The sequence below is a fragment of the Polaromonas sp. CG_9.11 genome (assembly GCF_015752225.1).
In the GTDB taxonomy this organism is placed as follows: domain Bacteria; phylum Pseudomonadota; class Gammaproteobacteria; order Burkholderiales; family Burkholderiaceae_C; genus Polaromonas.
Genome location: NZ_JADOVE010000004.1, coordinates 1 through 56,954, shown reverse-complemented (window position 1 = coordinate 56,954; position 56,954 = coordinate 1). Strand labels below are relative to the sequence as shown.

Genomic DNA, 56,954 nt, shown 5'->3' with positions numbered 1-56,954 from the left:
CAGCGACTCCGAAGTGCTGCTCAATGTGCTGGCGCATGAACTGGAAAAAACCACGCGCGGCCTGCCACTGACGCCGGCCGACGTCTTTGCCGCCGTGCGCGGCGTGCACAGGCGCGTCAAGGGCTCGTATGCCGTGGTGGCGCTGATTGCCGGCCATGGCTTGCTGGCGTTTCGCGACCCGTTCGGCATTCGCCCGCTGTGCATGGGCCATGGCCAGAACGAAGACGGCGCAACCGTCATGGTGGCCAGCGAATCGGTGGCGCTTGAAGGCACCGCGCACCAGTTCGAGCGCGACATTGCGCCTGGGGAAGCCGTGTATGTGAATTTGGACGGCAAGGTGCATGCCGAACAGTGCGCGGCCAACGCCCAGCTCATGCCCTGCATTTTCGAATTTGTGTACCTGGCGCGCCCGGACTCGGTGCTCGACGGCATTTCGGTCTACCAGGCGCGCCTGAACCTGGGCGAAACGCTGGCCAAGCGGGTCGTCTCCACCGTGCCGCCGAACGAGATCGACGTGATCATCCCGATTCCCGAATCCAGCCGACCCAGCGCCACCCAGTTGGCGCACCTGCTGGGCATTCCCTACCGCGAAGGCTTTGTCAAGAACCGCTATGTGGGACGCACCTTCATCATGCCGGGGCAGGGCGTGCGCAAGAAATCAGTGCGCCAGAAGCTCAACGTGATCGCCAGCGAGTTCAAGGGCCGCAATGTCTTGCTGGTCGATGATTCCATTGTTCGCGGCACCACCAGCCGTGAAATCGTGCAGATGGCACGCGATGCCGGTGCGCGCAAGGTCTATCTGGCCAGCGCTGCGCCGCCGGTGCGTTTTCCGAATGTCTATGGCATCGACATGCCAACGCCTGGCGAACTGGTCGCGCACAACCGCAGCGTGGAAGAAATCCGCAAGGAGATTGGTTGCGATGCCCTGATCTACCAGGATGTCGAGGGCATGAAGCGCGCCATCCGCTCGCTGAACCCGGATCTCGATGGCTTTGACGCGTCCTGCTTTGACGGCGTGTACGTCACGGGCGACGTGACGGCCGAAACCATTGCCGCGATGAATTCGTCGCGCGGCGACACCGCCGAGAAAATTGGCGAAGACAGCGATGTAGACGTCTCGCGCCTGGCGCTGCCCAATCCGCAGGAGGCTTGATCATGACCCGGCAAGCATTACCCGACAACCTGCACCCCGACACGCTGGCCGTGCGCGCTGGCATCGAACGCAGCCAGTTCGGGGAGAACTCGGAGGCGCTGTACCTGACCAGCGGCTTTGTACAGCCCGATGCCGAAACCTCGGCGCGCCGCTTTGCCGGCACCGAGGAAGGCTTTACCTACGCCCGCACGTCGAACCCAACCGTGGCTGCCTTCGAGCAGCGGCTGGCCGCGCTGGAGGGCACGGAAGCGGCCATCGCCGCGTCCAGCGGCATGGGCGCCATTTTGATGATGGGCATGGGGCTGCTCAGGGCGGGCGACCATGTGGTGTGTTCGCAGTCGGTGTTCGGCTCGACGCTGAACCTGTTTGGTAAGGAATTTGCCAAGTTCGGCGTTGAAACCACGTTTGTGTCCCAAACCGACATCGCGCAGTGGCGCGCGGCCATGCGTCCTGCGACCCGACTGCTGTTTGCCGAAACCCCGACCAATCCGCTGACCGAGGTGTGCGATATCCGGGCGCTTGCCGACGTGGCGCATGCGGGCGGTGCGCTGCTGGCCGTTGACAACTGCTTTTGCTCGCCCGCACTGCAGCGGCCAGCCGAGATGGGCGCCGACCTGATCATCCATTCGGGCACCAAGTACCTCGATGGCCAGGGCCGCGTCATGGCAGGCGCGATCTGCGGCCCGTCGAAGTTGATCGTCGATGTGTTTGGCCCGATCGTGCGCACCGCCGGCATGGTGCTGGCGCCCTTCAATGCCTGGGTCGTGCTCAAGGGCCTGGAAACGCTGCGCATCCGCATGCAGGCGCAAAGCGCCACGGCGCTGGCAATGGCGCAATGGCTGGAAACGCATCCAGCCGTGACCCGCGTCCATTACCCCGGCCTGCCGTCGCACCCGCAGCACGAGCTGGCGATGCGCCAGCAGTCTGGACTGGGCGGCGCAGTGGTGTCGTTTGACGTGCGCGGCGGCGATCCGGAAACGGCCCGTGCCAACGCCTTTCAGGTGATCAACAGCACCCAGGTGGTCAGCATTGCCACCAACCTCGGTGACACCAAGTCCATCATCACCCATCCGGGGTCGACCTCCCATGGTCGTCTGACCGAAGTCCAGCGTCAGGCGGCGGGAATCGGCCAGGGCCTGATCCGTTTTGCGGCCGGACTGGAACACATTGACGATTTGAAAACCGACCTCGCACGCGGTCTGGACAGCCTGGCATGACACCCAAAACCAGAACCCGTTTCGCCCCTTCGCCCACCGGCTTCATCCACCTGGGCAACATCCGCTCGGCGCTCTATCCGTGGGCCTTTGCCCGCGCCACCGGCGGCGACTTCATCCTGCGCATTGAAGACACCGACGTGGAGCGCTCCAGCCAGATCGCCGTCGATGTGATCATCGAAGGCATGCGCTGGCTCGGCCTGGACTACGACGAAGGCCCGTTCTACCAGATGCAGCGCATGGACCGCTACAAGGCGGTGCTGGCCGAGATGGTGGCCGCAGGCCATGTCTATCCGTGTTACATGGGTATGGCCGAACTGGACATGCTGCGCGAAGCACAGATGGCTGCGAAGGAAAAACCGCGCTACAACGGCACCTGGCGGCCCGAGCCCGGCAAGACGCTGCCCGCCATTCCCGAAGGCGTGCAGCCGGTGCTGCGCTTCAAGAATCCGCAGGGCGGCGCGGTGGTCTGGGACGACAAGGTCAAGGGCCGCATCGAAATCAGCAATGACGAACTCGACGACCTGGTGATCGCCCGGCCCGACGGCACGCCCACCTACAACTTCTGCGTCGTGGTCGACGACATGGACATGGCCATCACGCATGTGATTCGCGGCGACGACCATGTGAACAACACGCCGCGCCAGATCAATATTTTTCGCGCGCTGGGCAAGGACGTTCCGGTTTATGCGCATCTGCCCACGGTGCTGAACGAGCAGGGCGAGAAGATGAGCAAGCGCAGCGGCGCCAAGCCGGTGACGCAATATGCCGCCGAGGGTTATTTGCCCGATGCGATGGTGAACTACCTGGCGCGCCTGGGCTGGAGCCATGGCGACGACGAGATTTTCAGCCGCGAGCAATTTCTGCAGTGGTTCAACCTCGACCACCTCGGCAAGAGCGCTGCGCAGTTTGACGAAGCCAAGCTGCGCTGGGTCAATGCCCAGCACCTCAAGGCCATGGCCGATGACACACTGGCGGCACTGGTCCAGCCTTTCCTGGCGCAGCAGGGTGCAAATGATGTCGATCCTGCCTGGCTGGCGCGCGGCTGCGCGCTTTTCAAGGACCGCTGCAGTACGCTGGTCGAACTGGCGGGCTGGCTCAAACTGCTCGTCACAGGCGGGCAGGCGAGCGCAGAAGATATCGGAAAGCATGTGACCGAGGCGGTGCGGCCTGCGCTGACCAATCTGTCTGATGCGCTGGCCGCTTGCGAGTGGAACAAGGCGGCGATTGCTGCAGCCATCAAGCAGGTGCTGCTGGATACCGGCTTGAAAATGCCGCAACTGGCCATGCCGGTTCGCGTGCTGCTCTTGGGAACACCGCAAACGCCGTCGCTTGATGCCGTGGTCGAACTCATGGGGCGGGAAAAAGTAATCGATAAACTGAAATTAATTTGAAATCTTCAAAAAGACGGAATTTCCTCGTTATAATTTGAGGCTCGACAGGTTGCCAAGAGATTGGTGGCCAGAGGGGGTATAGCTCAGCTGGGAGAGCGCTTGCATGGCATGCAAGAGGTCATCGGTTCGATCCCGTTTACCTCCACCAACGTCGCTAAAGTTTTTCGAAGTTTTTTTTGCAGGCTCTTGAAAGCCCGCGCCGGAAGTCACCAGGTTAAGACCCCATCGTCTAGAGGCCTAGGACACTACCCTTTCACGGTAGGTACCGGGGTTCGAATCCCCGTAGGGTCGCCAAATTTCCTCACTGTAAGGTGAAGAGACAAAGCACAAGTTGTCAAGCACTTGGCTCGCAAGAGCAAACGCTTTTCTACCAGGAGTGGTAGTTCAGTTGGTTAGAATACCGGCCTGTCACGCCGGGGGTCGCGGGTTCGAGTCCCGTCCGCTCCGCCAGATTGAAGCCCTTGCAATTTTATAAGTTACAAGGGCTTTCCTCTTAGACTTGTTTTTGATCTAAAAGGTTGTTTGGATTTTTTCAGGCGCTTGAAAGCCTGCGCCGGAAGTCACCAGGTTAAGACCCCATCGTCTAGAGGCCTAGGACACTACCCTTTCACGGTAGGTACCGGGGTTCGAATCCCCGTAGGGTCGCCAAATTTCTTCGCTGCAAGGCGAGGGGACAAAGCACAAGTTGTCAAGCACTTGGCTCGCAAGAGCAAACGCTTTTCTACCAGGAGTGGTAGTTCAGTTGGTTAGAATACCGGCCTGTCACGCCGGGGGTCGCGGGTTCGAGTCCCGTCCGCTCCGCCAGTCATTTGAAAAAGCCGCTGCACACGCTTGTTTGCAGCGGCTTTTTTTGTTTGATTGGCGTTCTGTCGGAAGAGCACTGTCCGAGTCTCTTCTGTGGAGCAAGTTGCTGCCTTCATTCAGGCCGGGCGGCCATGCCGTAAAACACGGCAGCAACATGCTTGCACATCGATGCGTCATCCGGGCAACCAGTGTCGAACGTGATCACTTTAGGCGACGGGAAACGTCAGGTGTCGCCTGCACCTGAATCGTCGCCCAGCCCCATGTCGACGGCCAGGCATGCACCCATGCCGAGCCGCGTGAGCATATACAGCCATTGCACGCCCGCCTGCTGGCAGGGCCGCAAGCTTGCCTTGAGTCCACGGTTCCGGGCCTTCGGACTGTTGCAAGTTCTGCCGTGTCACCGCCAGCCACGCGCTGCAGGCAGTTGCGACCAGTCGGATTCAGCCCGTTGCCAGTTTCTTCTATGGACGCGTCCGCCTCCAGCCGCATGTCCTCGGTAAACGGCAGTCCATCGCTGCCTTCCAGCAAGGCTTTGCTCAGGCTTTCACTGTCCAGCAGCACATCCTTGCTTTGCTGCAACGGCACCCGCGCGCCAGGCGCCAGGGGGGTAAGCCATGATGCCAGCGGTTTCGAACTGGGGCATGTCGATCGCAAAGCGGTATGCCTAGGCGGCGGTCCAGCGAAGCGGATGGCAAAGCTCACCGGCCTGGACCCTGTTGCGCCGCCATTCGCAGTGCTTTGCGGCATGTCGCACCGGCAGCAGCAGGGACAACAGTTGCGCCCGGCTGCAGCTGCTCGAAAATTCCTCCGGTGATTGTGATTGTGATTGTGATTGTGATTGCGACAGCGGCTGGTGCTGCGCCTTGCCCCGGGCTGAAAGGCGTGCGGTGCAGGTGGCCGTAAAGGCGAAGGGCGCGTTGGCAATGCGGCGCGTGAAATCATCGGCCTTGTGGGTAATGACCGCAATTGCGCTGCCCTCGGGCGTGGTGCGCAGTGCGGTGACAAAGCACACCGCCACATTGCGCCATCACGCCGGGCTGTCGACAGGCGGCGGCCTCCCTGCGTGCTACCCATGTGCTATGGCCGCTGCCCAGCGCAAAGGAGGGGCTCCAACCGTGAGGAACTTTCCGGTATCAAGGGCGGCGCGTGATCACTGCGGAGTGACCCACAGGCGGCTTCCGGGCGTCAGTTGCGGCGCCGAGGTGGGCAGGGATGGTTTGATGTGTCCATGGGCAGTCAGTGCGTCAGTCGCATTTAAAAGGCACGGACGCCGATTCGGTAAATGCAGCTATCTTGCATCCTTATCAGGCGCGACCTGCACGGGCCGGGCTGTTTTTTCGCCCACTATTTCCTGACGCAGGTGCTGCACCTCATCCCGCAACTGCCGGATTTCACGCATCAGTTCGTACTCGATCTGGCGCTCCTCGCCTTCCTCGACATCTTTCTCGACAAAAATTGCCGCCAGCGACGCGGTAGCCAGCGACAGCACCGCCAGCCCCAGCAGCACCACGATGACGGCAAACATGCGCGACGCATGCGTGCTGGGCACCACATCGCCATAACCCACCGTCGCCGCCGTGGTGAACGCCAGCCACAGGCCTTCGGCCAGCGTATCTACACCCGGGTCCAGCATCCAGAAGCCAAAGCCGCCCAACAGCAGGATCAGACCGCACAGAACCAGCGAATAAAACACTCCCTGGCGGGCGATATGGACTTTCCTGGGGTGTTTCTTGAACGACATGGGCAAGCCTGGGTCTGGCGAATGGGAATATCGATTATTGTCCGCGCCGGCTGGGCTGCACAATGGCGCCATGCGTCACCGATTTTCTGAAACCACCGGCCCGCAGCGGCTGATGTATGGCTTTTTTGCAGGCCTGGCAAGCGCTGCGTTGCCGCTGCCGCTGGTCTGGCAGTTTCGCGGACTGCTGGGCTGGAGCACCGGCGTGGCGGTGTACCTGGCGCTGGCCTGGTGGCTGTGCGAGCGCTTTGATGCCCAACAAACCCGCGAGCGGGCGCAGGCGCAGGATGAACCCAGCGTGGTGCTGTTTTTTCTCATGCTGCTGGCCAGCATGGCCTGCGTGGCTGCCATCGTCGTGATGATGCAGCAGGGCCATGACTACACGGGCACCGAACGCTCGATGCATATTGCGCTGTCGGTGGTGGCGCTGATCGCCTCGTGGCTTTTCATCCAGACCATCTTTGCGTTTCGCTATGCCCACCGCTACTACCAGGAAGAGAAAAACAGTGAGCCAGGTGGGGCGGGCCTGCAGTTTCCGGGCGGGCAGGACCCGGACTATTTTGATTTTCTGTACTACGCGCATGTGGTCGGCATGACCTCGCAGGTGTCCGATGTGCAGGTCACCTCGCGCGAGATGCGCCGGCTCACGCTGGTCCACAGTGTGCTGTCGTTCGGCTTCAACATGCTGGTGCTGGCGCTCAGCATCAACGTGGTGGCCGGCGTGCTGCAATAGCTCAGCGCGGCAAGGCGCTATGGCGTCCTGGCCGAAGCAGTCCCGTGGACAGCGCGGTGCCGCAAACGATGACCACGGCGCAGCCCACCATCCACGGGGTGACCGACTCGCCCAGAAACAGCACGCCGTAGAGCACCGCAAACACCGGCACCACAAACGTCACCGACAGCGCGCGCGCCGGGCCGGCGTTTTCAATCAGCCGGAAAAACAGAATGTAGGCAATGCCGGTGCAAACCACACCGACGGCCAGCAGTGCCAGCCAGGCCGAAGCACCCGGCATGCGCGCCGGCCACAGCCACAAGGCCGGCAGGGCCAGCCCCAGCGTGGCACCGATCTGGCTGCCGGCGGCTGTCACCAGCGGCGGCAAGCCGGAAAGATAACGTTTGGTGTAGCTGGCCGAGATGCCGTAGCAAACACAGGCCAGCAGGCACGCCAGCACGGCCCAGCCCGGCGCCACACCCGAAGCGTTGGGCTTGAAGCTGGCCTGGTCCCACGCCAGCAGCGCCACGCCGGCGAAGCCGATGACCAGCCCTGCGATGCGCCAGGCGGTGGGTTTGTCCTTGAGCCAGAGCCAGGCAATCAGCGCGCCGAACATCGGCACGGTGGCGTTCAGGATCGAAGCCAGTCCGGTGCTGATGGACAGCAGCGCAAACGAAAAGCAGGCAAACGGAATGCCCGAATTGAGCAGGCCGATGAAAAAAACCCGTTTCCAGTTCTTCTGCAGCACGGGCAGCAAGCCGCGCAACCACACCAGCGGCAGCAAAAACAGCGCCGCAATCGTCACCCGCACGGCGGCAGTTGGCAGCGGTCCAAACTCGACCGCGCCCATGCGCATGAACAGAAACGACGAACCCCAGATGGCCGCCAGCAGCACGAAGTCATTCAGCCAGCTTTTGGGGCTGGCCACAGCAAGACCGGCGCCCGCGCCCATCGTGGAGGACCGCGCGTTCAAAGAAGACTCTCCGCCAGAGCGCCTTCAAGCCGCAGCAGCGCGGTCTTGCGATCCAGTCCGCCGGCGTAGCCGGTCAGCGCGCCGCAGCTAGCAGTCACCCGGTGGCAGGGCACGATGATGCTGATGGGGTTGCGCCCGATGGCGCCACCCACGGCCCGCACCGCCGCCGGCTTGCCGATGCGCTGGCTGATTTCTGCATAGCTGGTGACTTCGCCCTGGGGAATATCCCGCAGCGCCTGCCACACCGATTGCTGAAACGCCGAGCCGCAGCCAAGGTCCAATGGCAGCTCGAACTGGCTGCGTTGGCCGGCGAAATACTCGCTGAGTTGCTGGCAGGCTTGCTGCAGAACCGGATGGCTGGCGTCTTCGCGCCAGGCCGTCGGGCTTGTGAGTTCAGGCGGCAGATAGCGCTGGTTTTCAGCGAACCACAGCCCGGCCAGGCCTTTGTCGGTGGCGGCGATGACGATGGGCCCGAGCGGGCTGGCAACGGTGGCTTGAACGATGGAAGGGGCGAATTTCATGAGGGTCTCTTGGGCGTGTCTCTTGTTTGCTTTCGGGCATATGGGCAGGAAAAATTGCAGAAATTTATGGTTTTTACAGGTTTTGCGCATACTGAGTATGCGTTTGCAGCTATTATTTTAATAGCGTTCATGGTATTTCCAGTGACGCTGGTATGGCCGGCGCTGCGACCAGCAAACCGCTCCAGGCGCGAATGACCGCATAACTGCGCCACGGTTTCCACGCCAGCGATGCCTTCTCGGCTTCCCGGGCCGGCGACTTGAGCCCCTGCACACCCAGCATTTTATGCAGCGCCACATCGCCGGCCGGAAATGCATCGGGCCAGCACAGCGCGCGCATGGCGATGTACTGCGCCGTCCAGTCGCCTATGCCGGGCAGCGCCTTGAGTTGGGCAATCGTTGTGTTGACATCGGCGCCGCCGTGCAACTGCAGCCGCTTCTCGGCGACCCCCCGGGCAATGCCGTTGATGGCCGCCTGGCGCTGTCGCACGATGCCCAACTGGCCCAGTGCATCACTGCTGGCAGCAGCCAGCACGGCGGGTGCGGGAAACAGCCGGGTCAGCAGCGGCCATGGCGTTTCTATCGGTTCGCCGAATCGGTCCACCAGGCGCTGTGCCAGCGTTCGCGCTGCCGCCACGGTGACCTGCTGGCCCAGCACCGCCCGCACGGCCAGCTCGTAACCATCGAGCGCGCCGGGAACGCGCAGCCCGTCGCCTCCCGGAAAGCTGCTTTGCAGCACGCTGTTGATGGCAGCCGGGTCGGCGTCCAGGTCAAACAGCGCGCGCACCCGTCGAATCACCAGTGGCAGCACGCCCAGCAGCGACTCGCTCACCTGCAAGACCAGCTGGCTGCGCGGCTCGTCAAAACGGGCGAGCAGCCAGCCAGCATGTGTTTTTCCACCCGATTCAACGCTGAATGTCCTTCCTACGCTTGTCTGATGAGCGTCAGTAGCTATGAATTCAATAGCGTTTATACGGTGCGTTTCAATAAACTTCAGCATGGAGGCCACGTCATAAGGCGGGCGGTAACCCAGGCGCACGGTGATGCCTTCATGCTCAGGCCGGGCTTGCTGCCGGCGCATCTGGCTTGGGTTGAGCCGGTAGTGCTGCACAAACGCGGCATTGAAACGGCGCACACTGGCAAAGCCACTGGCCAATGCCACCTGCGTGACCGGCATATCGGTATCGGCCAGCAACTGCTTGGCTGTCAACAGTCGCCGGGTTTGCAAATACTGCAACGGCGACACGCCAAACTGGGCTTCGAAGATCCGCCGTACATGGCGGCTGCTGACGCCCAGGCGCGCGGCCAGCTTTTCGACGGAAGGGCTTTCATCCGTCCAGCCGTCCGGCGCATCGAGCAGCCGCGCTGCTTGGTGCGCCAGAATAAAAGACGAATCCTGGATCGACCAGGCCACCGAATGCGGCGCCAGTTCGGGACGGCAGCGCAGGCAGGGCCGGAAGCCGGCGCTTTCAGCTTGCGCGGCATGGCTGAAAAAGTGGCAGTTCTTGCGCAGCGGCGTCTTGACGCTGCAAACCGGCCGGCAGTAAATGCCGGTAGACGTCACGCCTGTGAAAAATCGGCCGTCAAAACGCGCGTCCTTGGCCTTCAGCGCGAGATAGCAGTCATCGTCGGTCAGCAGGGAATTTTTCGTCGTCATCTGTGAATGATACGGCGATCACATGATGACGGCTGGCCGTTTTCGGACCTGTCGGTGCGCGGCTTGACCGCTTGGCCTGGCGGTTATTCGCGCCGGTACAGGCTGCCAAACCGGGCCAGCTGTTCGGCATGCAAAGGCTGCACCTGGTGCCAGCCAAAGCGCCATTCCCAGTGGCCTTCGCCCTGGCCAGGCAGGTTCATGCGGTGTTCGCTGCCCAGGCCCAGCACGTCCTGCAATGGATGGATGGCGGTGTCGGCGACGCTGGCGCTGGCAGCGCGGATCAATTGCCAGTGGATGTCGTGGCCGTCACCGGTGCCCAGGTAGTCGAGCACCTGCTGGCGCATCGCGGGCGAGGCTTCGGCCCACCAGCCTTGCGTGGTGTTGTTGTCGTGTGTGCCGGTGTAGACGACGGTGTTGCTGTCGTAGTTGTGCGGCAGGTAGGCATTGGTGTTGTCGCCGTCTTCGTTGAATGCAAACTGCAAAATCCGCATGCCGGGCAGGCTGAATTCATGGCGCAAGGCGTCCACGTCGGGCGTGATTTGCCCCAGGTCTTCGGCAATGATGGGCAATTCGCCCAGCGCTGCTTCGATGGCCTGGAACAGCGCCGCGCCGGGGCCGGGCAGCCAGCGTCCCCGGATGGCATTGGGCTCGCTGGCCGGGATTTCCCAATAACCCGCAAAACCCCGGAAATGGTCGATGCGTACGATGTCCACCAGCTCGAAAATGCGCCGCACGCGTTCGATCCACCAGGCATAGCCTTCGGCCGCATGGGCGCTCCAGCGGTACAGCGGGTTGCCCCAGCGCTGGCCGGTGGCGCTGAAATAGTCGGGCGGCACGCCGGCAATGACTGTGGCGCGGCCGTCGGCATCCAGCTCGAACAATTCCTGGCGCGCCCAGACCTCGGCGCTCTGGTAGGCAATGAAGATGGGCGCGTCACCGACGATCTTCACGCCGCGTTCGTTGGCGTGGGTGCGCAGATTTTTCCATTGCCGGTAAAAACACCACTGGCTGAATTTCCAGAAGGCAATGCGTTCGGCATGTGCGCTGCTGGCTTCTTGCAGGGCCTGCTGTGCGCGCTGGGCAAGCGGCGCTGGCCAGTCGCTCCAGTCGCGCTCGCCGTGCTGTTCATCCAGCGTCATGAACAGCGCGTAGTCTTCCAGCCAGCCGGCGTGGTGCAGGCAAAAATCGGCGAAGTCCGCCTGGTCGGCTGCGCTGATGTGTTGCGCAAAACGGGCGGCGGCTTTTTGCAGCCGCGCCATGCGCCACGGCACGACGGCGCCAAAGTCAACGCGGGCATCGCTGAAGCCGGCGTCCGGCTGCAGGTCGGCGTCGTCCAGCCAGCCGTGCTGCTGCAATTCGGCCAGGTCGATCAGCAGCAGGTTGCCGGCAAAGGCCGAACTGCTCATGTAAGGCGAGTTGCCGGGGCCGATGCCGCCCAGCGGCAAAATTTGCCAGAGCCTTTGCCTGGCTGTGACCAGCCAGTCGACAAAGTGATAAGCGGCGGGTCCCAAGTCGCCGCAACCATGCGGGCCGGGCAGGGAAGTGGGGTGCAGCAACACGCCGCTGGCACGGGGAAAGGTCATGGAGGTTGCCCCTTAAAAATGCGGGAAGCCTATTCTCTGCTCACCGTGGTCAGCAAGCAGATTTCAGGCATGAAAAAGGTGTTTTGCGCATATTGCGTAAGTACTTTTAGCTATGTATTAAGTAGCAAATATAGGCGCCATTCTGTAGATTGCCTGTACGCCATGGTGAAAGTGCAAGGGGATTTTTTCTAGAACTGCACTTCGGTACCAGCGACAACCAGCAGCATCAGGCTGTGCGCCGCCAGCTTCAAGGGCGCCTCGCCCTGACCCTGCCAGCGGGTCACGCCGCGAGGATCGGCCGTGTCCAGCACCGCCTGCCAGACGCCGGCGGGCAGCATGAAGTCCCGGTCTTCGGCCTCCGGGTTGACCAGCAGCAGCAATGGCGCGCGGGCGCGGCCCGGCTGGCCGATCAGGCAGCCCAGCACGCGCTTGCTGTTGTCGCGCCAATCCTGGTCTTGCAAGACCTCGCCGCTGCTGTTCAACCAGTGCAGGTCGTGCAGGCCAAGCGTGTCGCTCAGCCCGCTGTACCAGTGGTTGCCAAACGGCAGCAGCTGGCGGCGTAGCGACAGCACCCAGGCGGTGAAGTCGATCAACGTGTCGTCGGCTTGTGTCCAGTCGATCCAGGTGATCTCGTTGTCCTGGCAATACGGGTTGTTGTTGCCTTGCTGGCTGTGGCCGAGTTCGTCGCCGGCGCAGAGCATCGGCGTGCCCTGGGCCAACAGGGTGGTCGCCAGCAGGGCGCGCTGCATGCGGCCGCGCTGTTCGTTGATCTGCGAGTCGTCGGTCGGACCCTCGGCGCCGCAGTTGTTGCTCAGGTTGTTGCCGTGGCCGTCGCGGTTGTCCTCGCCGTTGGCCTCGTTGTGGCGCTCGTTGTGGCTGACCAGATCAAGCAGGGTAAAGCCGTCGTGCGACACCAGGTAGTTCACCGAGGTGCTTGGTGCCCGCCCGCTGCCCTGGTAGAGATCGGCCGAAGCGCACAGCCGCCGGGCAAAGTCGCCAAGCGAGGTGGCCTGCTCGCCCGGCTGCAGCCAGAAGCTGCGCATGCCGTCGCGGAAATGGTCGTTCCACTCCAGCCAGCCTTTGGCAAAACCGCCAACCTGGTAGCCGCCGGGGCCGATGTCCCACGGCTCGGCAATCATCTTGACGCGCGACAGCACCGGGTCCTGCGCCACGGCGGTGAAAAACGCGCCGTTGCGCTCAAAGCCTTCGCTGCTGCGGCCCAGTACAGGCGCCAGATCGAACCGGAAGCCATCGACATGCATGCGCTGCACCCAGTAGCGCAGGCTGTCCATCACCAGCTGCAGCACCCGGGGCTGGCGGATGTCCAGCGTGTTGCCGCAGCCGCTGTGGTTTTCGAAGCCGACCGGCGGCTCCGGGCTGAGGCGATAGTAGCTGGCATTGTCCAGGCCGCGAAAGCTGATGGACGGACCGCCGCCGTCGGCCTCGGGCGTGTGGTTGTACACCACGTCCAGAATGACTTCCAGGCCCTCGGCATGCAGCGCCTTGACCATGCTGCGGAATTCATCGCGCGGGTTGACGCCGCCCTGCTGCGACGCCAGCCGGACGCTGGGCGCAAAGAAGGCCAGCGTGTTGTAGCCCCAGTAATTGCTCAAGCCCATGCCGGCCAGCCGTTCTTCGTCGAGCGCGTAATGAACCGGCAGCAAGCTGATGCTGGTGATGCCCAGGCGCTTGAGGTGCGCCAGCGAAGCCGGGTCGGCCAGGCCGGCATAACTGCCACGCAAGGCTTCGGGCACCGCCGGGTTGCGTTTTGAAAAGCCCTTGACGTGGGCCTCATAGAGCACCGTGTCGGGCAGCGGCACGCCCGGCGGCTGGTCGCCTGACCAGTCGAAGCTGTCCTCCTGAACCACCCGCGCCTTCAGCGCCCCGGCAGCGTTGTCGCGGCTGTCCATGGCTGGCGGCTGTCCGGGCGGTGTATCTTGCGGGCTGGGGTGAACATAGGGAAAGTTTTCATCACACCACTCGAAAGTGCCGACGACCTCGCGGGCATAGGGGTCGAGCAGCAGCTTGTTCGGATTGAAGTAGTGGCCGTGCCGGGGCTGCCAGTCGCCATGCGCCCGCAGGCCATAAATCAGGCCAGGGGTGGCTTTCGGCAGGTAGCCGTGCCGGATGTCGTCGGTGTGGCCGGGCAGCGGTTCGCAGCGCGTCTGCAGCGTGCCGGCATCGTCGAACAGGCACAGCTCGATGGCCGAGGCATGGGCCGAAAAGACAGCGAAATTCACGCCTTGTCCATCCCAGCTGGCGCCCAGCGGCCAGGGCTTGCCGGGCAGAAGTTTGTCGGTCGTGCTCATGCCGTCCACTCCAGAAAAATTGTTGCCAGCGGCGGCAGCGTCAGCACGACAGAGTACGGCTGGCCGTGCCAGGGCAGCGGTTCTGCCGTCGCAGCGCCCAGCGGTGTTCCCAGGTTGCTGCCGCCGTAATGCACCGAGTCGGTGTTGAGCCGCTCGCGGTATTCGCCGGGCTGCGGCACGCCGATGCGGTAGCCCGTCTGCACGGTGGGGGTGAAGTTGCAGACCACCAGCATGAAGCGCCGCGCTTCCAGGCCGCGTCGCACGAAGCCGAGCACCGAATGCGCCGCATCCTGATGGTCCATCCATTCAAAACCGGCAGGCACGAAGTCGAGCTGGTGCAGCGCCGGTGCGCTTCGGTACAACCGGTTCAGGTCGCGCACCAGTTGCTGCACGCCCACATGCCGTTCATCGTCCAGCAGGTGCCAGTCCAGGCTGCGGTCGTGGCTCCATTCGCGCATCTGCGCAAACTCGCAGCCCATGAACAGCAGCTTCTTGCCGGGGTGGCCGAACATGAAACCCAGGTAGGCACGCAGGTTGGCGAACTGCTGCCAGGGGTTGCCGGGCATCTTGCCCAGCAGCGAGCCCTTGCCGTGCACCACCTCGTCATGGGAAATGGGCAGCACGAAGTTCTCGCTGAAGGCGTAGCTCAGGCCGAAGGTCATTTCGCCCTGGTGGTGCTGGCGATGCACCGGGTCGCGCGCCATGTACTGCAGCGTGTCATGCATCCAGCCCATGTTCCATTTGTAGTGAAAGCCCAGGCCGCCTGAAAAGGTCGGGCGCGAGACACCGGGAAATGAGGTCGATTCCTCGGCCATGGTGACGGCTTGCGGCCGCTCGGTGCCAATCACCTCGTTCATGCGCTTCAAAAAGGCGATGGTTTCCAGGTTTTCCCGGCCGCCGTGAATGTTGGGAATCCATTCGCCGGGCTGGCGGCTGTAGTCGCGGTAGAGCATCGACGCCACCGCATCAACACGCAGGCCATCGACGCCGAAGCGCTCCAGCCAGTACAGCGCATTGCCCATCAGGAAATTGCGCACCTCGGTGCGGCCCAGGTTGTAGATCAGCGTGTTCCAGTCGTTGTGGAATCCTTCGCGCGGATCGGCGTATTCATACAGCGGCGTGCCGTCAAAGTTGCCCAGGCCATGGGCATCGGTCGGAAAGTGCGCCGGCACCCAGTCGAGCAGCACGCCAATGCCTGCCCCATGGCAGTGCGCCACGAAGCGAACGAAGCCGTCGGCATCGCCGAAACGCGAAGTCGGCGCGTACAGGCCCACTGGCTGATAACCCCAGGAGCCGTCAAACGGATGCTCGCTGATCGGCAGCAGCTCCAGGTGGGTAAAGCCCATGTCCACCGCATAGGGCACCAGTTGCGCCGCCAGCTCGTCCCAGGTCAGCCAGCGCTGCAGGCCGCTGGCCGGGTCGTCGATGCGCCGCCAGGAACCGAGGTGGACTTCGTAGATGCTCAGGGGCGCGTCCAGCGCGTTGGCCTGCTGGCGCACGCTGGATACAGACTGGCGCGCCGGCATGCTTGATACGATGCTGGCCGTGGCGGGGCGAAGTTCGGCCTGACGCGCATACGGATCGGCACGGGCCGGCAATACCTGGCCATTGGCCGCCAGGATTTCAAATTTGTACCGGGCGCCCATTTCCACGCCGGGCAGGAAGATTTCCCAGACGCCGCACTCGCGCCGCAGCCGCATCGGGTGGCGCCGGCCGTCCCAGAGGTTGAAGTCGCCCACCACGCTGACGCGCGAGGCATTCGGTGCCCACACGGCAAAACTGGTGCCGTCCACACCATCCATCATGCGCGGGTTGGCGCCCAGGATTTCATAGGGCCGAAGGTGCGTGCCTTCGCCGAGCAGCCAGATATCCATGTCACCCAGCACTTGCCCGAAGCGGTAGGGGTCTTCCAGCACGGCGGTCTGGTAGTTGTCCCACTGCACCTGCAGGCAATAAGCAACCGGTGCCGGCAGCGCCAGCAGGCCTTCGAAAAATCCGTCGGGATGCTGCTGCTCCAGCGTGCCGATCGGATGGCCCGAATCGGCATCGAGCACCTCCACCCGCCGGGCACCTGGCAAAAAAGCGCGGATCGACACGCCGCCCTGGTCCGCATGCGGCCCCAGCACCAAGAACGGGTCGGCGTGGCGGGCGCTGCAAATCAGTTCAATAGCTTGCGGGTTCAGCATGGATGAGTCCTCGGGTGCGGTCAAACCGTCATTCCCGCCTTTGCGGGAATGACGCAGGGATGGGCGTGTGAGACATGTGGCTCAACAGGAAAAACTCCGCTCAGTGCGTGGCCGGCTCGATGTTCCAGATCTGGCGGGCGTATTCCCGGATCGTCCGGTCGGACGAAAACGCACCCATGCCCGCCACATTGGCGATGGCCTGCTCTGACCATTTCGCTGGCTGGCGGTACAGCGCATCGACCCGCAACTGGGTGGCGACATACGACTCGTAATCGGCCAGCAGCAGGTAATGGTCGCCGCCCCACAGCAGCGAATCGACCAGTGCGCGGTAGCGCCCCGGCTCTTCCAGAGAGAACTGGCCGCCGGCAATCGCGTCGAGCACGCTTTTCAGCGCGGGAATGCTTTCGTAGTGGCGCATCGGCTGGTAGCCGGTCTGCCGCAGCGCATGCACCTCGGGCGTGCTCAAGCCGAAGATGAAGATGTTGTCATCGCCCACGTTGTGCCGGATTTCGATGTTGGCGCCGTCGTCGGTGCCGATGGTCAGCGCGCCGTTCAGGGCCAGCTTCATGTTGCCGGTGCCCGAAGCCTCGGTGCCGGCTGTCGATATCTGCTCTGACAAATCAGCGCCGGGCATGATGACCTCGGCCACCGACACGCCGTAGTTCGGCACGAACACCAGTTTCAGCTTGTCGCCAATGCGTGGGTCGTGGTTGATGACGCTGCCGACATCGTGGATCAGCCGGATGATGGACTTGGCCGTGTGGTAGCTGGACGCCGCCTTGCCGGCAAAGATCACCGTGCGCGGCACCCAGTCGGCCTGCGGATTGGCCAGGATGGCCTGGTAGCGCGTGACCACATGCAGCACGTTGAGCAACTGGCGCTTGTACTCGTGGATGCGCTTGACCTGTACGTCGAACAACGAGTCGGGGCTGACGGTGATGCCGGTCGTCTTCTCGATATACGCCGCCAGTCGGGTCTTGTTGGCGCGCTTGATGGCCATGAACCTGCCCTGGAAATCGGCGTCGCTGCGATATTCCTTCAGCCGCTTGAGCTGGTCCAGGTCCAGCCGCCAGTGCTTGCCCAGCGTGCTGTCAAGCAGCGCAGACAGGCCGGGGTTGGCCTGTGCCAGCCAGCGCCGGGGTGTGACGCCGTTGGTCATGTTGGTGAAGCGTTCCGGCCACAGGTCGGCGAAGTCGGCAAAGATGGTCTGCACCAGCAGGTTCGAATGCAGCGCCGACACGCCGTTGACCTTGTGGCTGCCGACCACCGACAGATGCGCCATGCGAACGCGCCGCTCGCCGTGCTCGTCGATCAGCGACAGGCGGGACAAAAAGGCGTTGTCGCCGGGACGGTGGCGCGCCGCCATTTCCAGGAATTCCTTGTTGATGCGGAAGATGATTTCCAGGTGGCGCGGCAGGACCTGCTGGATCAGGCTGACCGGCCAGGTTTCCAGCGCCTCGGGCATCAGGGTGTGGTTGGTGTACGAGAACGTCTTGCCGCACAGTGCCCATGCATCGGCCCAGGGCATCTGGTGCTCGTCGCACAGCAGGCGCATGAGCTCGGCCACGCCGATGGCCGGATGGGTGTCGTTCAGGTGAATCGCCACCTTGTCGGCCAGGTTGTCCAGCGTCGGGTGTTCGTCCAGATGGCGCTTGACCAGGTCCTGGATGGACGCGGCGACAAAGAAGTACTCCTGCTTGAGCCGCAACTCGCGTCCGGCCGGCGTGCTGTCGTTGGGGTAGAGCACCCAGGAGATGTTCTCGAATTCGTTCTTGGCCGTCGCCGCCCGGGCATAGTCGCCGGTGTTGAAGGCATTCAGGTCAATGTGCGCCGGCGCCACGGCTTTCCACAGCCGCAAGGTGCTGACCAGCGGCGTGCCATGGCCGGGCACCACCATGTCGTAGGCCTTGGCGGCGACTTCCCCTGCATGGCGCCAGAGGGGTGTGCCCTCAACATGCTCGACCCAGCCGCCAAAGCGCACCGGGTAGCTGATGCCGGCGCGGGGAAATTCCCATGGCGTGCCGTCCTGCAGCCAGGGGTCGGGGTATTCGACCTGCGCGCCGTCCTGGATTTCCTGCGCAAACATGCCGTATTCATAGCGGATGCCGTAGCCGAACGAGGGCAGGCCGAGCGTCGCCATCGAATCCAGGAAGCACGCCGCCAGCCGGCCCAGGCCACCATTGCCCAGGGCTGCGTCGGCCTCGCGGTCGGCCACGTCTTCCATGCTTTGCGCATGCTGCGTCAAGCCCTGCGCGGCGCCGCTCGTCAAGTTGAGTGCTGCCAGCGCATTGGACAGGGTGCGGCCCATCAAAAATTCCATCGACAGGTAAACCACCCGGCGCGCCTTGGCTGCGCGTTGCCGTGCCTGGGTTTCTACCCAGCGCTGTGACAGCTGCTCGCGCGCCACCTGGGCGACGGCCTGCATCAGGTCGGTGGGCGTGGCGTCTTCGGAAGCCACGCCGACGGTGCACAGCAAATGCGCTTCAATGTGCGCCGCCAGGGCATGCTTGGCGATGGGGGGGCTTGAGTTCACGGCGGTATCCTTTAAGGTGCGGCAGACAGGCACGGCTATCGGCAAGGAGCGGGCCATCTGCAAATTTTGGTTGATTCTCGCATGTGAAAAAGACCGCAGGCCCGTCCTTGGGAGGACCGCCAGCAACGCCATCGGTGGTTGCCGGCTGAGGTCGCCGCTGGCGGTTGATGCACTGTCTTGTCTTGTGCAAAGCCCTTGCCCGCGCGGTTTGCGGTATTAAGATGGTGGCGCCCTTCATCACTCCCATGGCAGGAAACAATGAAATCGAATGAACTCGCGCAAAGTCTTGATTTACCAAAACGGGCCATTGCCCTGGTGCTGGCCGGCGGGCGCGGCAGCCGTCTGATGAACCTGACCGACAGCCGTGCCAAGCCGGCGGTCTACTTCGGCGGCAAGTTCCGAATCGTCGACTTTGCGCTGTCGAACTGCCTCAATTCGGGCATCCGGCGCATCGGCGTCATCACGCAGTACAAGTCGCACAGCCTGTTGCGCCACCTGCAGCGTGGCTGGGCCTTCCTGAAAACCGAGATGAACGAATTTGTCGATCTGCTGCCGGCCCAGCAGCGCAGCGGCGACGAAAGCTGGTACCGGGGAACAGCGGACGCGGTGCACCAGAACTACGACATCCTCGAGAGCTACGGCGCCGACTACATCGTGGTGCTGGCCGGCGACCATATCTACAAGATGAACTACGCGCTGATGCTCGCCGACCATGTGGCCAAGGGCCGCGACTGCACCGTCGGCTGCATTGCCGTGCCGCGCATGGAAGCCACCGCTTTTGGCGTGATGGCGGTCGATGAGCACAGCATGGTGACCGAATTCCTGGAAAAGCCTGCCGACCCGCCGTCCATGCCGGGCCGACCCGACATGGCGCTGGCCAGCATGGGCATCTATATCTTCAACGCCGAGTACCTTTACAAGGAGCTAGCGCGCGACATCGCCGACCCCGATTCGACGCACGACTTCGGCAAGGACATTATTCCGCGCGCGGTGAGGAACGGTGAAGTGGCGGCGCATCCGTTCGCGCTAAGCTGCGTGCCGTCCAGCGATGTGGCCGAGCCCTACTGGCGTGATGTCGGCACCATCGATGCCTACTGGGAGGCAAACATCGACCTGACCGCGACCGACCCCGACCTCAACCTGTACGACCAGCACTGGCCAATCTGGACCTACCAGGCGCAGTTGCCGCCGGCCAAGTTCGTGCACAACCAGGAAGACCGGCGCGGCATGGCGATCGAATCGACCGTGTCGGGCGGCTGCATCGTGTCGGGCTATGTGTTCCGCTCGGTGCTGTTTTCCAGCGTGCGCGTTCATTCCCAGGCCAAGGTCAACTGGGCCGTGCTCTTGCCCGGCGTGCAGGTCGGACGCGGCGTCATTTTGAACCGGGTGGTGGTTGACCGGGGATGCAGCATTCCCGACGGCATGGTGATCGGCGAAGACGCCGAGCTCGACAGCCAGCGCTTTCACCGCAGCCTGAACGGCATCACGCTGGTCACCCGCAGCATGCTGGAAAAGATTGCCGCATGAAGGTCCTGCATGCCGCCGCCGAGGTGTTTCCGCTCGTCAAGACCGGTGGCCTGGCCGATGTGGTCGGCGCATTGCCCGGGGCACTGATGGCGCAGGGCGCCGATGTCCGGCTGGTGCTGCCCGGCCTGCCGGCCATTTTGTCGGGCCTGTCCAGCTCGAAGGCAATCTGTGAACTGGGCGCGCTCTTTGGCGCCGGCCGCGTCACCCTGCGCCTGGGCCGGTTGGCGCATAACGGCGTCGCTGCCTATGTGATCGACGCGCCCTACCTGTACCAGCGGCCGGGCAACCCTTACCTGATGCCGGGCGGCAGCGAGTGGCCGGACAACCTGCAGCGCTTTGGCCTGCTCGGCTGGGCGGCGGCGCACCTGGCCGCCGGCGAGCTGGACCCCGACTGGACGCCCGATGTGCTGCATGCCCACGACTGGCATGCCGCCATGGCCTGCGCCTATGCCGCCTGCCATCCGGCCACCCGTGCGGCCACGGTCTTCACGGTTCACAACCTGGCCTACCAGGGGCTGTTTGACGAAGGCGACTTTCACCTGCTTGGCCTGCCGTCGCGCCTGATGGTGCCGGTCGGGCTCGAATTCCATGGCCAGCTGTCCTTCATGAAGGCCGGCCTGAAATATGCCCGGCGCATCACCACGGTCAGCCCGACCTATGCGCAGGAAATCGCCACCGACGCCTTTGGCTGCGGCCTGGACGGCGTGATTCGTGCCCGGGGCGCGGACGTGTCCGGCATCTTGAACGGGGTGGACGGCGAGGTCTGGAACCCGGCCACCGACCTCTTGATTGCCGCGCCGTATTCGGCCGACAGGCTGGACGGCAAGGCGCTGTGCAAGGCGGCCCTGCAGCGCGAACTGGGCTTGAACGTCGATGCCAGGGCGCCGCTGTTTGCCGTCGTCAGCCGGCTGACGTCGCAAAAGGGGCTGGACCTGCTGCTCGACGCCTTGCCCGCGCTGCTCGATTTTCCGACGGCGGGCGGCCCCCAGCTGGCCGCCCTGGGCAATGGCGACCCGGCGCTCGAAGCCGCCCTTGCCCAGGCGGCGGCCGTGCAACCGGGCCGTGTGGCGGTGCGGCTGGTGTATGACGAGGCGCTGGCGCACCGCATGATGGCCGGCGCCGACGCGATGCTCGTGCCGTCGCGCTTCGAGCCCTGCGGTTTGACGCAGCTGTACGCGCTGCGCTATGGCACGGTGCCGGTGGTGCGCCAGGTCGGCGGCCTGGCCGACACGGTGGTCGGCGCCACGCAGGCCACGCTGGAAAGCGACCTGGCCACCGGTTTCAGCTTCGGGCCGGCCACCCCCGCCGCCCTGGCGCAAGCGCTGCGCCAGGCGGTCGCTGCCCACGGCCAGCCTGCGCTCTGGCGCCAGATGATGCTGCGCGGCATGGCACAGAACTTTTCATGGGAAGCCGCCGCCGCGCAGTACATGACGCTGTACCGCGAGGCTCGGGCGGCGTCTGTCACCGAGGCGCGTGTATAACCAAGGTTCGTTTCGCCTGCGGCCTGCGGTTTCCTCGCGGTGACAGACGCTGTTTAAAATTTCCAGGCAGTGTTTTTCCTTTTCCTGCACTCCGGCCCTGTCGCGCCATCACCATCAACAACACTTCAAAAAGAGCCCCACCATGCAAGTAGCCGCTTCGATCTTCAAGGCCTATGACATCCGGGGCGTCGTCCCCAGCACCGTGACCGAAGCGGTTGCCGAGGGCATTGGCAAGGCCTTTGGCACGATCGCACTGGCGCAGGGCGAAACCACCGTGGCCGTGGGCCGTGACGGCCGGCTCAGCGGCCCGTCGCTCAGCGCTGCACTGATGCGCGGCCTGCAGGCGGTCGGCATCGAAGTGATCGATGTCGGCATGGTCACCACGCCGATGCTGTACTTCGCCGCCAACACGCTGTGCAGCAGCGGCATCCAGGTCACCGGCAGCCACAACCCCAAGGACTACAACGGCTTCAAGATGGTCATGGCCGGGCGCGCCATCTACGGTGACGACATCCAGGCGATCCGCGCCATGATGGAGGGCGAAACCTGGGCGCTCAAGGACAGCGGCAGCGTGCGCCGTGTCGATGTCACCGACGCCTACCAAACGCGCATCGTGTCCGACATCCAGCTGGCGCGGCCGATGAAGGTGGTGGTCGATTGCGGCAACGGCATTGCCGGCGCCACGGCCCCGGATATTTTCCGCGCCATCGGCTGCGAAGTGACCGAACTGTTCAGCGAGGTCGATGGCAACTTTCCCAACCACCATCCCGACCCGAGCAAACCCGAAAACCTGCAGGACCTGATCCAGGCGCTGCAGGCCGGTGACGCCGAACTCGGTCTGGCCTTTGACGGCGACGGCGACCGCCTGGGCATCGTCACCAAGGACGGCCAGAACATCTACCCCGACCGCCAGATGATGCTGTTTGCCAGAGACGTGCTGAGCCGCGTGCCGGGCGGCACGATTGTTTATGACGTGAAATGCTCGCAGCGCCTGGCGCCCGAGATTGAAGCGGCCGGCGGCGTGCCGCTGATGTACAAGACTGGCCATTCGCTGATCAAGGCCAAGATGAAAGAAGTCGATTCACCGCTGGGTGGCGAGATGAGCGGCCACATCTTTTTCAAGGAGCGCTGGTTCGGTTTTGACGACGGCACCTACGCCGGCTGCCGGCTGCTGGAAATCGTCAGCAAGGCGGCGGACGCCGGCGTGCTGCTCAACAGCCTGCCGACCAGCTTCAGCACGCCCGAGCTGAACGTGCCCTGTGCCGAAGGCGAGCAGCACACGGCCGTGGCAAAAATGGTTGGCATGGCAAATGAGGCCGTGCGCAGCGCCGGGTCGCCCCAAGCAAGCACAGCCCCCTCGGGGGGCAGCGAACCACGCGAAGCGGGGAGCGTGGGGGCTCTGTTCGACGCGCCGGCCAAGGTCACGACCATCGACGGCGTGCGCGTGGACTGGCCGGACGGCTTTGGCCTGATTCGCGCCTCCAACACCACGCCAGTGCTGGTGCTGCGCTTCGAGGGCCAGACGCAGGCGGCGCTGGACCGCATCCAGGCCGACATGCTGGTACTGCTGCGCAGCGTCAAACCCGATGCGGTGTTTGCCGCGCCAGCGCATTGAATATAGAAGTGCACAGCGCAATACAGGCCGCAGGGAGCGTGGAGGGACCTTCTCCAGTCCAGTCAGGGCCGTGGAACCGGCTTTGCCGGGCCACAGGCGCAGCAGCCCCCTCGGGGGGCAGCGAACCACGCGAAGCGGGGAGCGTGGGGGTTCGAATCCTTCTCGTCAAGCTGTCATCTCTCGGCGATGTCGTGCATGCCCTGCCGGTGGTGCAGGACCTACTCGCGGCCCTGCCGGGCGCGCAGATCGACTGGGTGGTTGAACAATCGTTTGCGCCCGTGCTGGCGCTGCACCACGGCGTGCGGCGCATCATCCCGTGCGAAATCCGGCGCTGGCGCAAGTCGCCGCTGTCGGCAGCCACGCGCCAGCAGTGGAACGCCTTCAAGGCCGACCTGCGGCAGACCGAGTACGACGCCATCATCGACCTGCAGGGCCTGACCAAATCCGCCGTGGTGGCCTGGCTGGCGCGGCTGGCGCCCGGCGGCAAGCGTTATGCGCTGGGTAACCAGACCGACGGTTCCGGCTACGAAGCCCCGACGCGCTGGGTGGCCGACGTGGCGATACGCATCCAGCCGCACATCCACGCCGTGCAGCGCTCGCGCGAACTGGCGGCCCGGGCGCTGGGCTATTCCCTTGCGCCCAGCCCCGATTACGGGCTGAAACGGCAACTTGCGCAATCAGGATGGACGCATTCAGCGACTGAAAAAATAGCAAACAGGGTGGCTTTCGTGCATGGCACATCGCGTGCTGACAAGGAATGGCCGCTGGACCACTGGACGGCCCTGGGCCATCGCCTGAATGCCGCCGGCTACCAGGTCGCGCTGGCCCACGGCAATGAAAAAGAGAAGCTCAAGAGCCAGGCAATTGCCCGGGTGCTCAACGAACGCGCGCCCGGCCATGCCGTTGCCCTGCCGCTGCTGCCGCTCGATGCGCTGACGCACGAGCTGGCCCAGTGCGCCGGCGTCATCGGCGTGGACAGCGGCGTCAGCCACATCGCCGTGGCGCTGGACCTGCCGCATGTGCAGCTGTACAACTTCGACACCGCCTGGCGCACCGGCCCCGACGCGGCCAGCGGTCGACAAGTCAGCGTGTATGCCGCGCCCGCGCCTGGCGTGGATCAGGTCTGGCAGGCCTGGCTGGGCTGCCTGGACACCGTGCAAGGGGCGCAGGAACGGCCATCCCAAGTCCTGGAATGGTCGTCGTGCGAGACTGACGGCGCATGAGCGGCTGGGCGCGCGCGCTGTATTCGGTGCTCATGACGCTTGGCCAACCACTGCTGCGGCGCAAACTGGCGCGGCGCGGGCGGCAGGAGCCGGGCTACCGGGAAGCGGTCGATGAACGCTTTGGCCACTACCACCAGCCGCCTGAGATGGCGTCCGAACTGGTCTGGGTGCATGCCGTGTCGCTGGGCGAAACCCGGACCGCCGCCGTGCTGCTCAAGGCCTTGCGTGCCCAGCATCCCGCGCTGCGTTTGCTGCTCACGCACGGCACCGCCACCGGCCGCGAAGAGGGCAGGGCGCTGCTCCAGTCCATTGGCCGGCCCGGTGACGTACAGGTCTGGCAGCCCTGGGACAGCCCAATGGCCGTCAAGCGCTTCTTCAGCCACTTCAAGCCGCGGCTGGGCCTGCTGATGGAAACTGAACTCTGGCCGAACACCGTGGCCGAATCCAAACGACGCGGCATGCCGCTGGTGCTCGTCAACGGCCGGCTGTCGGCCAAGTCGCTGAATCAGGCGCATCGATGGGCGGCGCTGGCGTTGCCGGCTTATGGCGCGCTGTCGGCCGTGTATGCGCAGACGCAAGCCGATGCCGAGCGTTTTTGCCAGTTGGGCGCGCCCGTCGCGGGCGTGTTTGGCAACCTGAAGTTCGACGCCACGCCGGATGCCGCCCTGCTGACCAAGGGCCGGGTGTGGCGCGAAACACTGGCGCGTCCGGTACTCATGTTCGCCAGCTCGCGGGAAGGCGAAGAAGACGATTTTCTCAAGCAAATAAGTGCTTTTGCGCAGGCGGGACGGTCGCAATCAGCTATGAATTCAGTAGCAAACCCATTGCCCATTGCCTTCCAGGCACTGATCGTCCCGCGCCACCCGCAACGCTTTGACGAAGTGGCCGCGCTGGTCGTGCAGCACGGCTTGCGTGTGTCGCGCCGTTCCAGCTGGCAGGGCAGCCCCGCCGACAGTGAAGCAGCCATGGCCGCCGAGGTCTGGCTCGGCGATTCGCTGGGCGAGATGGCGCTGTACTACGGCCTGGGCGACGCGGCCCTGCTGGGTGGCAGCTTTGCGCCGCTGGGCGGGCAGAACCTGATCGAAGCCGCCGCCTGCGGCTGCCCGGTGGTGATGGGACCGCACACCTTCAATTTCACCGAAGCGGCGGAACTGGCCGAGGCCGAGGGCGCGGCGCTGCGCGTAGAGGGCATGGCGCAAGCAGTGCAAGCCGGGCTGGGGCTGATCAACGATCAGGCCGCGCTGGGGAAGGCGGTGAACGCCGGGCTGGCATTTGCCGCGCAAAACCAGGGCGCCATGGCCCGCACGGCAACAGCGCTGCAGGCCTTCCTGTAGCCTGGCAGAAGTACCAGGGCAGATTTGCAAACGCCATGGCCTCGGGCCTGGCATTTCCGGACAAGGCCCTGGCCCCGCGGGTGCTGCCAGATTACAGGCAAAAAAAATCCCCCTGGCTGTAAAACCGGAGGGAGAGAAAAGCTCGAGTTCTCTTAATCGTCATCCCAAGGGAATGGTTGGTATGCGAGCATCTGCACGCAGCGTTGCCAAAGCCTTATTTGGCAGGCGCGTCGCCGGTTTTCCCGGCAGCGCCTGTCGAGCCGGTGGCCCCTGTGGCGCCGCTGGAGCCGGTCGCGCCGGTGCTGCCCGTGGAACCCGTTGCGCCGGTCGCTCCTGCCGGGCCTGGCTGGGTAACGACGGTTTTTTCGCAGGCTGCGAGGCCCAGCGTCATGACAAGGGCGGCTGAGAGCAATGCGTATTTCATGGTGATCCTTTGGATGAATTTGAACGCACCCGATGTGCATTTTTTTGTTCCTCGCCAGCTTAACGAGGCCAGATCAAAACGGCTGTAGGACTGGCGCACGATCTGCAGTCCCTTATTGGCCGAAGCGGGGCTGGCGTTGCTGGCGCGAACGCAAAGTGCGCCGGACGGGGAAACCACAACTGTTTTTGGCTTCAAACTTCCGGTTGAGCGAAACCACCCTGACCGTTGGTCTTGGCATTCAAGGCATCTGCCCGTTTTTACCATCGAATGCAGGGCTGCCTGCGCAGACCGCGCCTGTGCCAGAGGTCTATTGGATGCAACAACGGTTGTTGGCTGTTTAAAACGATGGCGCACAGCTCAGCCGATGGTGCCGGCGCGGGCCAGCGCAGGCGCGCAGGTGATGCCCAGGAGCGAATGGGCGAATGAGTAAATGCGTATTTTCGGGTGCACTTCAAGGTCTCCAAAATCAGACTGCCCCGGACTCGATCCGGAAATCCGCAACCCATGACCCTGCTGGGGAGACGGCTTGGTTCCCAGGTGCTGAAACCCCGGGCTTGATCCGGGGCCGGGATGGCAGAAACCCCTGTCATTGCGCCTTGACCTGACAAGCGACCTGAGCAGTCACTGATTTTTAAAAAATCAAGGCTTTGCGCAGGCGTGGTGGACGCAAGCAGCTATGGATTCAGTAGTGAATCAGCGGGTCAGCAAGCCATTGACCTGCTGCAAATCCCCGGGCGTCAGCGTGCCGCTGGCCTGGCGCAGCCGCAATCCGCCGAGCAGCACGTTGTAGCGCGCCTGTGCCAGGTCGCGCTTGGTCTGGAACAGCTGGCTTTGGGCGTTCAGCACGTCGATGTTGATGCGCACGCCGACCTGGTAACCGAGCTTGTTGGCGTCCAGCGCGCTCTGGCTGGACAGTTCGGCGGCTTCCAGCGCACGGACCTGGCCCTGGCCCGATTGCACACCAAAGTAGGCAGTGCGCACGTTTTGCGACACGCTGCGCCGCGTGCCTTCAAGGTCGCTCAGCGCCTTGTCGCGCAGCGCCAGTGTTTCGCGGATGCGGTTTTGTGTCGAGAAACCGGCAAACAGCGGCACATTGAGCAGCAGGCCGACGCTGCCGGTGTTGGCACGCGAGGAAATGCCGGACTGCACCACGGTATTCGACGGATTTTTGGTGACGTTGTAGCTGGCGGTGGCGTCCAGCGTCGGTTTGTGGCCGGCTTCTGCTTTCCTGATTTCCAGGTCGGCAATCTCGGCATTGCTGCGCGCCTGGCGAATCGCGGGGTTGAGCCCTTCGGACTGGCTGACCCAGGTGTTGACATCCGCCGGCACCACATCGGGAAGGTTCACGGGAAAGGCCAGGGGCCGGGGCTGCGATTCGGTGATGCCGACCAGCTGGTCGAGCGCGATCTTGCGCACGCGCAGGTCGTTTTCAGCGGCGATTTCCTGGGCGCGGACCAAGTCAAAGCGCGCCTGGGCTTCGCGGGTGTCGGTGATGGTCGATGTGCCGACTTCAAAATTGCGCTTGGCAAAGGCCAGTTGCTCGTTCACCGCTTCCTTTTGCGCGCGCACAAAAGCCAGCGTGTCCTGCGATGCCAGCACGTCAAAATAAGCCTGGCTGGTGCGAACGATCAGGTCTTGCGCGGCGGCTTCCAGCTGGGCGCGCGCCAGGTCAACCTGCCGGAAACCCTGCTCGTAATTGGCCCAGTTGCCCGGCCGGTACAAGGGCTGGCTGGCGCTCAGCGTGGCGTTTTGGGTGTTGAAGCTGGTGCTGCGGTCTGCCGTGGCGGTGGCGCTGTCAATGTTGATGCGCGAGGCACCCGCAGACAGGCCGGCGCTTGGCAATATGCCGGCCTGGGCCTGGTCGGCACGCGCCAGGTTGGCGTCGTATTGCAGCTTGGCCGACTGGTAGGTGGCGTCAAAAGCACGCGCTGATTCATACAACTCGACCAGGCTCTGCGCCTGCGCCAGTGGCGCCAGGCTTGCCAGCGAAAATGCGACCGAAACGGCAAGCATCGACCGGCGGGGTGCCGACAATTGGGTGAGCAGGGTCATAAAAGTCTTGCCGAGGTTGAATGAATCAAGGATTAAAACGCAGCGTGGCCAACGCGCCAAAGACGGCGGCCCGGTTCACCGTGTCGCACCACAGCCGCCCAACAGGCCTTCTAGTAGCGAGGAACCGATGGATCGACCTGCTGCGTCCAGGCGTCGATGCCGCCCTGCAGGTTGACGACTTCGGCAAAACCGCCTTGCGCCAGGTAGTTGGCCACCTGCTGGCTGCGCATGCCGTGGTGGCACAGGCAGGCAATGGGATGCCCGGTGCCGAGCATGTCCTTCAGTTCGGCCAGGCGCGCTGGAACCTCGCGCATGGGCAGGGCCAGCAGGCTGAAGCCGTCTTCCCGGACCGATGCGGTTTGCACTTCCCAGGGTTCGCGCACGTCCAGCACCACCGGAAGGACGGTTGGCGCCAGATCAGCAGCGACACGGTCGCGCCAGGCGGCAAAGTCGGAGGGATTGAGTTGAGAAATCATTCGGCTGGCCTTGCGGTGGGTTCAGGGGGTCAGAAAGTGAATTTGGACGGCTCGGGGAAATTGAGCAGCCGGGGCGCCACCGTGTCCCACGCTTGCGCGGTGCGAAACGATTCTTTGCCGACGCGGGTGATGAGCGTGGCGCGCATCATCGGCTCGTAGCCGACGATGGCGCTCAGCCGGCCGCCGACTTTGAGCAGGTCAAGCAGCGACGGCGGCACTTCAGCGACCGAGCCGCTGAGCACGATCACGTCGAACGGGCCGCGCAGTGGGCCGTTGTCGGACACTGTCTCGGCCAGGTTGGCCGCGCCGTCAGCCAGACGCACTTCGGCGTTGTAGATGCCAGCCTTTTGCAGATTGCGGCGTGCGGTTTCGGCCAGCGCAGGCTCGATTTCAAGCGTGATGACCTGTTGGGCGCGGTGCGCGAGCAGCGCGGTCATGTAGCCGGAGCCAGTGCCGATCTCCAGCACTTTTTCATGTTTTTGCACGGACAGGTCCTGCAGCAGCCGGGCTTCAACCTTGGGCGCGAGCATGCACTGGCTGGGATTGTTCTGTGGCGGCAACGGGATTTCCATGTCGACAAAGGCCAGTGCCTTGCAGGCCGGTGGCACAAAGTCCTCGCGCCGGACCAGGGCGAGCAGGGCCAGGACCTGGCTGTCCAGCACTTCCCAGGGGCGGATTTGCTGCTCGATCATGTTGAAGCGGGCTTGTTCGTAGTTCATGGCAGATGGGTGGTGAGGCGGTGGTATTGAAAAGAAGAGGGCATGCAGCGCAGGCGCTGATTTTAGACGGCGTGCGATGCATTAACTCTGACGCGGATTGAGCGCAGGGGCTTTCGCTGCCGGCAACGGTTTACCCCGGAACCTGCCCTTGCGCCCTTGCGCCAAGTTGTCCCTGTCGGCGTGACGGAAATCGCTTTCACGCTCCGTGAGGCCCTGCAGTTCGCCGGTAAAGCGGGATTTGGTGAACGCAAGGCCCAGCGCCCTTGGCATGGCGCGCTTCATGCTTCAGGCCTGTGGGTCGCCTGGCGCGGCGCGCATGCCGTCCAGAAGAATGCCCAGCTGCGATGCGATGTATTTTTGGGGATCGAGTGGACAATCGATGGGCATGCATACCCCCATCGAATGCTGCGACAGGATCATGAAGACCATCGGTGCGACCACGCTGTACACCGCATAGTCCAAATCCATGCTGCGAAATTCGCCGCGGTCGATGCCGCGCTGCAGGATGCGGCGAATCAATGAATGGCCGGGCTGGACGACTTCCTGGTGGTAGAAGGCGGCAATGTCCGGGAAGTTGCCGGCCTCGCTCATCATCAGCTTGGTCAGGCCCGAGGCCCTGGTCGCGCCGACCCGGTCCCACCAGCTGTTCATGCAGTAAGCCAGCATGTCGCAGCTGCTGCCCTTGAACGCTTCAAAGTCGCTGTTCCATTCGACCAGGCGACCTGAAATGCTTTCGCGCACCACCGCCTTGAACAGCTCGTCCTTGCTGGGAAAGTAAAGGAACAACGTGCCTTTGGACACGCCGGCACGCGCCGCGACTTCTTCCACCCGGGTGGCCGCAAAGCCTTTTTCAACAAACAGGTCGAGCGCAGCGTTGAGCAGTTCGCCGGGCCGGGCCTCTTTGCGGCGCTCGCGTTTGGCGCCCGGGGTGGGGGAGGTGTCGGTGGACAATGAAGTGATTTCTATATTACTGACTAATGGGTTAGTAATATAACTTTTTGCCTTTGTGACGTCAACCGCCAGGCCCGCAGTGATGAACGACTGGATAATCCGGAAAAGAGTTCATGGCGCAAGGCGGCCAGCGGTGCTTTTGGCTGAGGCGAAGTGGTTTTATTTCGCTATAACAGTTTCAGTATCAAAAAGGCTGCTTGCGCATGTACAGTGTGCGTAAGCAACTATGAATACTGTAGCAATTAATCCCTGATTACCTTCTGCGCCGTGATTGGGAGGCGGTTCGATCGGGCTGCAAGCGCGCGCGCTTATCGGTCGAACGCCGGGCGTTTCGGGTCGAAGGTCCAGTTGGGAATAAGGCTTTGCATGGCAGCTGCGTCGTCGCGAGAACCCAGGCCGTGCCGCTTGTACAGCTGATGGGCTTTTTCGACCTCGGCCATGTCCAGCGCGACGCCCAGGCCGGGCTTCTGGGGCACCTGAACCAGACCGCCGACGATCTGCAGCGGCTCTTTCGTCAGGCGCTGGCCGTCCTGCCAGATCCAGTGCGTGTCGATGGCCGTGACGCGGCCCGGCGCGGCAGAGGCGACGTGGGTGAACATGGCCAGCGACACGTCGAAATGGTTGTTCGAATGCGAGCCCCAGGTCAGCCCCCAGTCGCGGCAGGTCTGCGCCACGCGCACCGAGCCGGCCATGGTCCAGAAGTGCGGGTCGGCCAGCGGAATGTCCACCGATTGCAGCGACAGCGCATGCGTCAGCTGGCGCCAGTCGGTGGCGATCATGTTGGTGGCCGTGGGCAGGCCGGTGGCGCGGCGGAATTCGGCCATCACCTCACGGCCTGAAAATCCGTCCTCGGCGCCGCACGGGTCTTCGGCGTAAGCGACGACGTTCTTCATGTCCTTCATCAGGCGAATCGCGTCTTTCAGCAGCCAGCCGCCGTTCGGGTCGAGCGTGACCCGCGCTTGGGGGAAGCGCTCGTGCAGCGCCGTGACGGCCTCGATTTCTTCCTCGCCACGCAGCACACCGCCCTTGAGCTTGAAGTCGTTGAAGCCGTAGCGCGCATGGGCCGCTTCGGCCTGGCGCACGATGGCCTCGGGCGTCAGCGCCGTTTCATGGCGAACGCGCGACCAGTCGTTGTCGGCGTCAGGCTCGCTGTTGTAGGCCAGACCGGTCCGGCTGCGGTCGCCGACATAAAACAGATAGCCGAGCATCTCGACCGCTTCGCGCTGCTGGCCTTCGCCGAGCAAGGCGGCCACTGGCACGCCCAGGTGCTGGCCCAGCAGGTCGAGCAGCGCCGACTCCACGGCCGTCACGGCGTGGATGGTGGTGCGCAAATCAAAGGTCTGCAGCCCGCGCCCACCGCTGTCGCGGTTGGCAAACTGGCTGTGCATCTGCTGGAGTACGCGCAGGTAGCTGCCAATGGGCTGGCCGACGACCAGTGCCCGGGCATCTTCCAGCGTCTGGCGGATTTTCTCGCCGCCCGGCACCTCGCCCACACCGGTATTCCCGGCGTTGTCGGTCAGGATCAGGAGGTTGCGCGTAAAGAAAGGGCCGTGCGCGCCGCTCAGGTTGAGCAGCATGGCGTCGCGGCCGGCGACGGGGATCACTTGCAGGTCGGTTACCAGCGGGGTGGAGTGGGTGGGCATGGAGGGGTGTTTAAAAGGTTGGAAAAAGGCGCTGGCATGAAAGCCCGTTCACCAACCCCATCGCCCGGCGGACGACAGGTTGCGTATGCGTTCAATCAATGCCGATTATTTCCGTTTCAACGAACCTGATGGCGTATCTTCCCAATCCGTCGGATCAAAACTGAACTTGTACAGTGTATTTTTTCTATGGAGCGCCTGGCTCGTCAGGCGGGTTGCCAACAATGTTTTTTGCAGTGTTGGACAGAGCCAGCAGCAGTTTGCCGTGCGGCCTGAACGCTACGCCCATGGTCAGGTTGCAGCCCTGATGCATCAAAAAATCAGCCAGAACATGAATTCAGCCAGCCTGAATCCTGCATCAAACCCGGAAAAGCGGCACCACAAAAGAAGCAGGCGGCACAGGTCTTGACCCAATCCAGGCAATCAGTGCGAGCAATGCCGCCTGCAAGGGCAGCCGCAAGACCAGTGCCCAATAGGGGAAAGAGGGAAAAAGCGCCGGCTGCTGCAGCATGTAGACATGTGCCGGTGTCACTGCCAGCGTCAGGGCGAACAGTCCCCAGGCTGCAAGGCGACGGGTCGGCTGCCATAACAGGCCGACAGCGCCGAGCAGCTCGAATACGCCGCTGGCCAGCACGGCACCGCGCGGCCAGGGAATATAGGGCGGCACGATGCGCATTTCGGCTTCGGTGAAAACGAAATGGCCGATGCCGCCTATGAAAAACCAGAGAAAAACACATCCTAAAGCCAGGCGCATGGCCGGTTTGAGCGTGCTGCGAGGTATGTCCATCATGTGTCTTATGCCTTGATGTCCCGAAAGGCGCAAGCACCTTCGATGTCAAATTTGAAGCTTCTCACGCACTGATGCACTTCGCCGCTGGCTTCCGACAAAACAAGCTGGCACGTTCCTACAGTCCCTTTTGCCCGCATGACCAGAATGGTTTCGATGCAGTCGTACCCGAATCGTGTTTTTCTTCCGCGCAAGGCGTACAAATATGCGTGAAAATGCCGATTTGCTGGTGGCGCTGCCCGGTCCGGACCAATGCGAACAAAAGCGATCACTATTCGGGACGGTACCGGCTCCGCTCACCAAGAATTTTTTGGCGAAAGACGATGGCTTGGTTGAACAACCTTGCCAGGGAGCGCAGAAGTGCCAGGTAAGCGGCTTTCGGGAAGGCACCGGGTTTGAAGCCGATGACTGGGTGGCAGACGAAGTGCCGGTGGCGCTGGAGTTCAATGGCATCTCGCATGCGGTGATGTTGGCAACGCCTCTGGATCTCGCCGAGTTCGCGCTCGGATTTGCGCTGAGCGAGGGCATCATCGATGCGCCAGCCGAGCTTTATGCGGTGGACGAGGAGTTGTCTGAACTGGGTATCACCCTCAAACTCAACGTGGCAAGTGCAGCCTTTGCGCGCCTCAAGTCTCGCCGTCGCTCGCTGGCAGGGCGCACGGGTTGTGGCCTGTGCGGCACCGAAAGCCTGAACCATGTCGCGCGTGATTTGCCGGTTCTGCCGGACACAGCGCCCATCAGCCGCCTGGCGGTGGCGCGGGCAATGTCCGGCATTGTGGCCCTGCAAGCCTTGCAGCAAGCCACGGGTGCCGTCCATGCCGCCGCGTGGTGTTCGCCGCAAGGCGAAGTGGTGTGCCTGCGGGAGGACGTGGGACGGCACAACGCGCTTGACAAGCTGATTGGGGCGCTGGCTTTGAACAAGGTCAACGCGTCCACCGGATTCATTTGTGTGACCAGCCGCGCCAGTTTCGAGATGGTTCAAAAAGCGGCGTCGGCGGGTGTGCCCCTGCTGGCTGCCGTCTCGGCGCCGACCGCGCTGGCCATCAGGACGGCGCAGCGCCTTCGCATGACGCTGGTGGGTTTTGCCCGCCGGCAGGACCTGGTGGTCTACAGCCACGAAGAGCGGCTTGACATGGCGGCATGCCTTGGTCGCACTGCCCCGGTTGAAGCCTGATTGACGTGGCCGCCAGCATGTTTGACGTTTTGAGGAGTAAAAAAATACATCAATTACTGGCGACGACAGTACGGCGGGCTTCGGTGGCGCTGGCAAGTTTGCTGGTTTCTGGCTGCACTCCGATCGGCTTGGGCTTTTTAAATCCAGCCGGGCCTGTCGCTGCATCACAGCGCGACCTGTTCGTCAACGTGATTTTGCTGATGCTGGTGGTCATCATTCCAGTATTTATTTTGATGCCGCTGATTGCCTGGCGGTATCGGTACAAAAACCGCAGCGCCCTCTATCGGCCGAACTGGACATTTTCATGGCCGCTCGAAATTCTGATCTGGGGCGTGCCGGTCGTCATTGTTGCAACGCTGAGCGTTTTCGTGTGGCGTGCAACCCATCATCTTGACCCGTACCGGGCCATTGCTTCCAACAAACCGGCGCTTGAAATCCAGGTTGTCGGACTGGACTGGAAGTGGTTGTTCATCTATCCGGACCAGCGCATTGCAACCGTAAACGAGCTGGTCTTTCCGGTCGACCAGTCAATACGGCTGCTGATCACCAGTGATACGGTGCTTCAGTCATTGATGATTCCGCGTCTTGGTGGGCAAATTTATGCCATGGCTGGCATGCGCACTGAACTGAACCTGAAATCGGACGCGCCTGGAATTTTTACCGGGGAAAACACGCAGTACAACGGCAAGGGTTTTCAAGATCAGAAGTTCAAGGCCGTTGCCGTTTCACCGGATGAATTCAGCGCATGGATTTCACGCGTACAGGCTTTGCCCACGCGGCTTGACGTCGCCAGATACGCCGAGCTCAGCCAAAAATCAGTGACGCCCACGCCGCTGTTTTTCTCGAAAGTCGAGCCGGGTCTTTTTGACAAGGTCATCGCGCGCTACCACCACGGCGGCACGGCCATGCAGGCCATGACAGCCAATGACTGAAACCTATGGGTTGAGGCATTGGGTATTTGGCAATCTGGGCTATGACGCCTTGCCTTTTTACAGCCTGCTGGCTAGCGTGGCCGCCGGTATGGTGGTACTGGGTGCGCTAACAGTCGTCGGTCTTGTCACGCGTTATGGCAAATGGCGCTATGTCTGGTCTGAATGGCTGACGAGCCTGGACCACAAGCGCATCGGCATCATGTATGTGGTGCTGGCAATGGTGATGTTGAGCCGCGCGCTGGTTGAAGCGGTGTTGATACGGCTGCAACAGGCAGTGGCCATCAATGCCCCCGGGTTTTTGGAGCCCGAACACTTTGCGCAACTTTTCAGCACGCACGGCACGGTCATGATTTTCTTCGTGGCGATGCCGTTCTTGACCGGCCTGATCAACTATGTGATGCCGCTTCAGATCGGCGCGCGCGACGTGGCCTTTCCGCTGCTCAACTCAATCAGTCTGGGACTAACCGCTTCAGGGGCTGCGCTGGTCATGGTGGCGCTGGTGGTGGGCAGGTTTTCGACCGGCGGCTGGACCGGCTACCCGCCCTTTACCGGCATCGAATTCAGTCCCGGCGTCGGTCCGGATTACTGGATTTGGGCCGTGTCGCTCACTTCCCTTGGCACCACGATGACCGGCATCAATTTCGCGGTGACGATTTATAAAAACCGCGCACCGGGGATGCAGCTGTTTCGCATGCCGCTGTTTTGCTGGACGGCACTGTGCACCAGCATTCTGATGCTGTTTGCGATGCCGCCCCTGACGGTCGCCACCGCGATGCTGGCCCTTGACCGTTACCTGGGCATGCATTTTTTCACCAATGACATGGGGGGCAACATCATGAACTATGCCAACTTGTTCTGGCTGTTCGGCCACCCCGAGGTGTACATCCTGATTCTTCCGGCCTTTGGTGTGTATTCGGAAGTGATTCCGGTGTTTGCCACCAAGCGCCTGTACGGCTATGTGTCGCTGGTGTACGCCACCATGGCCATTGCGGTGCTTTCCTTCACCGTGTGGCTGCATCATTTCTTCACGATGGGCCAAACCGCAAATATGAACGCGGCCTTCGGCATAGCCACCATGACCATCGGCATTCCGACAGGTGTCAAGGTATACGACTGGATATTGACCATGTTTCGCGGGCGTATCCGTTTTACCGTGCCCATGCTGTACGCGCAAATGTTCATCGTGACCTTCGTGCTGGGCGGCATGACCGGCATCATGCTGGCCACGCCGCCGCTCGACTATGTGGTGCACAACACCGTGTTTTTAGTGGCTCATTTTCACAACATGCTGATCCCCGGTTTGCTCTTCGGCATGCTTGCGGGTTACCAGTTCTGGTTTCCCAAGGCGTTCGGGTTCCGGCTTGACGAGACCTGGGGGCGCATCGGTTTTGTTTGCTGGTCAGCCGGTTTTTATCTGGCTTTCATGCCGCTTTACGTGCTGGGAGTGCAAGGCATGCCGCGCCGCAGCCAGGCGCTTTTCGAGTCGGCCTATCGGCCATGGTTGCTGGTTGCGGCAGTGGGTGCACTGGTGCTGTTTTGCGGCCTCGCCAGCCTGTTTATCCAGTTGTGGGTCAGTATTCGGCGCCGTGATCAAAACCGGGTTGCTGCGGGCGATCCGTGGGATGGCCGTGGACTGGAATGGTCGGTTGCGGCGCCACCACCTGCCTACAACTTTGCCGTTCTTCCTGAAATCAGTGGCCGCGATGCATTCTGGCAAAGCAAGCTGCGTGCACAAGCCTATGTGCCAGCCGCGCATTACGCGGATATCGAGCTGCCCAAAAACAGTGCGATTGGCGCGGCCATCGCAGTAGCCGGCACTGCCTGCGGTTTTGGACTGGTCTGGCACATCTGGTGGCTGGCCATTTTGGGTTTCGTTGTGATTTGGGGTGCCGTCATCGCCAGAAGCTTTGTGCGCAACACGCAGCAGGTGATCAAGGCAGATGATGTTTGCCGCAGTCACACCGGCTGGTTGACGCGCGTTGGCAATTGCGTTGCCATTTCGCGCGAACTCGAAACCACTGCGTCCAATCAGGGCCTGGCGAGGGCAGAACCATGAGCATCCGTCAGTTCAGGCACGCAGGCCTCAACCTTGAGGGCGACGATACGGCAACGCAAGCCGGGGTGGAAAGCACCGTGTTTGGCTTTTGGGTGTTCCTGATGAGCGATGCCGTGTTGTTTTCGCTGTTGTTGGCCACTTACGGCGTGATGTTGCCGGGGACCGCTGGTGGGCCGGTTCCATCGGAAATTTTTGAGTTGCGCAGTGCCTTTGTCCAGACGCTGATCCTGCTTTTCAGCAGCTTCAGTTTTGGCATGGCCTCACTGGCGATGAAATATCAGCACAGCCAAAAGCTGCTTGTCATCTGGCTGGTCTTGACGCTGGTGCTGGGGCTGGCATTTCTGGCCATGGAAGGCCGAGACTTTTCGACCCTGTTTGAAATTGGAGCCGTGCCCAGCCGCAGCGGATTTTTGTCTGCTTTTTTTGCATTGCTATCTACCCACGGCCTGCATGTCGCGGCGGGCTGTATCTGGATCGTCGTGTTGATGGCACAGCTCAAGGTTTTCGGCAGGGACACAGGGGTAAAGACCAACCTGCTGCGACTGGGCCTTTTTTGGCACTTTCTGGACATTATCTGGATCGCGATTTTTTCGGTCGTCTATCTGCAGGGGCTGATTCGGTGAAAGCGCAGTCCGACTATCGGCACGACTTTCGGTCCTATGTAAAGGGATTGGTGCTGGCACTCATATTGAGTTGCCTGGCCTTTGCCCTGGTGGCCTGGCAACTTGCAACGCCGACCGTGACTTTATGGAGTGTTTTTGGACTGGCTCTGCTTCAGGGTATTGCGCATTTCAGGTATTTTATGCACGTCGATCTTCGCAAATCCGTCCGTGAAGACCTCCAGCTCATTCTTTTTGCAAGTCTTATCGTGCTGCTGATGGTGGGCGGAACGCTTGTCATCATGTTTAATCTACGCCACCGCATGATGTGAAAAGCCTGTGTGTCAACGACCAAAAAATGGTTTAACCCGGAATTGAAATGACCACCAATCCTTCGACCATATCGAAAAAAGAGGCGCCCCCGGCAGGTGGCTGGGGCTCACTCAAAGGCATCGCCAGTGTCTTGTTCCGGGAGCGTGCGAGCCCGGCCGTTCTTGAAACACTGGCCAGTCAAAACAAGGCCGGCGGTCATATGTGTACCTCGTGCGCCTGGGGAAAGCCGGCCGATCCGCATGTGTTCGAGTTTTGCGAGAACGGCGCCAAGGCCACCATCTGGGACTTGACCATCGACCGCTGCACGCCCGGTTTTTTTGCACAGCACAGTGTCACCGAACTGCGGGGCTGGAGTGACTATGACCTGGAAATGCAGGGGCGCTTGACCGAGCCGCTTCGCTACGATGCGGTTACGGACAAATACCTTGCCTGCAGCTGGCAGGAAGCGTTTGACGGCATTGGCCAGGAACTCAAGGCGCTGGACCCAAAGTCGGTGGTTTTTTATACCTCCGGAAAAGCGTCGCTTGAAACCTCCTACCTGTTTGGGCTGTTTGGCCGTTTCTATGGGCACAACAACTTTCCCGACAGTTCCAACATGTGCCACGAGACAACCTCGGTCGGGCTCAAGAAAGTGATTGGCTCGGCCGTCGGCACCTGCGTGCTGGAAGATTTTGACCATTGCGATGCGATCTTTTATTTTGGCCAGAACCCCGGCTCCAACAGCCCGCGCTTTCTGCATCCGCTGCAAGAAGCCGTCAAGCGGGGCTGCAAGATCATTACCTTCAACCCGGTCCGCGAAGCGGGTCTGGTGCAATTTATAAATCCGCAGAGTCCGGTGGAAATGCTGACCGGCCACGGCACCGATCTTTCGCATATGTATCTGCAGGTTCGTCCGGGCGGTGACATCGCAGCGCTGATGGGACTGTGCAAGCATGTGCTGGCGGTGGACGACAGCCGTCAGGCGGCTGGCCAGCCGGGCGTGCTCGACCGCGAATTCATCGCGCAACATACCGACGGGCTGGAAGCGTTCGCGGCTTCGGCCCGAGCCGCCGAGTGGGCGGAAATCGAAGCCGTGTCGGGCCTGGTGCGTGCTGATATCGAGCAGGCCGCCGAGGTTTATATTGCCGCCGAGCGGGTCATCGGCGTGTATGGCATGGGCCTGACGCAGCATGTCCATGGCTCGCAGTGCATCGGCCTGTTCGTCAACCTGTTGCTGCTGCGGGGAAATATCGGCCGGCAGGGCGCCGGCATGTCGCCGGTGCGCGGCCATTCCAACGTACAGGGACAGCGTACGGTGGGCATTTCCGAAAAGCCGGAACTGGTGCCGCTCGACAAGCTGGCCGGAATGTTTGACTTCGAACCACCGCGCGAAAAAGGCTTGACGACGGTCGATGCCTGCGAAGGCATTCTTGATGGCTCTGTGCGCGGCTTTGTGAGTCTGGGCGGAAACTTTGTGCGCGCCATTCCGGAGCGTGAAGCCATGGAAAAAGCCTGGCGCGCCATGGCGTTGACGGTCAATATCGCCACCAAGCTCAACCGCAGCCACCTGGTGCATGGCCGCTCCGCCTACCTTTTGCCCTGTCTGGCGCGGCCCGAGGAAGACGTTCAGGCAAGCGGCAGCCAGTCGGTGTCGATCGAAGACACCTTCAGCCACATTTATGGCTCGATCGGCAAGCGCACACCGGCCAGCGGGCATCTTTTGTCCGAGCTGGCCATCGTCGCCGGCATGGCAAAAGCGACCTTGCCGGTGCATCCGAAATGGCAGTGGGACGACTGGGTGGGCGATTACAGCGTGGTGCGCGACCTGATCGAGGAAACCTATCCCGAGGAGTTTCGCGATTTCAATGCGCGCATGTTCGACAAAGGCGGTTTTTACCGTGGCAACAAGGCGCGTGAACGCACTTGGGAAACCGACAGCGGCAAGGCCGAGTTCACTGATCCGACGGTGATGTCAGCATTGGGTGTGGGCGATGCGCCGGGCCGCTATCACCTCATCACGATGCGCTCCAATGACCAGTTCAACACCACCATCTATGGGTTCAGCGACCGGCTGCGCGGGCTGGAGGGTTCGCGCGCCATCCTGCTGATCAACCCCGCCGACATGTCGCGGGCCGGCCTGAAGGAAGGCGATCTCGTCAGCCTGGTCAGCGACGCGGGCGACGATGTGCACCGCGAGGTTCCGGGTCTGAGGGTCACGTCGTTCAACCTGCCGAACGGGTGCGTAGGGGGCTACTACCCGGAGATGAATGTCCTGATACCGCTGTGGTATCACGACCAGGCGTCCAAAACCCCGGCGTCCAAAGGCGTGCCGGTGCGCATTCAGGCCGCGGTTCAGGCCTAGCAGAAGCGGTCCCCATGGCTGTTAAAAAAATAGCGGAGATCGCCCTGGCAGAGAGGTCTCCATGAACCTGCGCGCACATGCTTTCCCGCTGGGTCTTTTGTTGCTCGTGCCGTTGGCGCCAGCGATCCACTCTCTGTCGACCATCAGCCCTGTCTGGACTTTTCTTGCCGGTGCTGTGGGCATCGGCGTCCTGGCTGACTGGGCACGCCGGGCGACAGAGCAACTCGCCGCAAAAACAAACGCAGCGATTGGCGGGCTCCTGAACGTCAGCTTTGGCAGCATCGCGGAAATCGTTCTGGCCTTCTTCGTGCTCGCCAGCGGCAACACTGAAGTGGTACGTGCCCAAATTGCCGGCTCGATCATCGGCACCAGCCTGCTCGGTCTGGGGCTGGCCATCGTTGTCGGCAGCATTGGCCGTCCACGGCAGTTGTTCAACCGCGACCAGGCGGGCCAAATGTCCAGCCTTCTGGTGCTGGTCGTGATCGCGCTGTTGCTGCCGGCGGTGTTCGACTTCGCAAGCGGCCACCTTGCGCCTGGCGCAAACCAGGCAGTGTCCGACGAGCATCTGAGCCTGGGCGTGTCGGTCGTGCTGATCCTGCTGTATGCCGCCAACCTGGTCTACACACTCATCACGCACCGAAACGTTTTCTCGCCTGAAAAGGAAATACGCAATGACAGCCCAGCGGGCAGCGACAAGGAAAAAGCGGCCGAGTGGACGGTGAAGGTGGCGGTTGGCGTGCTGGTCGCGGCAACTGTTTTCATCGCCATGGAGGCGCATCTGGTCTCCGGGGCGCTTGAAGACACTGCGAAAATTCTGGGCCTGTCGCCGATTTTTGTCGGCGTGATCGTGCTGGCCGTCATTGGCACGGCCTCGGATCTGTTCGCCGCTTCCTGGTTTGCCCGTCAGGGAAAGATGGGGCTGGCGCTCAACATTTGCGTGGGCTCGGCCATTCAGGTGGCGCTTGTCGTGGCGCCTTTGCTGGTCATCGGCTCCTGGTTCATGGGCAAACCCATGAACCTCGTCTTTGACAACCCGATGGCGTTGTTTGCCATTGCCAGCGCCGTCTTGATCGTCAACAACATCGCACGCGACGGAGAAACCACCTGGTTTGAAGGCATCCTTCTCATCGGCGTGTATTTGCTGCTTGCGCTGGCTTTTCTGTTTTTACCGGTCATCGCCTGATCGGTCGGGTCCCCACGCCCTGAACAGAGGCGCGATGAAGGATGAATGCGCCTGGCATTTCCCTTTGGCATCACATCAGCGTGAAGCGTACAACCGCCAGGCCCAGGCATTCGCGCAACACCTGCCGCGACGCCAGCAGCCCTTGCGCGGACGGCAGCCATTCCAGCAGCGTGCTTTCGATGGGCCGGGTGAAGCCCATTGGCGCCGGCGTCACGACAAAGCCGGCGCGCTCAAAAGCAGCCACCGATCGCGGCATGTGCCAGGCATCCGTGACCAGCGCAATGCGTTGCACGCCTTCGCGCATCAGCACAGGCGCGAGCAGGCGCGCATTGCCATCGGTATCACGCGACACGGCTTCGCTCCAGCGCAGCGCAAAACCAAACGCCTGCTGCGCCACGCGCGCGGCCACTTCCGCTTCCGATGCCGTCGGCATGCCATCCGCCGCCCAGCCGATGCCGCCACTGAAGGCCAGCGGCAGGCCAGACTGGCGCGCCAGCCAGATGCCGTAGCGCAGCCGGGCGGCGGTAACCGGGGACGGTTGGGATGCACCACCGTATTCAGGCGCGTCAGGCAACACGCCACCACCGAGGATGACAACAGCCTGAACCTGATTTGCCTTGAGTTGCGCAGTGGTCACCGCGTCGAACTGCGGCAGCGCATGCCGCGCCAGCCACACCGCTGTACCGTGGCAACTGAGCAGCCAGAGCGCCGCAAGTGACAGCGCGACCAGCACCAAGCCACCACGTTTTCGGCGCCATGCCAGCAACATGCCGAGCAGCGCCAGCAGTAGCGGTGCCAATGGCGGCATTGCCAGGCTGGTCAGCAACGGTTTCAAGACACCCAGTTCCATCAAAAGCTATAAAATTAATAGCTGTTCATGCATGATGGACGGGCGCTGGAGGCAAGAATGATCAATAAAAAGCCTGCAGGCCGGTTTGCGCACGGCCCAGAATCAGGGCATGCACGTCGTGCGTGCCTTCGTAGGTGTTGACGGTTTCCAGGTTGATCATGTGGCGAATGACGTGGTATTCGTCATGGATGCCGTTGCCGCCGTGCATGTCGCGTGCCATGCGGGCAATGTCGAGCGCCTTGCCGCACGAGTTGCGCTTGATCAGCGAGATCATCTCGGGCACGGCCCGGTCTTCGTCCATCAGGCGGCCCACGCGCAGGCAGGCTTGCAGGCCGAGCGCGATTTCAGTCTGCATGTCGGCGAGTTTTTTCTGGATCAGCTGGGTTTGCGCCAGTGGGCGGCCAAACTGGATGCGGTCCAGCGTGTACTGGCGGGCACGGTGCCAGCAGTCTTCCGCCGCGCCCAGTGCGCCCCAGGCGATGCCGTAGCGCGCCTTGTTCAGGCAGCCGAACGGACCCTTGAGGCCGCTGACGTTGGGCAGCAGGTTTTCCGCTGGAACGAACACGCCGTCCATCACGATCTCGCCGGTGATGCTGGCGCGCAGGCTCATCTTGCCTTCGATCTTGGGGGCGCTCAGGCCCTTCATGCCTTTTTCAAGGACGAAGCCGCGAATCGCTTCCTGGCCGCCGACCTTGCCATCGGGGTCTTCGAGCTTGGCCCAGACCACGAACACGTCGGCAATCGGGCTGTTGGTGATCCACATCTTGGCGCCGTTCATGATGAAGCCGCCATCGACCGGCTTGGCGCGCGACAGCATGCTGGCCGGGTCGGAGCCGTGGTTGGGCTCGGTCAGTCCGAAGCAGCCGACCCATTCGCCGGTCGCCAGCTTGGGCAGGTATTTTTGCTTTTGCGCTTCGTTGCCGTAGGCATTGATCGGGTGCATGACCAGTGACGACTGCACGCTGATGGCGCTGCGGTAGCCGCTGTCGACGCGCTCGACCTCGCGCGCCACCAGGCCGTAGCTGACATAGTTCAAACCGGCGCAGCCGTAGCCTTCGATGGTCGAGCCCAGGAAACCCATGGCGCCCGCTTCGTTCATGATCTCGCGGTCGAACTTTTCATGGCGCGCGGCCATCAGCACGCGGGTCTGCAGTCTTTCCTGGCAGAACGTGTGGGCCGCCTCCTGCACCGCACGCTCGTCTTCGGTCAGCTGATCGTTCAGAAAAAGCGGGTCTTCCCAGTTGAATTTGGTTTTCATGGTGCAGTCCTTCGGAGGTGGTGGGGCGGGTGAATGGGGGGCGTGGACAAAGTGTAGGGGAAACATTTTTTGCCTGCCCAACACGCGTATTTAGCCTGATTGTTAGGCCATCATGAATACTTGTCCAATATCAATTAGCAATGCAACGATATATTATTTGTATCCATGGAATTCCGACACCTGCGCTATTTTCTGACCCTGGCCGAAGAACTGCACTTCGGCCGGGCGGCGCGCCGGTTGTCCATTTCGCAGCCGCCGCTGTCATTGAACATCCAGCAGCTCGAAGCGTCGGTCGGCGCCCGGCTGTTTACCCGCAACAGCAAGCAGGTGGCACTCACCGCCGCCGGCCTGGCCTTGGTGCCGGCCGCGCGGGCGCTGCTGGACCAGGCGGCGCAGGCGGCCCGCCATGCGCGGGACGTGGGGCAGGGCATGGCCGGCAGCCTGACCATCGGCTTTTCCGGCACCATGCTGTACAGCGGCTTGCCCGGCATTCTGGAGCGTTTCCAGGCGCAGCATCCGCTGTTGCGGCTGATGCTGAAGGAACTGAGTTCAAGCGAGCAGCTGGTCGAACTGGCGCATGACCGGCTTGACATCGGCTTTGTCCATACCACCCGCGTGCCGCCCGAGCTGTCGCAAATCCTGGTGTCCAGCCAGGCGCTGGTCGGCTGCCTGCCGGCCCGCCACCGGCTGGCGCCGCAGGCCACGCTGTCGCTCAAGGCACTGCAGGGCGAGCCTTTTGCGGTGGTGTCGCGCGCGGTGTCGCCTGACTACCATGAGCGCATCCTGGGCATCTGCACCGACGCGGGGTTTCACCCCGAGATCCGTTATGAGCTGCGCCACTGGCTGAGCGTGGTGTCGCTGGTGTCGCAGGGCATGGGCGTGGCGCTGGTGCCGGCGGCATTGAGCCGCTCGGCCATGGCGGGCACGGTGTTCGTGCCGCTGGATCGCGCCACCACCCCCTACGACACCCATTGCCTGTGGAAAACCGCCCGCGACAATCCCGCGCTGGCGGCATTTGTTCAAGCCGTGCGCGATGCAAGCGTGCAGCCAAGCGGCTAAAGTGGCTGGTCAAAAAAGGAAACCCTAGTCATGAGCGAATCACACACCATCACCCTGGGCGGCGGCTGCTTCTGGTGCACCGAGGCCGTGTATGTCAAGGTGCGCGGCGTCACCGACGTCGAGTCGGGCTACAGCAACGGCCAGGCGGCCCGGCCCAGTTATGAAGCCGTCTGCACCGGCCGCACCGGCTGCAACGAGGTCGTCAGGCTGACCTACGACCCGGCCGGGATCACGCTGCGCGAAATCCTGGAAATCTTTTTTGTCATCCATGACCCGACCAGCCTGAACCGCCAGGGCAATGACGCCGGCACGCAATACCGCAGCGGCATCTATTACGAAACGTCCGAGCAGAAGGACGTGATTGACGACTTCATCCGCGAAGCCAGCCAGGACAAGACCTTTGGCAAGCCGATCGTCACGGAAGTGCTGCCGCTGGCCGACTACTGGCCGGCCGAGGATTACCACCAGGACTATTTCGAGAACAACCCGAACCAGGGGTACTGCGCCTTCGTGGTCGGTCCCAAGGTCGAGAAATTTCGCAAGACGTTTGCGTCGCGGGTGAAGGGTTGATTGTGGAAATTAGGCGGATTTTGCTACTGAATCAATAGCTTTATGTGCTCATGAATGCTGCGCAAAAGGCCTTTTTGATTCATAAAAATTGCCAGTCGCCTTTGCCGATCCCCTGGCGTCAGGCCTGGCGCCGGGCAAAGTAAAACCACTCCTGGCCGGCTTCGGCCCGGGGATTGGGAAACACGATGAACCCATCGTGCGGTGCGGTGACGGCATCGCCGCTGCGCCGGTGGCCAACGACCTGCCCGGCGCGCACCGCATCGAAACTGCGCCATTCCTGGGTGAATGCGTCGTCTGCATGTTCCCGGTCCACCACATCGACCAGCCGCAAAATTTCCCGCGCTACCGGCTCGGGCATGAGCGGCAGCGGCGAAATGCCCAGCAGCGCCAGTGCCTGCAAGATGGCATGACGCGCCACCTCCACCGCCTGCGGATCGTCATGCTGGCCACATTCGAGCGTCACGCCATAGCCGCCCCGCGACCGCATGTATTCGGTGGTACCGACGCCATAGTTGGTGTTGGTGACCAGCGCCAGCGACCGGGCCGTGCCGTCAGCATGCGGCCTGGCGGCGCGCCGTTGAACGCCGCGCGCATAGGTGTCGAGCCAGCCTTCGACGATCCGGTGCGGCCCGGTGTGCAGGGCCAGCTGGAATTCGCTGGCCGCCTGCGAAAAAGGCTCCAGCGTTCCCCGGTTGTCTTGCGGGCCGACCATGACGAACGGCGAGCCGCCGGTGTGAAAGGAATGCAGGTCGAGCAGCACATCATGCGCATCCAGCAGCGGGCACAGCACGTTGGCAATCCGGTCCTCGAAATCCTGCGGAATCGCAGTCGGCGCCATATTGCGGTTGAGGTTGCGCTCGCCGGTGCGCTGGCCGAGTTGCCAGGCGAGCGGATTGGTCACCGGCACGAAAGTGACGCTGCCGCGCTCGATGCGGATGGCGCCGCTGTCGAGTTCCTGCAGCAGTTGCCCGATGGCTCGCGAGCCGCAGGTTTCGTTGCCGTGCACCGCGCCCAGAACCAGCAGGCGAGGGCCTGGGGCCAGGCCGAGGAAGGTGTGGCTGCGCAAGTGGGCTGGACGCTGCGCGGTGGCGGGCGTGTGGGGTGAGGTGCTGTAAGTCATCCCTCGTTTATATCGCCGTTGGGCCGGCACGGGCTCGAAGATGGCATGGCAGGCCGGCAGACCGAGCCGTTGCGGCAGGGCTCCAGGCCGGTTGCAGGCGCCATGCCTTGACACTCGGCGGCCCTGTCAGCGTCGCTCGTTCAGCGTCCAGTGTTCTGCCTCAAGCGTGCTTGCCCAGCACTGCCAGGGCGCCGAGCAGCAGCGCAATCGCCGCCACCCAGGAGCCCAGCACCCGCCGGGCGATGGGCAGGACAACCTGCAGGCGACCGCTCTGGTTTAAATTTTCCGCCGTGGCCAGCAGCCAGAACGTGGCGATCAATACCGTGACGGCCATGCCCGCCAGGTCTTGCCAGCGCGGCTGTTCCAGTTCGGCGGCAGACCCGGCCGCCAGTCCAGCGAGCGCGGCCAGCACAAAGGCAAATCCGGTGGACGGTTTCCAGGCGGCAACCGCGCTCAGGCCAATCACCACCACGGCCGCCGGCGCTGCCACAGGCGGAATATGCACCAGCCACAAGGTGGCCAGAACCGCCGCCGCCGAGGCCAGCGCTGCGGCAATGAACGACGCAGGTTCCCTGATGCCAAACAGGACCAGCGCCAGGCCGATCAGGGCAGCCAGCGACAGCGGCGAGGTGAACAAGTGGTGGCTTGCCGTCCAGATAGACGTGTCCGCGCCAAAGGCGCCATGCGCCCAGGCATGGCCGCAGCCAAGGAACGCCGAACCGGCCAGCGCCAGGGCGGCTACCCAAGGTTTAGGCGACACCAGGCATGCCCGCCAGGATCCACACGCCAGCCGCTGCGATCAGTCCGCCGCTGGCGCGCAAAATCTGCATGCCGCGCGGCGCGCCCTTGAGCAGGCCAATCGCAATGCCGCCCAGGTGCAGCAAGCCGGTCGAGATCACGAAACCGGCGGCATAGGCTGCCGGCGCGGCGGCTTCGGGCAGCTCCTGGCCATGGGCAAATCCGTGGAACACGCCGAACAGGGCAATGATCGCCAGCGCCACGCCGATGGGCGCCCGCCATGCCGCGGCAATCGCCAGGCCGAGCACGACCACCGACACCGCAATGCCGGTTTCGACATAGGGCAGCGGCACGCCGGAAATGCCCAGCACGCCGCCCACCACCATCAGCATCGGAAAAGCCACCGGCAAGGCCCAGACCAGCGGCCGGCCCAGGGTCGCGCCCCAGATGCCGACCGCCACCATGGCCAGCAGATGGTCGATGCCGGACAGCGGATGCATGAAACCCGTCAACAGGCCGCCGGCCACGCCGACGTCGGTGTGGGCCTGCGCTGCCGCACTGCAAAGCAGCATGACAAGACCCGCCGCATGGGATTTGCGCAGCCTTGTGCGCCGGCCCGGACTTGACTGAGTGGGTTCTTGATGCATGTGGGTTCCTGGATGAGACCTGCATGGACGCTGCAGACAAGCGCTGGTCAGGGTCTGACCGCGACCCGTGGAACGGATCGCCAGCAAAGCATAAGCGAGGCTCAGGTCTTTTGTCTGTACGAAAAAGCCAGTCAAACGGATTCGCCAACGTGTCCGAGCGGCGTTTCGCACCGAGTTGCGGTCAAACCGGGGGGGGCCTGCGTGTCTTGTTCACTGCGCCTTTGCACTGGATGCGCTGGTGTGCGAACGCTTTTGGCCTTGGCGCTCTGGCCCTTCGTACTATGCTTCGGATTGGCACAGGCCAGTTGCCATGCCTGCGCTGCGCGCTGCCCTGCTGCAAATTCCGATAGCCAGACAGGCACCCGTCCTACGATTGGCGGGCTATAAAATTTGCCGATGCGCAACCCGAGCTCTCTGCTTCGTCCCTCCGTGGTGTTCTACCCCGGATGTGGTCTGCCGCGCGGCTACTTTTGCTCGGTCACGCCGCCATAAGCCCGGACCCGGCGCGCCACGCGCCTTGATGCTTGCCTGCCAGGCGCCAATTTGCGCGCCTGGTGCGCCACCTTCCCGTTTTGAATTCCTTCTGGCCGTCAAGCCTTGCCTGACGCTGCGCGTTCGCAAGAAAGCGCTTTTTCCGGCCGGCGAATGCCATGATTTTTCGAAGCATTTGCAAAACATTTGCAGGACATTTGTTCCATGGCTTTATCTCACTATCGAGCCGACATCGACGGACTGCGCGCCGTGGCCGTGCTGGCGGTCGTGCTCAATCACCTGTCATCGTCACTGGTCCCGGGCGGCTTTGTCGGCGTGGATGTTTTTTTTGTGATTTCCGGCTTCCTGATCACCCGCATCATCGGCCGCGAGATCGAGGAAGGCCGCTTCGCTTTTGCCCACTTTTACGAACGCCGGGCGCGGCGGATCTTTCCGGCGTTGTTTGCCGTGCTGGCCGTCACGCTCGCGGCGGGCTACTGGCTGCTGCTGCCCAGCGACTACCTGCACGCCCTGCGCGCTGCCCTGGCGACGATGGGGTTCGCCTCGAATGTGCTGCTTTGGTACCAGCAGTCCAGCTATTTCGACGCCACCGAAAGCAAGCTCGACCCCCTTTTGCACACCTGGTCTCTGGCCGTGGAGGAGCAGTTCTATCTGCTGTTCCCGATCTTTCTGCTGATGTGTCACCGCTACTGGCCCAAGCGCATGGTCTGGATCGTGCTCTTTTGTGCGCTGGTGTCGCTGGCCGGCGCGGCGATGGTGGTCACAGGCAACCGGACGGCTGTCTATTTTCTCTCGCCATTTCGTGCCTGGGAACTGCTGGCCGGCTCCTTGCTGGCGTATGGCGCGCTGCCCGCCATCCGCTCGCGCCTGCTGCGAGAGGCGCTGTCTGCGGGCGGTTTGACGGCGATCCTGCTGGCCTGCTGGCTTTACCGCGACGCCACCGTCTTTCCCGGCTTGGCAGCCTTGGCGCCGGTGCTGGGCGCTGCGGCAGTCATCCATGCGGGCAGCAGCGGTGCAACGTTGGCCGGGCGGCTGCTGCAATGGCGGCCTGTGGTCTATGTCGGCTTGATCTCTTACTCCCTGTACCTGTGGCACTGGCCGCTGATTGTGCTGGCGCAGTATTCGACGGGCATGGAGCCGCCCGCACCGTTTCAGGCGGTCCTGTTGATGGCGGCCTCCTTGCTGCTGGCCAGCGCGTCTTACCATTTCATCGAGCAGCCGCTGCGGCGCGGCGCCGGCTGGCTGCCCCGCCGGGCCCTGCCGTCCGGGGCGGCCTTGGCGTTGGTCCTTTTCCTGTTCTGCGGGGCCGGGGTGGCGATGGGCGGGTTTCCCGGGCGCTTTGCACCTGCGGTGTCCGCTCTGGACAAGGCCCGCTCGCCGGTGATTCCGTTTGCCGAATGCGGTGACCTTGCGCCCCAGGCTGCCTGTCTGCTGGGGGCGGGCACAGGCGAGCTGCAAATGCTGCTGTGGGGCGACAGCCACCTGGTGTCGTATGCGCCGGTGCTCCATGAGGTGCTTCGCCGGCGTGGCGCGCGGGCGGTACTTGTGCCTTATCCGGGCTGCGCGCCGGTGTTTGACGCGAGCAGCTCGATCAGGGCCGGCTGCCGTGAGGCGCAGGCCAAGGTGAAGGCCTATCTGGTGGCCCACCCAGAGATCAGCACAGTGGTCATAACCGCCTATTGGCGCACCTACTTTCGTGCCGATGGTCCGCTCCAGATGGTCGGGTCGGCGGGCAAGTCTGTCCACGGGCAGGCTGCTGCCCGGGCTGGCTTGCGCGCCACGCTGCAGTGGCTTGGGCTGAACCAGCGCGCCGCCATCCTGGTCGGACCCTTGCCGGCCTACGGCATGAGCATCCCGGCCGCGCTGGCGCTGGAGGCCGCCGGCGGCCAGAAGTTCGCGCGTTCATCCGCCAGCCAAGAAAGGCTGGCCAACGCGCCGTTCATGGCGGTGGTGGATGAATTCGAGTCAGGCGAGCGGTTTCGGTTCGTCGATCCGGTACCCTGGCTCTGCACGCCGCAATGCGAGCTGATCCGGGACGGCGTGTCGCTTTACCGCGATGCCCATCACCTCAGTGTGGCCGGTGCCATGGCCCTGACAGACGAGTTGCACCAAGCCGTCGGGATGGCGGCCGGGACCCTGCAAGCCGCCGCCTTGCCTTCCTTTGTTGAAGCGGCCGAAACCTCGTTCAAAGAAGAAAGATGACCCGCTTCGATTCATCGGTCTACACAAAACTCCGGGGCGCGAGGCGATTGCGGCGTGGCAGCCCGGCGGCTGCCAGCCTGGCCAGCAGCGCCAGCAGCAACGAAAACGCTGCTGAGGGGCGCCAGCCGCCGACTGCGCTCAGCTCCGCAACCCCCCCCCCGCTGCCGCAAAGCACAGCAGCAAAAGCCCGGCCGCATGCTCGAAGTCAACGCATAGGCAACCACGCACCTGTCGGCACTGCGCAGACGCGCGCTGGCTCGATTCAGCTTGCGCCCGCCCACCTGCGGCCAGCGCCGCGGGTTCGCGCGTCAGCAGTTTTTGCAGGGCTTTCATGGTGACGATGCCCTTCAGCCGGGCGGCGGAAAAATCAAGGCCAGCCTCAGACCTGAAATACGCCTGACGGGGCCGGCTGGCCCATGGCCGCCAAGGCTTCTCGGCGCAGATGGGCATCGGTGCGAAACACGCCCAACAGGCGCTGGGTGACGGTGGTGGAGCCAGGTTTGTACACGCCGCGCGTGGTCATGCACATGTGTTCCGCCTCAATCATCACGGCCACGCCGCGGGGCTGAAGTACATCGGCAATGGTCTGGGCAATCTGGCTGGTCAGCCGTTCCTGGATTTGCAGGCGGCGCGCATACAGATCCACCACCCGGGCCAGCTTGCTCAGGCCCACCACGCGCTTGTCGGGCAGGTAGGCAATATGGGCCCACCCGATGATGGGCACCAGGTGGTGCTCGCAGTGCGACTCCAGCCGGATGTTGCGCACCAGCACCATGTCGTCATAGTCGCCGGCTTCTTCAAAGGTGGCGGCCAGGGTGGCGACCGGGTCTGCGCCGTAGCCCGAAAAAAACTCACCATAGGCGCGCGCCACGCGGCGGGGCGTGTCCATCAGGCCTTCGCGTCCGGGGTCATCGCCGGCCCAGCGCAACAGGGTTCGCACGGCGGCCTCGACCTCGGCCAGTTCGGGGCGCGGGGCGGTCATGCCAAGCGCTCGGGTTGAGCATTCACGGCACACTGGGCCAAACCTTTTTCAAGGACTTGGCGCGGCAGGTCACGGCCAATGAACACCATTTTGGAGGTGCGCACCTCGCCCGCTCGCCACGGCGCGCCGAGTTCGGCGCCCATCAGCATGTGAACACCCTGAAACACGATGCGGCGGTCTTCACCGTATGCGCTGAGCACGCCCTTGTAACGCATCATTTGGCTGCCATGCGCCTGGACCATGCTGCCCAGAAAGTCTTCCAGTCTTGCCATGTCGAGCGGCCGGTCTTCGCGAAATACAAACGATGTCACATCGTCGTCGTGCTGGTGCGCCACATCGGTCAGAAAGTCGGGCTCGATCTCCAAAATAGCATTCAGGTTGAAGCCCCGAATGTCGAGCAAATCATCAATGGCGGCCACCCCATGGCGCGATTCTGAAATTTTGGCGCGCGGATTCATGCGAACCAGGCGCTGGCGCAGCGACTGCAGGCTGGCATCGTCCACCAGGTCAGTCTTGCTGAGCAGTATCCGGTCGGCAAAGCCCACCTGTTCCTGCGCCTCGTGGTGCTCGTCGAGTTGCGCGGGCGCGTGTTTGGCGTCCACCAGCGTCACGATGGCATCGAGCAGGAAGCGCTGAACGACGGCCTCGTCCACAAAGAAGGTCTGCGCCACCGGCGCGGGATCGGCCAGGCCTGTGGTCTCGATCACCACGCGGTCAAAGTGCAGGCTGCCTGCCGCCCTTTTTGTCGCCAGCTCACCCAGAATGCGCACCAGGTCACCGCGCACGGTGCAGCAGATGCAGCCGTTGTTCATCTCGATGATCTGTTCATCGCGGTCCTGCACCAGCAGCTCGTTGTCAATGCCGGCTTCGCCAAACTCGTTTTCAATCACGGCAATGCGGTGGCCGTGGTCGGCCTTGAGGATGTGGTTGAGCAGCGTGGTTTTGCCGCTGCCCAGAAAACCGGTGAGGATGGTGACGGGAAGTCGGGTGTCTGGCATGGCGTTGATCCTTGACGTGTTCAGGGTGTTTCAGGCCACCAGCGCTTACGGAGCATGCGCTGGCAGCTATGGTTTTAACAGTGGTTAACTCAGTTCAGCTTCATGCCGGCGGCCAGTTGCGTCACGTTGTGGCGCATCAGCTGGAGGTAGCTGCCGGCAGGGCCTTGCGGCGCTGACAGGGCGTCCACATACAGGGTCTGTCCGACCTTCACGCCTGCGTCCTTGCTGAGCTGGGCCAGCAGCTTGGGCGCGCTCATGTTTTCGATAAACACGGCCTTGATCTTTTCACGCTGAATTTGCTGGATGAGCCGGGCCACCTCTTTGGCGCTCGGTTCCATGTCGGTGGACACGCCTTGCGGCGCGAGAAACCTGATCTGGTAATGCGCGCCGAAGTAGCCAAACGCATCGTGCGAGGTGATCACCTGGCGCTTGGGCGGCGGCAGGGCCGCGAACTGTGCCCTGGCCCAGGCGTCCAGCGTCTGCAGCTCTTTCACATAGGCGTCGCTGTGGGCCTGGTAAACGCTGGCGCCTGCCGGGTCCGCCTTGGCCAGCGCGGCGGCGATGTTGCGCACATACAGCACCACATTGCCCGGGTCTTGCCAGGCGTGCGGATCGGTTTCTGCGTGCTGATGGCCTTTTTCAGCCGGCAGCTGGCGCGGCTTCACGCCCTGCGAGGCCACCACGGACTGGCCCTGGTAGCCGGCAGACTTTGCGAGTTTTTGCGCCCACGGCTCAAAACCCAGGCCGTTGGTCACCAGCAGTCGGGTTTGTGCGATGGCCTTGACATCGGCCGGCCTGGGCTCAAACACGTGGGCGTCTTCATCGGGTCCGACCAGGGTGGTGACGCTGACGCGCTCGCCGCCCACCACGCGCACCAGGTCGCCCAAAATGCTGAAGCTGGCAATGACGGGCAGTTTGTCGGCCGCAAAGCTGGTGCCGGACAGCAGGGCGGCGCTGGCAATACCCGCCAGCAAAAGTTTGCGAAAAACAGGGTTCATGGATGGGCCTTTTAAAAGAGGTGAAAAAAAGTGACGAAAAAAACCAGATTCGTTCAGGCCACCCGGTGCGTCGTTGTCCACAGGCGCGGCAGCCAGCCGCCGGGCGCGAACAGCAGCGACGCCAGGTAAAGCGCGCCGGCGCAGGCAATGATGGTCGGCCCCGAGGGCGTATCCAGGTGGTAGGACAGCAACAGCCCTGACGCGCTGGCCAGCATCGCCTGCGCACTGGCATTGGCCAGTTGCGCCGGCAGCGTGTCGTGCCAGAGCCGGCTGGACACGGCGGGCAGCATCATCAGCCCGACCGCCATCAAGGTGCCCAGGGTCTGAAAACCGGCCACCAGGTTGATGACGACCAGCATCAAAAAGCCTTGCTGCCAGAGCCAGCCGCGCCGGCCGGCCGCGCCCAGAAACACCGGATCGAAACTTTCCAGCACCAGCCCGCGGTACATGGCGGCCAGCAGCAGCACGCTGACGCTGGCCACGCCGGCCACCATCAGCAGGCCCTGGCTGTCCACGCCCAGCGCACTGCCAAACAGGATGTGCAGCAGGTCGAGCTGGGAGCCGTGGCCCGAGATCAGCATCACGCCCAGCGCCAGCGCCACCAGGTAAATCGCGGCCAGGCTGGCGTCTTCCTTGAGGGCGGTGAAACGTGTGACCAGTCCGGCCAGCGCCGCCACCAGCATGCCGGCCACAACGCCGCCCAAGGCCATGGCGGTGAGCGACAAACCGCTCAGCATGAAACCAATCGCCACCCCCGGCAGCACCGCATGGCTGAGCGCATCGCCCAGCAGGCTCATGCGCCGCAGCGTTAAAAACACCCCCAGCGGTGCGGCACTGAGCGACAGCGCCAGCGTGGCGACGAGCGCGCGGCGCATGAAGGCAAATTCGGCAAACGGGGCAAAGGCCGTGTCCCACAGCCAGGCGGCAAGCGCCATCATGCAGTGGCCTTTTGCGCGGCCAGCGCGTCGATGTCGCACAGCCCGGCGGCCTCGTCCCAGGCTTCGGCCATGGCGCGGGCACGGCGCGAATTGCGCTCGGTCAGCACCTCGCTGGTGGCGCCCCAGCCGACCAGTTCGCGGGCCAGCAGCAAGGTTGACGGAAAGTGCTGGCGCACCAGCGCATCGTCGTGCAGCACGGCAATCACGGTGCGTCCCTGCTGATGCCACTGCCGCACCAGCACCAGCAGGGCGGCGGTGGTTTTGGCATCAATCGCGTTGAAGGGCTCGTCCAGCAGGATCAACTTGGCGTCTTGCGCCAGCATGCGGGCAAACATCACCCGCTGCATCTGGCCGCTGGACAGGCTGCCAATGGTGCGGCGCTCAAAGCCTTCCAGCCCCACGGCTTGCAGGGCCGCATCGACCTTGCCCTGCATGGCCCGCGTGACGGCGCCCCACGCGCCGGCGCTTGACCAGCAGCCCAGCAGCACGCAGTCGCGCACATCGATGGGAAAGCTGCGGTCGATTTCAGCCACCTGCGGCAGGTAGGCGATGCACTGGCGCGCCAGCGTCACCGTCAATGCACCGCCCGACCGTCCGCCTTCGATGGGCAGCAGGCCGACGATGCTTTTGAGCAGCGTGCTTTTGCCCGAGCCGTTCGGGCCGACCACTGCGGTCAGTGAGCCGGGCGCAAAGCTGCCGCTGATGTGGTGCAGGGCCGGGTGCTGGCGGTAGCTCACCGTGAGGTTGTGCAGCGCCACCACGGGGCGCGCACTCACCACGGGGCGCGCACTCACCACGGGGCCACTTCCAGTTGCGCCCAGGCCACCGCCAGCCAGAGCAGCGCCACGCCGGGCAGCACCGCCAGCACGCGCAGCCAGGCCGGCCAGGCCAGCATGCTGGAAAGGGAAGGCTTCAAGGAATTTTGGGAGGGGGGGGACGAGGACATAAGAAATTGGGTTCTGCAAACGGGTGCGCCGGGTAAAAGGCCAGCGTTGCCGTGATAATGCAACAGGATTGCGGTATAGTCTAATGCAACTTGATTGCGTTATTGTTCTTTTTGCTGAAAATTACAGAGACCCAAAAAAACATGGCCTCAGCCCACTTGCCAAGAGACCCTTCCGGCACACCCGCCCCAGACCCGATTGATGCCCTGCTTTCAGCGCACGGCCTGCGCCGCACCAGCGCGGCGCGGCGGGTGCTGGGCTGGCTGCTGGCCCATCCCGACACCAGCTACACCCATGCCCAGTTGCAGACCGCCCTGGCCAGCGAAATCGATCCGGCCGGGGGCGCAGGGCTTGACCGCGTGACGCTGTATCGCCTGATCGACCGGCTCACGCAGGTCGGCCTGCTGCTGTGCCGGGTGGACATACAGCGGGTGCGCCGTTACCAGGCCATGCCGACCAGCGTGCATGCCATGCCGCATTTCGAATGCCAGAGCTGCCACCGCGACAGCCCCCTGTCCGACGCGCTGAAAGCCAGTGCCCACGACCTGGAGCGGGCCGCGCAAACGGCGCTGCAGGCCCTCCAGGCGCTGGGCTACCAGGGCATGCACATGGATGTCGCCGTGCGCGGCGTGTGCGCTGATTGCGCCACGGGCGGCAGCCTTGAGGGGCAGGGCGCGGTGTCGTGATCAGCACCCGGCAACTGGTCTACCGGTATGCCGGCGGTCCCGAACTCCGGTTTGACGACATCGACGTGGCGCAAGGCGGTGTGCTGCTGCTGCAGGGCGCGTCAGGCGCCGGAAAATCCACCTGGCTGGCGCTGGCAGCGGGCCTGTTGCGTCCCGGCGAGGGCGACATGACTGTGGCCGGCCAGTCAATCCACGCGCTGCGCAAAGTCGCCGGGGATGCCTGGCGCGCCAGGAGCATCGGTTTCTTGCCGCAAAAACTGCATCTGAGCGCCGCGCTGACGGTGCATGGCAACCTGGCCATGGCCCAGTGGGCCGCCGGTGACGTGCAGGACGATCAGCGCATCGCCGAGGCGCTGTCGGCGCTCGGCGTGCACGACCTGGCCCAGCGCAAGCCGGCGCAACTCTCGGGCGGCCAGGCCCAGCGCGTCGCCCTGGCGCGGGCGGTACTGCTGCAGCCCAAAGTGATCCTGGCCGACGAACCCACGGCCAGCCTGGACGACGCAGCGGCGCAAGCTTCGCTGGCGCTGCTGCAGGCCACGGCCAGCCGCCAAGGCGTGACGCTGGTGATTGCCACCCACGACGCCCGCGTGGCGGTATTTTTTGCTGAAAATACATGTCGCGGATTCAAGAACAAACTGCATCGTTAAGGAAACGGGTGGGCCAAGGGCATATAGCATGCGTCCTTCAGACCAGCCAGTCGAAAGAAACGCGATGCGCAATAAACACTTGACCCAAGAAGAACGATACCAAATCCACGCACTACGCCGTCAGGGTGTTAGTTTTGCCCGCATCGGCGCAGAGCTCAACCGCCATCGATCGAGCATCGCGCGCGAGTTCAAGCGCAATGCTTC

49 protein-coding genes and 5 tRNA genes (1 of these 54 running past the window's edge) are annotated in these 56,954 nt (G+C 63.1%); 27 read left to right on the top strand and 27 right to left on the bottom strand.

Going from position 1 to position 56,954, the window contains the following annotated elements; genetic code table 11:
* The 8 genes from purF to IWX85_RS04800 form a co-directional block, all read left to right on the top strand.
* Positions 1-1,153: the 3' portion of an amidophosphoribosyltransferase gene (gene purF, locus IWX85_RS04835; protein ID WP_036809657.1), read on the top strand. It extends 377 nt beyond the left edge of the window; the window shows 1,153 of its 1,530 coding nt (coding positions 378-1,530); its start codon lies beyond the left edge, outside the window; it ends in the stop codon at positions 1,151-1,153.
* Between the two features lie 2 nt (positions 1,154-1,155).
* A complete protein-coding gene (locus tag IWX85_RS04830; RefSeq protein WP_036809659.1) occupies positions 1,156-2,370 on the top strand; it encodes an O-succinylhomoserine sulfhydrylase in 1,215 nt (404 codons plus the stop codon).
* Positions 2,367-3,761 (top strand): glutamate--tRNA ligase, encoded by a 1,395-nt coding sequence (gene gltX / locus IWX85_RS04825; RefSeq protein WP_196868930.1) that lies wholly within the window; start codon positions 2,367-2,369, stop codon positions 3,759-3,761. Before IWX85_RS04830 ends, gltX begins: the two co-directional genes overlap by 4 nt.
* Positions 3,762-3,833: 72 nt before the next feature.
* Positions 3,834-3,909, top strand: a tRNA-Ala gene (locus IWX85_RS04820).
* A 70-nt stretch (positions 3,910-3,979) separates the two neighbouring features.
* A tRNA-Glu gene (locus IWX85_RS04815) sits at positions 3,980-4,055 on the top strand.
* Between the two features lie 79 nt (positions 4,056-4,134).
* Positions 4,135-4,211, top strand: a tRNA-Asp gene (locus IWX85_RS04810).
* A gap of 122 nt (positions 4,212-4,333) precedes the next feature.
* Positions 4,334-4,409, top strand: a tRNA-Glu gene (locus IWX85_RS04805).
* Between the two features lie 79 nt (positions 4,410-4,488).
* Positions 4,489-4,565 (top strand) — tRNA-Asp (locus IWX85_RS04800).
* Between the two features lie 1,288 nt (positions 4,566-5,853).
* Here IWX85_RS04800 and IWX85_RS04795 read toward each other — a convergent pair.
* Positions 5,854-6,306: a potassium channel family protein gene (locus IWX85_RS04795; RefSeq protein ID WP_036809671.1), complete on the bottom strand. Its 453-nt coding sequence runs from the start codon at positions 6,304-6,306 to the stop codon at positions 5,854-5,856.
* A 70-nt stretch (positions 6,307-6,376) separates the two neighbouring features.
* On the opposite strand from IWX85_RS04795, the gene IWX85_RS04790 reads away from it, so the two are divergent.
* Positions 6,377-7,036: a DUF1345 domain-containing protein gene (locus tag IWX85_RS04790; protein ID WP_196868929.1), complete on the top strand. Its 660-nt coding sequence runs from the start codon at positions 6,377-6,379 to the stop codon at positions 7,034-7,036.
* Between the two features lies 1 nt (position 7,037).
* Here IWX85_RS04790 and IWX85_RS04785 read toward each other — a convergent pair whose 3' ends face one another.
* From IWX85_RS04785 to IWX85_RS04755, 7 genes are all read right to left on the bottom strand, one after another.
* On the bottom strand, positions 7,038-7,967 hold the full coding sequence (locus IWX85_RS04785) for a DMT family transporter (protein ID WP_196869033.1): 930 nt from the start codon (positions 7,965-7,967) through the stop codon (positions 7,038-7,040).
* A 17-nt stretch (positions 7,968-7,984) separates the two neighbouring features.
* The gene (locus IWX85_RS04780) at positions 7,985-8,509 is read right to left on the bottom strand and encodes a methylated-DNA--[protein]-cysteine S-methyltransferase (protein WP_036813409.1); all 525 of its coding nucleotides are present in this window, start codon (positions 8,507-8,509) and stop codon (positions 7,985-7,987) included.
* Positions 8,510-8,636: 127 nt separating this feature from the next.
* Positions 8,637-10,163 (bottom strand): DNA-3-methyladenine glycosylase 2 family protein, encoded by a 1,527-nt coding sequence (locus IWX85_RS04775; RefSeq protein WP_036809678.1) that lies wholly within the window; start codon positions 10,161-10,163, stop codon positions 8,637-8,639.
* A gap of 83 nt (positions 10,164-10,246) precedes the next feature.
* The gene (gene malQ, locus IWX85_RS04770; RefSeq protein WP_196868928.1) at positions 10,247-11,746 is read right to left on the bottom strand and encodes a 4-alpha-glucanotransferase; all 1,500 of its coding nucleotides are present in this window, start codon (positions 11,744-11,746) and stop codon (positions 10,247-10,249) included.
* Positions 11,747-11,934: 188 nt separating this feature from the next.
* On the bottom strand, positions 11,935-14,055 hold the full coding sequence (glgX, locus tag IWX85_RS04765) for a glycogen debranching protein GlgX (protein ID WP_196868927.1): 2,121 nt from the start codon (positions 14,053-14,055) through the stop codon (positions 11,935-11,937).
* Positions 14,052-16,241, bottom strand: a complete 2,190-nt coding sequence (gene glgB, locus IWX85_RS04760; protein WP_196868926.1) for a 1,4-alpha-glucan branching protein GlgB — start codon at positions 16,239-16,241, stop codon at positions 14,052-14,054. Before glgB ends, glgX begins: the two co-directional genes overlap by 4 nt.
* Before the next feature lie 100 nt (positions 16,242-16,341).
* On the bottom strand, positions 16,342-18,831 hold the full coding sequence (locus IWX85_RS04755; protein ID WP_370584216.1) for a glycogen/starch/alpha-glucan phosphorylase: 2,490 nt from the start codon (positions 18,829-18,831) through the stop codon (positions 16,342-16,344).
* 201 nt (positions 18,832-19,032) lie between these two features.
* On the opposite strand from IWX85_RS04755, the gene glgC reads away from it, so the two are divergent.
* From glgC to IWX85_RS04730, 5 genes are all read left to right on the top strand, one after another.
* Positions 19,033-20,301 (top strand): glucose-1-phosphate adenylyltransferase, encoded by a 1,269-nt coding sequence (gene glgC / locus IWX85_RS04750; RefSeq protein ID WP_196868924.1) that lies wholly within the window; start codon positions 19,033-19,035, stop codon positions 20,299-20,301.
* Positions 20,298-21,782: a glycogen synthase GlgA gene (gene glgA / locus IWX85_RS04745; RefSeq protein ID WP_196868923.1), complete on the top strand. Its 1,485-nt coding sequence runs from the start codon at positions 20,298-20,300 to the stop codon at positions 21,780-21,782. The genes glgC and glgA overlap by 4 nt, the downstream gene beginning before the upstream one ends.
* 142 nt (positions 21,783-21,924) lie before the next feature.
* Entirely contained in the window at positions 21,925-23,397 is a 1,473-nt protein-coding gene (locus IWX85_RS04740; RefSeq protein WP_196868922.1) for a phosphomannomutase/phosphoglucomutase, read from the top strand.
* Positions 23,398-23,540: 143 nt separating this feature from the next.
* Positions 23,541-24,620, top strand: coding sequence for a lipopolysaccharide heptosyltransferase I (gene waaC / locus IWX85_RS04735; RefSeq protein ID WP_196868921.1), 1,080 nt, complete (start codon positions 23,541-23,543; stop codon positions 24,618-24,620).
* Entirely contained in the window at positions 24,617-25,954 is a 1,338-nt protein-coding gene (locus IWX85_RS04730; protein WP_196868920.1) for a 3-deoxy-D-manno-octulosonic acid transferase, read from the top strand. The genes waaC and IWX85_RS04730 overlap by 4 nt, the downstream gene beginning before the upstream one ends.
* 214 nt (positions 25,955-26,168) lie before the next feature.
* On the opposite strand, the gene IWX85_RS04725 is transcribed toward IWX85_RS04730, so the two are convergent.
* From IWX85_RS04725 to IWX85_RS04690, 8 genes are all read right to left on the bottom strand, one after another.
* Entirely contained in the window at positions 26,169-26,378 is a 210-nt protein-coding gene (locus tag IWX85_RS04725) for a collagen-like protein (RefSeq protein WP_196868919.1), read from the bottom strand.
* A gap of 693 nt (positions 26,379-27,071) precedes the next feature.
* Complete coding sequence (locus IWX85_RS04720; RefSeq protein WP_196868918.1) at positions 27,072-28,430, bottom strand: TolC family outer membrane protein; 1,359 nt, start codon at positions 28,428-28,430, stop codon at positions 27,072-27,074.
* Between the two features lie 110 nt (positions 28,431-28,540).
* The gene (locus tag IWX85_RS04715; RefSeq protein WP_036809709.1) at positions 28,541-28,906 is read right to left on the bottom strand and encodes a rhodanese-like domain-containing protein; all 366 of its coding nucleotides are present in this window, start codon (positions 28,904-28,906) and stop codon (positions 28,541-28,543) included.
* A gap of 29 nt (positions 28,907-28,935) precedes the next feature.
* On the bottom strand, positions 28,936-29,625 hold the full coding sequence (locus IWX85_RS04710) for a protein-L-isoaspartate O-methyltransferase (protein WP_036809712.1): 690 nt from the start codon (positions 29,623-29,625) through the stop codon (positions 28,936-28,938).
* Positions 29,626-29,706: 81 nt separating this feature from the next.
* Positions 29,707-29,907 carry a hypothetical protein gene (locus IWX85_RS04705; RefSeq protein ID WP_196868917.1) on the bottom strand — a complete coding sequence of 67 codons (201 nt, stop codon included), beginning with the start codon at positions 29,905-29,907 and terminating at the stop codon, positions 29,707-29,709.
* A 3-nt stretch (positions 29,908-29,910) separates the two neighbouring features.
* Entirely contained in the window at positions 29,911-30,585 is a 675-nt protein-coding gene (locus IWX85_RS04700; RefSeq protein WP_370584223.1) for a TetR/AcrR family transcriptional regulator, read from the bottom strand.
* A 299-nt stretch (positions 30,586-30,884) separates the two neighbouring features.
* Complete coding sequence (gene gudD, locus IWX85_RS04695) at positions 30,885-32,219, bottom strand: glucarate dehydratase (protein WP_196868916.1); 1,335 nt, start codon at positions 32,217-32,219, stop codon at positions 30,885-30,887.
* A gap of 355 nt (positions 32,220-32,574) precedes the next feature.
* Positions 32,575-33,006 (bottom strand): MauE/DoxX family redox-associated membrane protein, encoded by a 432-nt coding sequence (locus IWX85_RS04690; RefSeq protein WP_231379539.1) that lies wholly within the window; start codon positions 33,004-33,006, stop codon positions 32,575-32,577.
* A gap of 325 nt (positions 33,007-33,331) precedes the next feature.
* Between IWX85_RS04690 and fdhD the strand changes: the two genes are divergently transcribed.
* From fdhD to cax, 7 genes are all read left to right on the top strand, one after another.
* Positions 33,332-34,177, top strand: a complete 846-nt coding sequence (gene fdhD / locus IWX85_RS04685) for a formate dehydrogenase accessory sulfurtransferase FdhD (RefSeq protein ID WP_231379538.1) — start codon at positions 33,332-33,334, stop codon at positions 34,175-34,177.
* Positions 34,178-34,182: 5 nt separating this feature from the next.
* Complete coding sequence (locus IWX85_RS04680; protein WP_196868914.1) at positions 34,183-35,109, top strand: COX aromatic rich motif-containing protein; 927 nt, start codon at positions 34,183-34,185, stop codon at positions 35,107-35,109.
* A complete protein-coding gene (locus IWX85_RS04675) occupies positions 35,102-37,165 on the top strand; it encodes a cbb3-type cytochrome c oxidase subunit I (RefSeq protein ID WP_196868913.1) in 2,064 nt (687 codons plus the stop codon). Before IWX85_RS04680 ends, IWX85_RS04675 begins: the two co-directional genes overlap by 8 nt.
* Entirely contained in the window at positions 37,162-37,788 is a 627-nt protein-coding gene (locus IWX85_RS04670; protein WP_036809725.1) for a cytochrome c oxidase subunit 3, read from the top strand. The genes IWX85_RS04675 and IWX85_RS04670 overlap by 4 nt, the downstream gene beginning before the upstream one ends.
* Positions 37,785-38,096, top strand: coding sequence for a cytochrome C oxidase subunit IV family protein (locus IWX85_RS04665; RefSeq protein WP_196868912.1), 312 nt, complete (start codon positions 37,785-37,787; stop codon positions 38,094-38,096). The genes IWX85_RS04670 and IWX85_RS04665 overlap by 4 nt, the downstream gene beginning before the upstream one ends.
* Positions 38,097-38,143: 47 nt before the next feature.
* On the top strand, positions 38,144-40,438 hold the full coding sequence (locus tag IWX85_RS04660) for an FdhF/YdeP family oxidoreductase (protein WP_196868911.1): 2,295 nt from the start codon (positions 38,144-38,146) through the stop codon (positions 40,436-40,438).
* A 61-nt stretch (positions 40,439-40,499) separates the two neighbouring features.
* Positions 40,500-41,621, top strand: coding sequence for a calcium/proton exchanger (gene cax, locus IWX85_RS04655; protein ID WP_196868910.1), 1,122 nt, complete (start codon positions 40,500-40,502; stop codon positions 41,619-41,621).
* 70 nt (positions 41,622-41,691) lie between these two features.
* Here the strand turns inward: cax and IWX85_RS04650 are convergent, their stop codons facing one another.
* Both IWX85_RS04650 and IWX85_RS04645 read right to left on the bottom strand, forming a co-directional pair.
* Positions 41,692-42,456 (bottom strand): YdcF family protein, encoded by a 765-nt coding sequence (locus IWX85_RS04650; protein WP_231379537.1) that lies wholly within the window; start codon positions 42,454-42,456, stop codon positions 41,692-41,694.
* 76 nt (positions 42,457-42,532) lie between these two features.
* Positions 42,533-43,729, bottom strand: coding sequence for an acyl-CoA dehydrogenase (locus tag IWX85_RS04645; RefSeq protein ID WP_036809733.1), 1,197 nt, complete (start codon positions 43,727-43,729; stop codon positions 42,533-42,535).
* Positions 43,730-43,894: 165 nt separating this feature from the next.
* On the opposite strand from IWX85_RS04645, the gene IWX85_RS04640 reads away from it, so the two are divergent.
* Complete coding sequence (locus tag IWX85_RS04640) at positions 43,895-44,788, top strand: LysR family transcriptional regulator (protein ID WP_196868908.1); 894 nt, start codon at positions 43,895-43,897, stop codon at positions 44,786-44,788.
* A 30-nt stretch (positions 44,789-44,818) separates the two neighbouring features.
* Positions 44,819-45,358: a peptide-methionine (S)-S-oxide reductase MsrA gene (gene msrA / locus IWX85_RS04635; RefSeq protein WP_196868907.1), complete on the top strand. Its 540-nt coding sequence runs from the start codon at positions 44,819-44,821 to the stop codon at positions 45,356-45,358.
* Between the two features lie 118 nt (positions 45,359-45,476).
* Here msrA and IWX85_RS04630 read toward each other — a convergent pair whose 3' ends face one another.
* The 3 genes from IWX85_RS04630 to IWX85_RS04620 all read right to left on the bottom strand — a co-directional run bounded on the left by IWX85_RS04630 (position 45,477) and on the right by IWX85_RS04620 (position 47,863).
* Positions 45,477-46,478, bottom strand: a complete 1,002-nt coding sequence (locus IWX85_RS04630) for a succinylglutamate desuccinylase/aspartoacylase family protein (protein WP_196868906.1) — start codon at positions 46,476-46,478, stop codon at positions 45,477-45,479.
* Between the two features lie 160 nt (positions 46,479-46,638).
* Positions 46,639-47,238 (bottom strand): hypothetical protein, encoded by a 600-nt coding sequence (locus tag IWX85_RS04625; RefSeq protein WP_196868905.1) that lies wholly within the window; start codon positions 47,236-47,238, stop codon positions 46,639-46,641.
* Positions 47,228-47,863: a HupE/UreJ family protein gene (locus tag IWX85_RS04620; RefSeq protein WP_081932642.1), complete on the bottom strand. Its 636-nt coding sequence runs from the start codon at positions 47,861-47,863 to the stop codon at positions 47,228-47,230. Before IWX85_RS04620 ends, IWX85_RS04625 begins: the two co-directional genes overlap by 11 nt.
* A gap of 696 nt (positions 47,864-48,559) precedes the next feature.
* Here IWX85_RS04620 and IWX85_RS04615 point away from each other — a divergent pair.
* The gene (locus IWX85_RS04615) at positions 48,560-50,557 is read left to right on the top strand and encodes an acyltransferase family protein (protein ID WP_196868904.1); all 1,998 of its coding nucleotides are present in this window, start codon (positions 48,560-48,562) and stop codon (positions 50,555-50,557) included.
* 379 nt (positions 50,558-50,936) lie between these two features.
* Here the strand turns inward: IWX85_RS04615 and folE are convergent, their stop codons facing one another.
* The 6 genes from folE to IWX85_RS20705 form a co-directional block, all read right to left on the bottom strand.
* Entirely contained in the window at positions 50,937-51,539 is a 603-nt protein-coding gene (gene folE / locus IWX85_RS04610; RefSeq protein ID WP_196868903.1) for a GTP cyclohydrolase I FolE, read from the bottom strand.
* A complete protein-coding gene (locus IWX85_RS04605) occupies positions 51,536-52,537 on the bottom strand; it encodes a GTP-binding protein (protein ID WP_196868902.1) in 1,002 nt (333 codons plus the stop codon). The genes folE and IWX85_RS04605 overlap by 4 nt, the downstream gene beginning before the upstream one ends.
* An 89-nt stretch (positions 52,538-52,626) precedes the next feature.
* Entirely contained in the window at positions 52,627-53,535 is a 909-nt protein-coding gene (locus IWX85_RS04600; protein WP_196868901.1) for a metal ABC transporter substrate-binding protein, read from the bottom strand.
* Between the two features lie 53 nt (positions 53,536-53,588).
* On the bottom strand, positions 53,589-54,470 hold the full coding sequence (locus IWX85_RS04595) for a metal ABC transporter permease (RefSeq protein WP_196869032.1): 882 nt from the start codon (positions 54,468-54,470) through the stop codon (positions 53,589-53,591).
* The gene (locus IWX85_RS04590) at positions 54,470-55,267 is read right to left on the bottom strand and encodes a metal ABC transporter ATP-binding protein (protein ID WP_370584214.1); all 798 of its coding nucleotides are present in this window, start codon (positions 55,265-55,267) and stop codon (positions 54,470-54,472) included. The genes IWX85_RS04595 and IWX85_RS04590 overlap by 1 nt, the downstream gene beginning before the upstream one ends.
* Positions 55,264-55,389: a hypothetical protein gene (locus IWX85_RS20705; RefSeq protein WP_255529373.1), complete on the bottom strand. Its 126-nt coding sequence runs from the start codon at positions 55,387-55,389 to the stop codon at positions 55,264-55,266. Before IWX85_RS20705 ends, IWX85_RS04590 begins: the two co-directional genes overlap by 4 nt.
* 171 nt (positions 55,390-55,560) lie before the next feature.
* Between IWX85_RS20705 and IWX85_RS04585 the strand changes: the two genes are divergently transcribed.
* From IWX85_RS04585 to IWX85_RS20895, 3 genes are all read left to right on the top strand, one after another.
* Positions 55,561-56,103 (top strand): Fur family transcriptional regulator, encoded by a 543-nt coding sequence (locus IWX85_RS04585; RefSeq protein WP_051984533.1) that lies wholly within the window; start codon positions 55,561-55,563, stop codon positions 56,101-56,103.
* Positions 56,100-56,750 carry an ATP-binding cassette domain-containing protein gene (locus IWX85_RS04580; RefSeq protein ID WP_196868900.1) on the top strand — a complete coding sequence of 217 codons (651 nt, stop codon included), beginning with the start codon at positions 56,100-56,102 and terminating at the stop codon, positions 56,748-56,750. The genes IWX85_RS04585 and IWX85_RS04580 overlap by 4 nt, the downstream gene beginning before the upstream one ends.
* 28 nt (positions 56,751-56,778) lie before the next feature.
* A partial coding sequence (locus tag IWX85_RS20895) for a helix-turn-helix domain-containing protein (RefSeq protein WP_196868899.1) occupies positions 56,779-56,954 on the top strand: 176 nt, incomplete at its 3' end.

Excerpts from the sequence above, each read along its gene's own strand:
- IWX85_RS04710 (WP_036809712.1), bottom strand. The coding sequence starts at position 29,625 with ATGAACTACGAACAAGCCCGCTTCAACATGATCGAGCAGCAAATCCGC.
- IWX85_RS04780 (WP_036813409.1), bottom strand. The coding sequence starts at position 8,509 with ATGAAATTCGCCCCTTCCATCGTTCAAGCCACCGTTGCCAGCCCGCTC.
- IWX85_RS04620 (WP_081932642.1), bottom strand. The coding sequence starts at position 47,863 with ATGCATCAAGAACCCACTCAGTCAAGTCCGGGCCGGCGCACAAGGCTG.
- malQ (WP_196868928.1), bottom strand. The coding sequence starts at position 11,746 with ATGACCTTTCCCCGTGCCAGCGGCGTGTTGCTGCACCCCACTTCCCTG.
- IWX85_RS04730 (WP_196868920.1), top strand. The coding sequence starts at position 24,617 with ATGAGCGGCTGGGCGCGCGCGCTGTATTCGGTGCTCATGACGCTTGGC.
- IWX85_RS04785 (WP_196869033.1), bottom strand. The coding sequence starts at position 7,967 with ATGGGCGCGGGCGCCGGTCTTGCTGTGGCCAGCCCCAAAAGCTGGCTG.
- IWX85_RS04670 (WP_036809725.1), top strand. The coding sequence starts at position 37,162 with ATGAGCATCCGTCAGTTCAGGCACGCAGGCCTCAACCTTGAGGGCGAC.
- IWX85_RS04600 (WP_196868901.1), bottom strand. The coding sequence starts at position 53,535 with ATGAACCCTGTTTTTCGCAAACTTTTGCTGGCGGGTATTGCCAGCGCC.
- IWX85_RS04715 (WP_036809709.1), bottom strand. The coding sequence starts at position 28,906 with ATGATTTCTCAACTCAATCCCTCCGACTTTGCCGCCTGGCGCGACCGT.
- folE (WP_196868903.1), bottom strand. The coding sequence starts at position 51,539 with ATGACCGCCCCGCGCCCCGAACTGGCCGAGGTCGAGGCCGCCGTGCGA.
- IWX85_RS04755 (WP_370584216.1), bottom strand. The coding sequence starts at position 18,831 with ATGGCCCGCTCCTTGCCGATAGCCGTGCCTGTCTGCCGCACCTTAAAG.
- IWX85_RS04615 (WP_196868904.1), top strand. The coding sequence starts at position 48,560 with ATGGCTTTATCTCACTATCGAGCCGACATCGACGGACTGCGCGCCGTG.
- glgC (WP_196868924.1), top strand. The coding sequence starts at position 19,033 with ATGAAATCGAATGAACTCGCGCAAAGTCTTGATTTACCAAAACGGGCC.
- gltX (WP_196868930.1), top strand. The coding sequence starts at position 2,367 with ATGACACCCAAAACCAGAACCCGTTTCGCCCCTTCGCCCACCGGCTTC.
- IWX85_RS04725 (WP_196868919.1), bottom strand. The coding sequence starts at position 26,378 with ATGAAATACGCATTGCTCTCAGCCGCCCTTGTCATGACGCTGGGCCTC.
- glgB (WP_196868926.1), bottom strand. The coding sequence starts at position 16,241 with ATGCTGAACCCGCAAGCTATTGAACTGATTTGCAGCGCCCGCCACGCC.
- glgX (WP_196868927.1), bottom strand. The coding sequence starts at position 14,055 with ATGAGCACGACCGACAAACTTCTGCCCGGCAAGCCCTGGCCGCTGGGC.
- IWX85_RS04790 (WP_196868929.1), top strand. The coding sequence starts at position 6,377 with ATGCGTCACCGATTTTCTGAAACCACCGGCCCGCAGCGGCTGATGTAT.
- msrA (WP_196868907.1), top strand. The coding sequence starts at position 44,819 with ATGAGCGAATCACACACCATCACCCTGGGCGGCGGCTGCTTCTGGTGC.
- IWX85_RS04645 (WP_036809733.1), bottom strand. The coding sequence starts at position 43,729 with ATGAAAACCAAATTCAACTGGGAAGACCCGCTTTTTCTGAACGATCAG.
- IWX85_RS04630 (WP_196868906.1), bottom strand. The coding sequence starts at position 46,478 with ATGACTTACAGCACCTCACCCCACACGCCCGCCACCGCGCAGCGTCCA.
- IWX85_RS04595 (WP_196869032.1), bottom strand. The coding sequence starts at position 54,470 with ATGGCGCTTGCCGCCTGGCTGTGGGACACGGCCTTTGCCCCGTTTGCC.
- IWX85_RS04740 (WP_196868922.1), top strand. The coding sequence starts at position 21,925 with ATGCAAGTAGCCGCTTCGATCTTCAAGGCCTATGACATCCGGGGCGTC.
- IWX85_RS04830 (WP_036809659.1), top strand. The coding sequence starts at position 1,156 with ATGACCCGGCAAGCATTACCCGACAACCTGCACCCCGACACGCTGGCC.
- cax (WP_196868910.1), top strand. The coding sequence starts at position 40,500 with ATGAACCTGCGCGCACATGCTTTCCCGCTGGGTCTTTTGTTGCTCGTG.
- gudD (WP_196868916.1), bottom strand. The coding sequence starts at position 32,219 with ATGCCCACCCACTCCACCCCGCTGGTAACCGACCTGCAAGTGATCCCC.
- IWX85_RS04705 (WP_196868917.1), bottom strand. The coding sequence starts at position 29,907 with ATGAAGCGCGCCATGCCAAGGGCGCTGGGCCTTGCGTTCACCAAATCC.
- glgA (WP_196868923.1), top strand. The coding sequence starts at position 20,298 with ATGAAGGTCCTGCATGCCGCCGCCGAGGTGTTTCCGCTCGTCAAGACC.
- IWX85_RS04720 (WP_196868918.1), bottom strand. The coding sequence starts at position 28,430 with ATGACCCTGCTCACCCAATTGTCGGCACCCCGCCGGTCGATGCTTGCC.
- IWX85_RS04640 (WP_196868908.1), top strand. The coding sequence starts at position 43,895 with ATGGAATTCCGACACCTGCGCTATTTTCTGACCCTGGCCGAAGAACTG.
- IWX85_RS04775 (WP_036809678.1), bottom strand. The coding sequence starts at position 10,163 with ATGACGACGAAAAATTCCCTGCTGACCGACGATGACTGCTATCTCGCG.
- IWX85_RS04795 (WP_036809671.1), bottom strand. The coding sequence starts at position 6,306 with ATGTCGTTCAAGAAACACCCCAGGAAAGTCCATATCGCCCGCCAGGGA.
- IWX85_RS04690 (WP_231379539.1), bottom strand. The coding sequence starts at position 33,006 with ATGATGGACATACCTCGCAGCACGCTCAAACCGGCCATGCGCCTGGCT.
- IWX85_RS04605 (WP_196868902.1), bottom strand. The coding sequence starts at position 52,537 with ATGCCAGACACCCGACTTCCCGTCACCATCCTCACCGGTTTTCTGGGC.
- IWX85_RS04675 (WP_196868913.1), top strand. The coding sequence starts at position 35,102 with ATGACTGAAACCTATGGGTTGAGGCATTGGGTATTTGGCAATCTGGGC.
- IWX85_RS04660 (WP_196868911.1), top strand. The coding sequence starts at position 38,144 with ATGACCACCAATCCTTCGACCATATCGAAAAAAGAGGCGCCCCCGGCA.
- IWX85_RS04585 (WP_051984533.1), top strand. The coding sequence starts at position 55,561 with ATGGCCTCAGCCCACTTGCCAAGAGACCCTTCCGGCACACCCGCCCCA.